This is a genomic window from Sphingomonas elodea ATCC 31461 (assembly GCF_000226955.1).
Lineage (GTDB): Bacteria > Pseudomonadota > Alphaproteobacteria > Sphingomonadales > Sphingomonadaceae > Sphingomonas > Sphingomonas elodea.
Genome location: NZ_AGFU01000023.1, coordinates 57,672 through 106,170, shown reverse-complemented (window position 1 = coordinate 106,170; position 48,499 = coordinate 57,672). Strand labels below are relative to the sequence as shown.

Below are 48,499 nucleotides of genomic sequence, written 5' to 3'. Positions count from 1 at the left end.
ATCAGAACGCGGCCCCTTTGGGAATCCCTCGACGATTCAGCTCGATCGAAATCCACTCTAGACGAGGGGGCCTCTCGGCACGAGGAAAATCCGGTGCAATCGGTAGTACCAACACGGCATTGAGGCGTTCTACCCTTATGGATGACCTCGAAGAGCTGATGCGACGTTAGCAGGCACTGGCCGACTTTGGCGATTTCGTGCTCGATCATGAAGACCTCGACCAGATCCTCACCGAAGGGTGCCGCCTGATCGCCCAGGCGGTGGGTACCGATCTGGCGAAGGTCATGGAATCGAGCATGATTCCCAGACCGCGTTCGTGCGCGCCGGCATTGGACGACGCCTGGGCCAAGATCGAAGCGTGTCGGGCGGATTTCAATGAGAGCCGACCTTACCTATCCCTGGGGTTCCTGACACTGGCCGAATTTGGTTCATCGGCCGGGGTTAACCCCGGCCGATGAAGCGCCGGATCTCTCGTTCTGACCGGAGGTATTTCCGGGACAGGGGCGCACGTCCCAATCCTACGCTGGGCGCAGCGTGGCACACGGCCGATGCCTGCCGCAAATGGCATGACTTTGATGCTTATATCGTCAATTGCCCTATGTCGGAGTTCATCCAAGCCTGCAGGACGTGGTCGGACAACCTGAGCACGGGCCGGCACGAACTAACCGCATGCGGGTACTGCTACCCGTCTCCGGCTTTGTAAGGATGCTATGGCCGCCGCCCTTGTCGATCTCCGAGGGATCTAGCGCGAGCGTCACGTGGACGATATGGGCACGTAGGTTTTGGACCGAAGCCAAGCTGCCTTTGCGCTGGAGGATTTTCTGCCCCTAGGCGGTAACGGGAAAAGCGGAGGCCAGGGAGTCCACAAGACGCGCCGGACGGCGGATCGACATGGGGTAGTTCTTCTTTACGGCATGCCAGAAGCGGGCGGGGTTAAAGCGGCCAATTTCGGGCGGACGATCGGGTCTGCCGCGGCATGTCTGGAGCATGCACCGGGCTTTTGCAGGCGATCGGGTCATCTACGCTGCTTGGGCTTTGTCGCCAGCGGTTCGACGAGGACCAGCACGACATCGTTTGCGCGCATCGCTAGGGGAAGCGTGAAGCGGCCGTCCGCACCCACGCGAATGGGGCGACTGATTTCGGGGAGGTCGAGGGTCAGCCGTTCGAGCTCCTCTCGCTGCGAGGCGCTGAGCGACTCCGGAGATTTCATTTCCAGGTAGCGGGTATGCGCGTCGTTGGCGCGAAATCCGGTTCGGCGCACGCTGAGCCGATAAGGGCCGGGCTTCATCCCGGAAACGCGGAGCGTGGTTGCCGGTGCAGGCTGTGCGGGCAGCACCTTGGTGAAGAACGGGCGATTGCTGATCGTTTGGACGGGTTGCTGCCAGTCCCAGAGCAGGATGCCGGTGCGACCACCGTCGGTTGCGACGATGCTCTGATCGTCCGACAATGGCACGTCCCGGCCGCGGAGCTGGTTCAGATATTTGAAGGCGAACCAAGCTGGCTTGCGGATGCCTTCGCGGTTCATCAGGCCGAAGCCGCCATGGAAGGGGGTGGGCGGCGGCCCGGCTTCCTCGAACAGGTCGCTGTAGGTCCAGTAGCTCATGCCCTGAGCGATGCCACGCGTCGCCTTGAGCTTCGTAAGGACGTAGGCGGCACTGATGTAGGAATCATGCACCGGATCGCGCGGATTGTAGCTCGCGCTCCACTCGGTGAAGAAGAGCGGGATGCCGCGGAACTTCGACACGGCGATCTGCCGGCGCACTTTCAGGACGTCGGCGATCACGGCGTCCGGATTGGTCGATAGCTTGTTGTCGTCCTGCCCGGTCTCGTCGAGGAAACCGCCATCTACGCCATAGGTGTGGGTAGAGACGAAATCGACCGGTATGTGGCGCCTAGTAGCATGGTCTAAGAACTCAGAAACCCATCCGGCGCCGGCGGTGGCCGGCCCCCCGACGCGAATCCTTGGATCAATAGCCTTAATCGCTCGGGCGGTGATTTCGTACAGTTCGAAATAGGCGTTCTGATTGGCGTTCTCCCAGAAGCCGCCGAGGTTGGGCTCATTCCATACCTCGAAGTACCAGCGCCTGACCTCCGTCGCGCCGTACCGCTCGCGGACGTGGCGCACGAAAGCGTCGACCAGCGCGACCCATGCCCTGGGTTCCGGATGCGAGGTATTGCCCTTCCAGTAGAAGATCGTCTGCTTCGACGTCGCCATGGCTTCGGGCGTAAAGCCCAATTCGACAAACGGCCGGATGCCCATGGCCAGGAAGGCATCGTACAGCTGGTCGACCTTGCGCCAATCGTAGACCGTGCGGCCATTATCGACCCTCACGATGCGGAGCTTATCGTGGAAGATCGCGTGGAAGCGGATATAGCGAAAGCCCAGTTCGTCGCGGGCAATGCGAAGCTGCTCCAGGTTTTCGGGGCGCAGCATAGTGCCGGCATAGTCGCTGCCGACCGAGAGGTTGAACGAACGGTCGAGCGCGGCCCCGGCGTTCCGCAAGTCGACATTGACATGGCGCGCCGTCGCCTTGGTCAAAGTCTGCGCGGCGGCCGCCCCCGGCGCAATCGGAACGGAGAGGAGGGCGAGTACCGCCAGCGTCCAGCGGAATAGGGCTTTTGGCGCAGGGTTCGTCATGGCTTTCTTCCAAAGCATTAAATTGCGATTACTGCCGATGCCGGGCGGGGTGATTGTTAAGTCTTGCCGCCTTGCCCGGTGAAGCGGTGCCGTGGCCGTCGATGAAGTATCGCGGACCCGCGTATAACCGGTGTGGCTCATCCCTGACCGGCTGAATAAAGTTGTTCGACCGTCTTGCCATGCGGCGGAAGTCCCGCGGCGGTCTCCGCGATCACTGTGCGCATTGCCGTCAGGATCTTGCGGCGGTGGTTCGGCGGAATACCCGCTGCAAGGGAGTCATGGCCCTGCGGCACCACGCCCTGTCCCATTAGGACCGCCAGCCAGCTCGAGTCCATAAACAGGTCGCCCTCGCGCGCGAGTAATCGCCCGTTGCGCGCGAACATCGCAATCTTCTCGGCAAGGGAGTCGGGCGGGGTGATCGCGCGGCAATGTCGCCAGAACGGCGTTTCGTCGCGCTCAGTGGCAATATAGTGGAGGATCAGGAAGTCGCGGATCGTGTCCCATTCGCGAGCCGCCAGACGATTATATTCCGCGCGCACCCCGGGATCGAAGCCGCGATCCGGAAACCATTGCAGCAGCAGCGTGATCGCGCTCTGTATCAGGTGCAGGCTGGTCGATTCCAGCGGCTCGAGAAAGCCCGAGGACAACCCTACCGCGATGACATTGCCTGCCCACGGGGTTTCGCGGCGCCCGGTGGTGAAGCGCAAATGGCGCGGCTCGCCGATCGGTGCTGCGTCGAGATTGTCGAGCAGGAGCGCCTCGGCCGCGGCGTCGCTGGTAAATCCGTCGCAGAAGACATGGCCGTTGCCTATCCGGTGCTGGAGCGGGATCCGCCATTGCCAGCCGGCGTCGCGGGCGATGCTGCGGGTATAGGGGGTGGGCGGCCCCGCCGCCGCGGTCGGCACGGCGACGGCGCGGTTCGCCGGCAGCCAGTGCGACCAGTCCTGATAGGGGACGCCCATCACCTCGCCGATCAGCAGCCCGCGAAAGCCGGTGCAATCGAGGAACAGGTCGCCCGCGATCCGGCGGCCATCCTCCAGCTGCAGCGCAGTGACATGACCGATGCTCTCGTCTAGGTGCACCACTGCGATCCTGCCTTCGTGCCGCACAACGCCGCGCGCTACTGAGCGCTGGCGCAGATAGGCCGCATAGAGGCCCGCATCGAAATGATAGGCATAGCCATAGGTGGCATAGACACTGTTGCCGCCGCCCTGAGGCAAGCCAAAGCGGCCGTTCATCGCGGCGAGCGTCGACAGCGAATAGGCGCCGAGCGGGGCCGAGTCGCCTTCGGCACGCGCGGCGAGCCATTGCTGGTGGAACGGCACCAGCCCGAAATCGTCGCCATAGCGGCCGAAAGGGTGGAAATAGCGGTGGCCGCGCCGCCACCAATCGACAAACTCGATGCCCAGCTTGAAGGTGCCGCGCGTCGCCTTGACGAATTCGGTCTCGTCCACGCCGATCATCTGGTTGAAGCCGTGGATCGGCGGGATCGTCGCCTCGCCGACGCCGACGGTGCCGATCTCCTCGGATTCGACCAGCGTGATGGCGATGCCGGTGCCGCTGAGTGCCTGCGACAGTGCGGCCGCTGCCATCCAGCCGGCACTGCCGCCGCCGGCGATCACCACGCGGGAAAGCGGCGGGTTCATGCCGCGTCGGCCTGGCAGGTGCGCGCGACGAAATGGTCGTGCGGCGGCAGGCGGTGGGTTGCGGTGGTCAGCACCGCCTCGCGCTGCGCGAAGAGCGTGGCAAGGCTGTCGAGCGGGGGGCGGTCGGCGGCGGGGTCACGGCCGCGCGGCAAGCGCTGCTGGCCGAGCAGGATCGAGACCCAGCTCGGCTCCTGGTGCGATTCCAGATCGAACATGGGCACCCGCCCCATGGCGTCCCACAGCGCCAGCTTGTGCGCCAGCGTGTCGGGCAGCGCCATGCCGGCCATGTCGCGCCAGAAAGGCTCGGCGCGCTGGCTGATGCAGTAATGCGCAATCAGGAAGTCGCGGATTCGTTCATACTCGCCGGTCGTCTCGCGGTTGTACTCGGCGACGATGGCGGGATCGGCCGGCCCGTTCGGCAACAGTTCGGCCAGCCGGGCAAGGCCGGTCTGGACCAGTTGCAGGCTGGTCGATTCGAGCGGCTCCATGAAGCCCGCCGCCAGCCCGATACCGACGACATTGTGCGCCCAGAAGCGTTCGCGGCGGCCGGTGGTGAAGCGCAGCAGCCGCGGGTCGCCGATCGCCTCGCCGTCGAGATTGGCCTGGAGCAGCGCCGCCGCCTCGTCGTCGGAAAGGTGCGCGCTGCTGTAGACCAGGCCGTTGCCGGTGCGGTGCTGGAGCGGGATGCGCCACTGCCAGCCGGCGGCGTGCGCGGTCGATCGGGTGAAGGGGGTGAAGCGCCCGGCGCGGGTGCAGCCCAGCGCCAGCGCGCGGTTGGCCGGCAGCCAATGCGACCAGTCGACAAAGCCGACGCCCAGGCGCTGGCCGAGCAACTGGCTGGCGAAGCCGGTGCAGTCGAGGAACAGGTCGCCCTCCAGCCGGCGGTCGCCCTCCAGCAGCAGCGCGGTAAGGTCGCCGGTCTCGGCATCGCGCGCGACGTCGAGGATGCGGCCCTCCACGCGGGTGACGCCGCGCGCCTCGGCATAGTCGCGCAGCAGCCGGGCATAGAGGCCAGCGTCTAAATGATAGGCATAGCGATACTCCGCGGCTTCGCCGCGCAAGGCCTCGGGCGGCGCGAACTTATCCTGTGCAGCGGCGCGGGCGGGCATCGACCAGGCGTCGATCGGATCGGCAAGGCGGCCTGCGTCGCGAAGGCGATGCCAGTGATGGTGCGGGGTGACACCCCCGATCGGGGCGCCATGATCGCCAAAACCGTGGAAGTGGCGGTTACCCCGCTGCCCCCAGTCTACGAACTCGATGCCCAGCTTGAAGCTGCCCTGGGTCGCGGCGACAAATTCGGGCTCGTGCAGGCCGAGCAGGCGGTTGAACTCCTGCAGAATCGGCACGGTTGCCTCGCCGACGCCGATCGTGCCGATGGCGTTCGATTCAACAAGTGTGATGCGCGTACCGGGTGCCGGCCGCAGTCGGGCGAACATCGCGGCCGCCATCCATCCGGCACTGCCGCCGCCTGCGATGATGAGGTGTTTGGTCACTGCCCGGAACGTCCCGTTATGCCGATCGCCACAACAAGCTCAAGCGGAGCCGGTGAATATCATAAAAGGCACCCCCGGCACGATGCGTACCGGGGGCTGAGGAGGAGGGGAATAGTCAGAAGAGGGAGCGGAACAGGAAAGCGAAGCGTCGATCCGTGTCCGTCCAGCCGTAGCGGGGCTTCAGACTGGGATCGCCCACATCGAGGAAGGTCCGCGAGTTGAGCAGGTTATAGCCCTGCACGCCGATCTTGATGTGCTTATTGACCGAATATAGAATCGATGCGTCGAGCTGGCCGTAGCTCTCCGACCAGACGGGGTAGTTGATGTTTGCCGCCGAAGTGGTGAGCAGATAGTGCGAGCGCCAATTGTACGCCGCACGTGCCGAGATGCCGTACTTCTCATAGACTAGAGCTGCGTTGTACGAGTATTTTGACAAGCCCTCGAGCGGGAGAGTGAGACCCGAGTTAGTTACCTGAGTCGAATCGAACACGTTGACCGCGGTGTTCTTGCCGCCCGACGAATCGACGAACGTGTAGTTGCCGCTGAAGCCCAAGCCGCCCAGCGCGCCGGGCAGCATGTCGAAGAACTGCGTGTAGCCGATCTCGAAGCCCTTGATCTTGCCGCTCGAACCGTTGGTCTGCTGTGTCACATCGAAGGTCAGTGTCTGGCCGTTCGCGGTGAACGTTTGCCTCGTTGTGCCCGCGAAGATGTAGTTCGAGATGTCCTTGTAGAAGCCGGCGAAGGTCAGGCTGTTCGAGCGCCCGAAATAATATTCGAGGCTCATGTCGAACTGATTTGACCGGGTCGGCTTCAGGTTCGGGTTGCCTGCACTGCCGACGAAGGGGGTGAGCGCCCCGTTCGCGCCGACACCGGTGCCGATGCCGGTCACCGAATCGAAGCTGTAGCCCAGCGAGACATAGGGGTTGAGCTGCGCGAAAGTAGGCCGGACGATCGCCTTGGCCGCAGCGAAGCGCAGCTGGAGATTGTCCTTCAGGAAGAAGCGCAGGTTCAGGCTGGGCAGCACATCGGTGTAGGAGCCGTTGCCCGTGGTCGGCTGGGTGATCGTGCCGCCGGCGAACCTGAACGCCGCGGCATAGTTGGCGCAGTCGGTAGCGTTCACCGTCTGGCCCGCGCGCGGACCGGTGGTGATCGGCGTGCCAACGACGCACAGGTTCGGCGATGAGGTGGGTGCGCCAACGGTGATCGGGGTGCCGGTCGCGCCGTTCTCGGTACGAATCACGCGGAGGCCGATATTGCCGTCGAAATGGCCGAGCGGGCTCTTGTCCATGCCGAACCGCGCCAGCGCATAGCCGGCGAAGGTCTTCTCGGTCTGGTCGTTGATACCACCCGGATTCTTGCTGTAGTCGTCGCTTAGCGGCGACCAGCCCCAGCCGTTTGAGAGCGTGCTCTTCAAATAGCTGTTGGCATAGGCAGTACCGTTTTGGACCAGATTGGCTGAAGGGAACCAGAAACCCGCGCCCGGAGACGGCACCTTGCCCCGGAAGAAGTTGTTGTAGTCAACAAGCTGAGTCTGGTTCGGCAGGTCCGGATTCTGCGGCAGGCTCGGCCAGCCGGTCTGGTTCAGGAACACCGCGCTGCCCGGCTGCCAATACTGCGCCGAGAGAAGGCCCCAGTTATAGTTGCTCTGGCGGGTGGTGGCGGCGCGATCGGTATAGCGGCCGCCGACACGGATCGACTTCAGGAAATCGCTGTCGGTGAAGGTATATTCGACGTCGGCGCGCGTCGCCCACTCGTCGGCCTCGTTGTCCTCGATGTGATCCATCGCGGCGGCCCACCAGTAGAGATTCTTGTTGGTGAGCGACTGGCTGCTGTTGGTCGGCGTCATCGTCATCGACGGATCGTCGCCGCTGAAGTCGAACGCGATCGTCGTCGGGATGTTGGCGCCGGTGAACGCCGTCATGCTGTACACCTTCGCGGTGGACTTGATGTACTGCAGATCGGCGCTGACCGCCCAGTTCTCGTTCGGCACCCAGCGCAGGTTGCCCGAGAAGTCCTGGGTCTTCTTGTCCTGGCTGCCGGCGCGCGTGTCGAGATTGAGGTTGCGGTTCTGGATCACGCCGGACTGCAGCTCGCGGTTCGGCCCGAACTTGTAGCTCGAATTGTCCGACGAGGGCGTGTCATAGTCGCCCACCGCATATTCGATGTCGTGCGGCGTCGCCTTGGAGATCAGTGCTTCCAGGGTCAGCGTCAGCGTGTCGCTCGGCTTCCACTGGAACGAGCCGTCGAACGCGGTGCGCTTCTGCTGCCAGTCGATGCGGCGGAAGCCCATGCCGGCGGGGATGTAGACGTTGGTGCCCGCGGCGAGGCCGTCCTGCGCCTTGGTCAGCGTGCCACGATCGTAGCGACCGGCCGTGATGCTATCCGTGCGGTTGCCGATATTGTTGATCGAGTAGCTGAGCAGCAGGCCCATCTCACCGAGCGAGGTGTTCCAGCGACCGCTGGCGAGCGCGTTGCCCGACCAGAAGGTCTTCTTGCGCAGATCGGCATAATTGGCATCGCCCGACAGCGCGAAGACATAGCCGGGCGCGTCGAATGGCTTGCGGGTGCGCAGGTTGACGATGCCGCCGATGCCGCCTTCGATCAGTTCGGCGGAGGGGTTCTTGTACACGTCGACACCGACCAGCAGGTCGGCTGAAACATCCTCGAACGAAAGGCCGCGGCCGTTGTTTGCCGAGAAGACGTCGCGGCCGTTCAACTCCGAACGAACCCAGGATAGACCGCGGATGAACACGCCCCCGCCTTCTGAGGAAAGGCGGGCGGGGTCACGATTCTCGTTCGTACGCTGGAGCGTCACGCCCGGTACCCGCTGGAGCGCTTCCGAAACCGAACGATCCGGGAGCGCACCGATATCTTGCGCGGTGATGGAGTCGACGACCTGTTCGGCGTCACGCTTACGGTTGCGTGCACTTTGCAGCGAGGCGCGAATCCCCGTTACGACGATGTCCTGGCCGGTGGCGTCCACCGGATTTGCTTCCTGTGGTGCGCCGTTGCTGTCTTGCAGTGTGTCAGCGGTGATATGCGCCACCGCAAGTGCAGGTGTGCAAACCAGTGACAACGTTGCCATCGACGCTCCGGCGCGGACGAGCGCGCGCGACGAAGTTGGCTGAAAAAATATTGCCAGGTGGCTAGTCACGAAGTCCCCTCCTTCGGCGCGACTAGCGCCGTTCCCATGATGACGTAAGCCGGAGGGGGCTTTTGAGCGAGCGCCAGCGCCGGCGGTGCCGGTTATTCCAGCATCCGATGTTTGCGCTATCATGGTGTAAGATACGCTGCAACAGATATCTGAAACAGACGTTCACTGATGAAAAGATAGTTATCGTTAGCTATTTCAAGTTTGATGGACAGTGACTTACTATCGAGACGAGGTTGATAGGACACGCGGCCGCGGCGCGTCGCTACCTGCCGTTATCCGCGTCGCGAGGCGTGCTGCAATACAGGAGCACAAGATCATCTCGCCCTGGCATGGTCGCCGGTTTGGACGACCGTATCCCCGACCTCGACTGCTGCCGCCAGTTATAAAATGCATATTCCGCAGCCAGATAGAAATGGCACAGCGCCGTTGGCAGCGGGGGCTGCGTGGAGCCCTCCTCATAGCGCAGCGCTGCCCCCGCTGATGCCCCAAACTCTCGGCTCCAGCCCCCGGACCCGCTGCGCACGCAGCGGGTCCGGTCACATCGCCTCAGCTGCAGAGGTCCGTGCAATCGGGTAGATGACCTACCCCCGATCCTCAGATCTTGGCTCGCCGCCGGCATCTTCCGTGCCCTTTTTGCGATCTCCGCGCAGGAGCATTTGCGGCTACTTTGAGTTGCAAGGCTCGCCGAAGTTTGCCAGCTAGCTATTGAGAGTTCACATGTTGGCCGCTTTCATCACCATGTGGTTTGGCGGTACTGTAGCGGATGCGGAACAAGCGCAGGACCTGCTCCGGCAGGCGAGTCGGGAGAGGCCTCTATGAAGGGCTTGAGCACACGGCGTTCCGTCGTTGAGGGGGTTTGCGCGACACCCCTTCTCCTCCTGTCAGCGAGCGCACGCGCGCATGCGATGCCGGTACAAGCAACCTCGGTGCGAGCTCCTTTCGATATGCCCGGCATCCTGGTTCCCGACTTCCGGCATAGCCGTCGTTTCCAGATCACCGAGTTTGGCGCCAGGCCCGGAGACAAGCAAAGCACCAGTATTGCGATCGCCCGCGCTATCCGTGCCGCCAACGCCGCTGGTTCCGGAAGCGTCATCGTGCCCGCCGGAATTTGGCTGAGTGGCAAGATCCACCTTGAAAGCAACGTAAACTTGCATCTTGCCCGGGGTGCGATCCTACGCTTCTCGGACGACCCACAGGACTATCTCCCGCCAGTGCAGACGTCCTGGGAGGGGATCGAGTGCTTCAACTATTCACCACTGATCTATGCCTTTGACTGCGAGAATGTCGCCATTACCGGCCCCGGTCGGATCGAGCCTGTCCTCGATCGATGGAAAATCTGGTCCGCCAGACCGAAGCTGCACATGGACGCGCTGGTCGCGCTTTACGACATGGCCTATCGCAACGTGCCGGTGGCGGACCGGCAGATGGCGATAGGCCAGAACAACCTGCGTCCGCACCTGATCCAGTTCAATCGCTGCCGAAACGTGCTGGTCGAGGACATCTCCATTCGGGGGAGTCCCTTCTGGACGCTGCATCCGTTGCTGTGCCGCGACGTCACGATCCGGAGGGTCAGTATCCAGGCCCACGGACATAATAATGACGGGGTCGATCCCGAGATGAGCCAAAACGTTCTGATCGAGGATTGCGTGTTTGACCAGGGTGATGACGCCGTGTCGGTCAAGTCGGGACGGGACATGGACGCCTGGCGCTTGGCCACACCGTGCCGCAACGTCGTCGTTCGGAACTGCCGCGTTCTGAACGGCCACCAGTTGATGGCGGTAGGCAGTGAACTCTCGGGTGGAATCGAGAATATATGGGTGGACGATTGCCATTTCGTAGGCGATGGCCGGGGCGGCGATGATCACGCCGTGCCCATCAACAATCTGCTCTATGTGAAAACAAACGAGCGGCGCGGCGGCTATGTTCGGAATGTCCATATGAGCCGTGTCACCGCAACGACACTCGCCGGCAGCGTTCTCGCGGTAGAAACGGACGTGCTCTACCAGTGGCGAACGCTGCTCCCGACCTATGTGCGGCGGCTGACCGCAATCGAGCGGTTGCGCGTTAGCGATGTGCACGTGCAGCAGGCCCAATCGGTCGCAGTGATCAAAGGAGAAAGGGATCTTCCGATCCAGGACGTGCGCTTGTCGCGCGTGCGCGTGGAGCGCGTTTCAGGGACCCCGACGATTGTAGAGAATGCGCGGGATGTCACGTTGCCGGCGGCGGTAGGCCGTAACGGGGCCAGCGCCCTTGGTGCGGATTTCAAGAACTCCAGGCGGATCTGACTGCTCCACCAAATGCGCCGAGCAAGCTGTAACGAAATGCCTCCGGGGTGCCGCATCTGGGACAAGGACATCAAGCGGTTGGAAGACGCGGATTCCCGGTGTCGACGGTTGATGCAGAAGGCACTGTGCTTGTCTGGACCGAAAGCGATCAGTTTGGGGTCGGCTAGAAGTTGGCGCCCTCGTCGCCTGAAGACCCCCTCAAGATCTCACGACACGTCCATGCCTGCCCACAGTTGCACACCGACTAAGATTAGGACAGGATGATAACGATACCAACGAGGAGTGCGGGATGCGGAACTGGATGGGCACCGCGACGATGGGGGTGGCGATCGCGCTCGGAATAGTTAGTCCTACTCAAGCACAGGATCGCGGCCTACCGCACCTTGAGCAGCGTGGCGGAGCGACGCAGTTGATCGTCGACGGCGCGCCGTACCTTATCTTGGGCGGGGAAACGGCCAATTCCAGCACTAGTGACCTGACCTACATGGAACCGGTCTGGCCCAGATTGAAAGCCATGCACCTCAACACGGTCTTGGTGCCCGTCGCGTGGGAGACGATTGAGCCGGAAGAAGGCAGGTTCGACTGGCGCAACCTCGACGGGATGCTGGAACAGGCACGCCGGAACGACATGCGGCTGGTACTTCTGTGGTTCGGCTCGTGGAAGAACACCTTCTCCAGCTATGCGCCTGGATGGGTAAAGCGGGACCAGAGGCGTTTTGCCCGGGTGAGAACGAGCGATGGCCGCGGTACCGAGCGGCTAACACCCTTCAGTGCCGCCGCACGCGATAGCGATGCGCGCGCCTTTGCCGAATTGATGCGCCACTTACGCGCAGTGGATGGCGCGCGTCACACGGTGCTGATGATCCAGGTCGAGAACGAGGTCGGCGTCATCCCGCAGTCACGCGATCACTCCCCGGCGGCGGAGGCGGCCTTTGCCGGCCCAGTTCCATCTGCTCTAATGCAGTATCTAGCGGCCAATCGCTCGCGGCTGAACCGCGAGCTGCGTGCCGGATGGGAGGATGCTGGCGGGCTGATGGAAGGCAATTGGCAACAGGTGTTCGGCAGCGGGTCGATGACCGACAGTCTATTCATGGCCTGGCACTACGCCACCTTCTTGGAAAAGGTGACCGCCGCCGGCAAGGCGCAGTACAACTTGCCAATGTTCACCAACGCCGCACTGATCCGACCGAATTACGAACCCGGCCAGTACAACTCTGGCGGTCCCGTGCCCCACGCGCTTGATATCTGGCATGCTGGGGCGCCCTCGCTCGATTTCCTGTCTCCCGACATTTACTTCGAGGATTTCGGCAACTGGGCCGCACGATATGCCCGACCCGATAATCCGCTGTTTGTACCGGAGGCGCGCGGCGGGCCCGAAGGTGCCGCCAACGCATTATATGCCTTTGGATCGCTGCGCGCGATCGGCTTCTCCCCCTTCGGTATCGACGGCGCCGCGGCGCCGCCGGCGGCAGGGGATGCCAGCATCGGGGTTGGTACCGGTAGCGGCGATGATGCGGCGATCGCCGGCCTCTTTGCTCGCCTCGAGGCGCTGGCACCGCTGTTGCTGCAGAAGCAGGCGGAGGGGAAGGCCAGCACCATCATCTTGGAAAGCGCAGCGCAGCGCGTCGGCCGCCTGCGCATCGGCAATTACATGGTGAACATGGTGCGGGCTGAAGGGCCGGACGGGCGCGTCGATGCAACCAGCCGGGTCGCCGCCATGTTCTTGCAGACGGGGCCTGACGCGTTCACCGTGGTTGGAAGCGGCGATGCCGTCATCACCTTTACCACCGATACGCCCGGACCGGCGATCGTCGGGCTGGAGAGTATCGACGAGCTGGTGCTACGTGATGGACGTCTGCAACGTGGGCGTCGGCTGAATGGCGATGAGAACGGGCAAGGGCAGGTGCTTCGCCTGCATCGCCGCGACGCAGCCGAGGGGCGGGTGCACGTGGTGCAGCTATACCGCTATGATTAAATAGAATTTTGGGCTGCTGTGCCCGGTGACCGCGCTCTCGGCAGCCCCTTCGACTCCGCGTTGGCGAGTGGCCCGCCGGCTGCGTCGCGCCGGACCCGTTCCAGTTTAGGGGTACAGAGGGTTCGTCGGTCGATCCTTGGCTCGGTCGTCGGGGAGGGGCAGAAATGCCAACCGAACGAGAGTCGCGCGCCGGCGCGTTGTTGTTCCGCTGCCGATGATGAGGCGTCACGGCTTGGATTGCCGCCGCCATGGCAAGGGCCGCGCCAAGCCGCTTGTTCTCGGCGATCTCGGCCTGGTTGACCCGCTGCATCTTGTCGTAGACGCGGTAGGGCAGCGTTTCGTACCGTGACAACGCGCTCCGGTTCATCGCGACCACCGTCATCAGCGTGCCCCCAATTGCTCGGGCGGCATGCCACTCGGAAGGCGCCGACCAGAGATTGTGACATCTCTATCTGGCTGGAGAGTGACATTTGTACGTTGCGCTTACACCCTCCCGCCATCCGTGTTGCCGCCAGTTAGAAAAGGCACATTCCGCCGCAAGATAGAAATGGCACAAACGCCGTTTGCAGCGGGGGCTGCGTGGAGCCCTCCTCGCAGCGCAGCGCTGCCCCCGCTGATGCCACACACTCCCGGCTCCTGTCCCCGGACCCGCTGCGCACGCAGCGGGCCCGGTCACACCGCCTCAAAGATGATGCTCGTGCTATCGGGTAGGGCGTCGACGGCAGCTTCGGCAGAGAAAGCGGACCGGCAGCTCGCGCCCAATCCCCGTCGTTCACCGCCGCATTTGTGGAACCCGAAACCTGCCGTTTGTTCACCTCCGACGGCGAGGCTTGGAATGGCTTGGCCTGGGACAAAGCCGCCCTTCCGTACCGCCATTTCGAACGTCTGCATTTGCCAAAAGCCGACAGCCATCTTGCTTTCGACCGTCATGGATTCCCGGCAGCAGCCGGTCTCCACATGCCTTGTAGCTATTCCGCAGATTCAAGCCTTCAAGGCCGCCCGCTCAACGAGGGGCTGCTGCGTCCTCCCAACCACCGCCGAGACTGCGAAACAGGAAGACTTGCCGTTGAGCAAGGCGGCGGCCCGCGAGTATGCCGAGGAGTTCGGTCTCGTAGGCCGTGCGGCGGGCGTCGAGAGCAACAAGCGGATTTGCATCGCCCACACGGACACGCGCTTCGGCTCGGCGCGCTGCGGTCTGTGCGTCCACCAAGGCGGCTGCAAACGACTGGTTGGCGCGACGTTCGGCATCCACATCAGCCAGAGCCGTTTCCACTTCGCGCAGGGCCCTGAGCCATGCGGCGTCATACTGGGCGAGCGCGCCTTCCTGATTGGCCTCGGCCAGTGCGATGCGGGCCTTGATGCGGGCAGGATTGAGGAACGACCAGCTGATCAGCGGCGTGATGAAAGCATCCAGCGAGCCGCGGATGAGGCCACCCGATGCGCCGAGCGTCACGCGGGGGTACATCTCGGCTTTCGCCACTTTCACCCGCGCGGCAGCCGCCGCGAGCCGCCGCTCTGCCTCGCGGATATCGGGGCGGCGGGCGAGCAGGCCTGCACCATTGCCAATCGGCAACGCTGCCGTCAATGACGGCGGGCGCTCGCACCGAAACTGTGCGGCCTCGGCAGGCGGCAGGCCCTCCAGATTGGCTAGGAGATAGCGGGCGCGCTGCGAGTCAGCCTCGAAGAAAGGCAAGCCAGCTTCCAGCCTGCCCAGCAATTGGCGGGCCTGCGCCAGTTCGAGCGGAGACACTTCACCCGCCTTTACCTGAAGCGAAACAGTTTCCGCCAGCGCGCGCTGGGTCGCAATCTGGCGCGTCGCGACACGGGAAAGTTCACCGGCCCAGCAGAGATCGAGCCAGGCCCCGACCACATCGGCCGCCACCGCTAGACGCACACCGTCACGAGCTGCCGCTGCCGCCTCGGCATCGGCACTGGCGGCGGATGACTGATTGCGCAGGCGGCCGAAGAGATCGGCCTCCCAGACTGCTTCCGCGCCCAGTTCGTAGCTCGATTTGGGCACGCTGGTCGTGCTCGGCTGGTTGGCTCCGCGCGTCGTCGGGCTGGCTCCGCTTTCCAGCGCCACGTCCGGCGTGCGGGTCGCGCCTGCCAGCCGGGAATTGGCGCGCGCTGCATCGAGGTTCGCGACCGCCAGGCGCACATCGCGGTTGGCGGCAAGCGCGCGGGCGACGTGCTCGTTCAGCGCGGCATCGCCGTAGAGTCGCCACCATTTGTCGGGCAGCGGCGCAGAGTTAGCTGCGCCCACGAACGGTGCGCTGGCGGCAGGCGGTGGTAAGGGTGCTGCGTCCGGCGGCGATTTCGCCACGCATCCTGCCAGCAAAAGAGCGACCAGCAGTGCGCGCTTCATGCGGCTCGCCCCTTGCCGAAGCGCAAGTAGAGTGCGGGCATCCAGATCAGGTTGAGCACGGTCGAGCTCACCAGTCCGCCAAGGATCACGAGTGCCATGGGGTATTCGATCTCGTGGCCAGGCACGTTGCCGCGCACCACCAGCGGGAGCAGCGCCAGCGCCGCCGTGCCTGCGGTCATCAGGATCGGCACCAGCCGTTCGGCGGCGCCCCGCTGCACCAGCGCAAGGCCGAAGGGCTGATCCTCCCCGCGCTCCAGATGGCGGAAGTGGCTGAGCAGCATGATGCCGTTGCGCGCAGAGATACCCAGCACGGTAACGAAGCCGACCAATGCGCCCATCGAGAGCACCCCGCCGCCCAGTGCCGCTGCCGCAACGCCGCCGACCAGCGCGAAGGGCAGGCTGAGCGCGACAAGCGCAACGATCCGCCCCGAACGAAACTCCAGCCAGACGAGGAACAGAATGCCGACGAGGCAAACAAGCGAGAGCCAGCCCAGCTGCGCCTTCGATTCCTGCAATGTTTTCCACTCGCCGAGGAACTGGGGGTAATAGCCGGCGGGCATGGTCATGGTTTTCACCTTGCGCTCGACCGCCTGCGCCACGCTGGCGAGATCGGCGCCGTCCTTGATATTGAGTGTAACATCGATGCGCCGCGAACCTGCCTCGCGTTTGATCTCGCCCGCTGCCGGGGCCACGCCGACGCGCGCAAGATCACCGAGGCGAAGTGCCGATCCCGTCTGGCCGGGAACGACTAGCCGCCGGAGCGCGCCAAGATCGCTGCGGGCCTCCGGCACCGCCCACACCGCGACGTCGAAGCTCTTCTGGTCGCGGTAGATTTCGCCGACCCGCGTCCCGCCGATCAGCGTGGCCGCCGTGCGGCGCACATCGCCTGCGGTCACACCGGCAAGCGCCAGAACATCGGGCCTCGGCGCAATCTGGATCTGCGGGATCAGGCTCTGCTGCTCCACTTTCAGGTCCTTGACGCCCTCGATGCCATCGAGCGCGCCGCGCACCTTTTCGGCAAGGCTGCGAAGCTCGGCCAGATCGGGGCCATAGAGCCGCACCACGACAGTCGCACCGGCCCCGGTGAGCACTTCCTTGATGCGTTCGCGCAAGTACGTCAGCACATCGCGCTGAAGGCCTGGATAGCCGGCGATGGCGGTCTCGATGCGCTTCACTGCCGCGTCATGGTCGGCGGTTTCATCGAGGCTGATCCACAGTTCGGTGAAATTGGGCCCGTAGACTTCATCGCCCTGCTCGGCCCGGCCGATATGCGAACCGAAGTTGCGGACGCCGGGGATCGCGGTGAGTTCCTTGGACGCGCGCATGGTGATTCGGTCCATCGCTTCGATTGAAGTGCCGGGCTTCTCGACGAAGTGCATAAGGAAATCGGTTTCGCGGAAATCGGGCAGGAACTGCTGGCGCAGCAGGCCCATGCCCGCGAATGACAGCAGGATGCCGCCCGCAACCACGGCGACTGCGATACCGCTCCGGGGGGCTAGCCGTTCGAGCACGCGGCCATAACGGGTGCGCAGGCCGATCACCCAGCGCGGTTCGGCGCGCTCCGCCGCGCCCGGCAGCAGCATGAGGCACATCGCCGGGGTGACCGTCAAAGCCACCAGAAGCGAGGCTGCGATGGCCGCGATATAGGCCATTGCGAGCGGACGGAAGAAACTGCCCGAGACGCCGCCGAGGAAGAACACCGGCAGGAACACCAGCATGACGATGGCGCTGGCAAACACCACCGCGCTGCGCACTTCCAGGCTGGCCGCCAGCACCACGGCGAACGGCGAGCGCGGCTGTTCTCGCGCTGCTTCGAGCCGCAGCCGCCGTCCGATGTTCTCGACATCGATGATCGCATCGTCAACGATTTCGCCCAGCGCGATCACCAGCCCGGCGATCACCATGGTGTTCATGCCGACCCCGAATGCAGTGAGCGCCAGCACGGCCCCCACAAGCGAGAGCGGGATGGCGGTCATGCTGATCAGCGCGGTGCGCCAGTTGCGGGTGAACAGGATGAGCACCGCAGCCACCAGCAGAACGCCGATACCCATTGCCTCACCCAGATTGGCCAACGCGCGTTCGATGAAGGTCGCAGGGCGGAAGATCGTGCTGTCGACGTTCATGCCCTTGAGGCCGGGCCGCAGTTCGGCCAGCGCCTTGTCGATGCCGCGCGTCACGTCCAGCGTATTGGCGCCGAGCTGCTTCTCCACGATCAGCAGCAGGCCAGGGCGGCCATTGATGATCGCATCGCCGATGGGCTGCGCAAAGCCTTCGGTCACCTTGGCGACATCCCCGATGCGCACGGGCGCGCCGCCAACCGTGCGGATGACGGCGCTCGCCAGATCACTGCCAGTCTTGACGCCGACCACCTGCCGCACGGCCAGTCGCTGGTTGGGGCTGTCGACGAAACCACCGCCTGCAATCACCACCGCATCGCCTGCCGCGCGCTGGACATCGGCCACCGTCACCCCGGCAGCCGCAAGCCGCACCGGATCGACCTGAACCTGCAACTGCCGGTCACGCGCGCCCCACATCGCGACATTGGCGACACCGGGTACCGCCATGAGGCGCGGGCGGATCGTCCAGCGCGCCATTTCGGTCATGGTCATCTGGTCGAGCGTGTCGGACCAGATGCCGATCTTCATCGCCCGGCTGGTGGCCGAGAGCGGCGCGAGCATGACCGGCGGGCGCACCGCAGCAGGCAGCCGCGGGATGACCGTTGCCAACCGTTCCTGCACCATCTGGCGCGTGCGGACCGGATCGGCGGCACGGTCCATCACCAGCACCACCGACGAGAGGCCCAGCACCGATTTTGAGCGCAGCGTGGTAAGGCCCGGCACCCCATTCACCGCCGTTTCGATGGGCACCGTGACCAGCGCCTCCACGTCCTCGGTCGCCAGTCCCGGTGCCTCGGTCTGCACCTCCACGATGGGCGGCGCGAACTCTGGAAAGACATCGAACTTGGCGTTCATGGCGGAGCGCACACCGATCACGGTCAGCACAGCCGCAATTGCCATTACCAGCGCGCGCTGGCGCAGCGACGATCCGATCAGCGCGGCAAGCATCACTTGGTGCCGAACTCGGTGCCGAACAGTTCGGCAGCCCCGGCGGTCACGACCCGAACGCCAGAAGCGAGGCCGCGCGCCACCATGGCCCGCTTGCCCATGATGCGGGCAACTTCCACCCGCCGACGTTCAAACTGGCGAGGCGCGGTTTCGACATAGACCCATTCGCCGCCATTGATGTCGGTCAGGATCGCCGAGGCGGGCACTTCGATGGCGGCAGCGTCGGGGCCGCCCTGTTCCGGGAGATCGACGAGCACCCGTTCGCCTACCCTCAGGCCTGCCCGCATGGCCGGAGCGTAGTAGAGATCAATGCTGGCCGCTCCCGTCGTGGCCGTGGCTGGCCCACGCACGGGCGTTGCCACGATCCCGCCAGTGCCGCCCACCGGCCTGACGGAAACGGAGGCTCCACGATCAAGCCGCGCCAGGTCGGCAGCGGGGACTTGCGCGCGCACCCAAAGTGCCCCGCCATCGGCTAGGGTTGCCACGGCAGGCCCAAGCGCCCGCCTCTGCCCGGTTGCGCCGGCCAAAGCAGCCTTGGCGGCGGCGACCTGCTGGGTCGCCTCATCGCGTGCGCGTATGCTGCCAGCTTCTGCGTCCACAAGGCCGCTGGCGCGCCGTAGATTGGCCTCGGCCAGCGTCAGATCGGCCATCGCGCGCTGCGCATCGGCATCAGCACGCGCCTGCAATCCCGCCAGCGCTGTCTGATCGGTTCCGGCTGCCACTGGCAGACCACCGCCACGCGGCGCGGCAACGATCTCGCCGGGCACGGTCCGGGCAAAGACGTTCGCCTTTGCGGCGCCCGCCACTTCGGTTTCCAGGCCAAGCCGACGCACCGCGTCCGCGGTCAATGTCAGGCGCATGAGCTCGGTTTCATGCCCGACCGCGTCCACTTTGGCAGGCGGCTGTGGTTTGTCCGCAGGGGCCGCCCCGCAGGCCGATACGCCGCAGGCAAGGATGAACGCAGTCAGCGAAGCGTGTGGACGAAGGGGCATCTGCACTGCCTAGCAAACAAGGCTGACGTAACACTGACGTGCTGGGCGCAGTGCCCAGCAACTGGTATCGCTTCGTCCATGCACATCCTACTGATCGAAGATGAAACGCATCTGCGCGTGTTGGCTGCAGAGGGCTTGCGACGACGCGGCTTCGTCGTCGATTCGGCTGGCTCGCTGGCTAGTGCGCGCGATTGTCTGGGTGTGGTGCACCTCGATGCGGCCATCGTTGATCGCCGCCTGCCCGATGGCGAAGGACTTTCCCTGCTCCCGGATTTGGCGCTGCGTGGTGTGCCATCCTTGGTCGCCACGGCCTATGGCGATATCGAGGACCGCATCGCCGGCCTTGATGCCGGCGCTGACGACTACATCGTGAAGCCATATGATCTCGACGAAGTGGCCGCGCGGCTGCGCGCGCTGCTGCGCCGCCCCGGTCAGCGCGTGCCCCCGGTTCTGACTCACGGCCTGTTGCGGCTGGACCCAGCCGGAAGGCAGGCCTGGCTCGGTGATGTACGACTCGATCTTGGACGACGCGAGTTCGCCCTCCTCCAGCTGCTTATGGAATCCGCGCCCAATGTCGCCGTGCGCGATATGGTGCAGGACCGGCTCTACACGCTCGATGAAGCGGTGAGCCCAAATGCGGTGGAGGCTATCGTCTCACGGCTGCGTCGGCGGCTTGCGGCTGGTGGCTGTGGGATCGAAAGCCGGCGCGGCATCGGCTGGCGCCTGGTGCTCGGGACGAGGGCGTGATGGCCTCGCTCAGGAGCCGCATCGGTCTCTCTATCGCCGCCATTATCGTCGTGGCGGCCGTGGCTACGCTCGGTTTCGTTGCCCTTGAATTGAAGGAACTTGAGCAGGGCAGAAATGTCGATCCAGCCCATGTAGAATATGCAGAACTGCTGCTGGTCCTTCTGCCGTTCGCAGTGATTGCTCCGCTGGTGGGCGTGCTGGTGGCCGGCTGGAGCCTCAAGCCGCTCTCTTCCGCCGTCGCCGCATTGCAAGAGATCGGGCCTGACCAACCGGACAGGAGACTTTGCGAGGAAGGACTGCCGAAGGAAATCCAGCCCTTCGTAGCCGCGACAAATCAGGCGCTTGATCGCCTCGCCTTTGCCTATCTGAACGAGCGGCGGTTAGCGGCCGATGCAGCCCATGCGCTTCGCACCCCACTCGCGCTTGCGAAGCTGCGGATAGACCAGTGGCAAGACGGTGCCAGCATCGATGTGGCGGGTCTGGCCACCGATCTGGACCGTATGCAACGGTCCATCGCTCAGGTGCTCGCCATGGCCCGGCTGGATGGCCCCAGTAAGCCCGGTGGTTGCGCGCCCCTTGTCGATGCGTCCCGACTGGCCCGGCAGATTGCCGCCGAGTTTTTGCCACTTGCTGACAAGATGGGCCGCACAATCACCGTCGATGCCGAGTTAGCGGCTCAGGTGAATGTGCCTGACCTCGATGAGGCTTTGCGCAATCTCGTCAGCAATGCGCTGCTCCATGGTCAGAGAAGTGTTTCTTTGTCGGTGTCCGTGACTGGCGAGGAGATTGTCATCATCGTGCAGGATGAAGGGACCGGTGTCCCGGAAGTCGAGAGGATCCGGATGCTCAGTCGCTTCGCCAAAGGGGAGCACTCGCCCGGCTCAGGCCTTGGGCTTGCCATTGCTTCAGCAGTGATGGAACGGGCTGGCGGGCGGCTCACTTGGCCGATGCCTTCAACATTGCAGTTGCATATGGCAGGATGCTCGCTCGCCGCTAACGGCGATGGCTAGCGCGAGTGACTATAGCCTGAGACGCTTTGCAATCAGACTGCTACAGCGCGCTCGATAGTCGGCTTCGGTCAGAAGCAGACGATCGAGCTGGCACATATGCACGACCTATTTTGGTCGATTGTGTTGAAAAAGGCGGCTTCGAGCGCCGGTCGGCATGATGGGTGAGCGCTGCTGACGAGCGGGCGCGGCGCTTACTGCGCTCCGGCCATGGCGGGCATCGGGATAATCTTGGCGAGCTTGCGGAGGTTCTGGGCGGTGGCGGCGAGGTGGAATTCATCTTTCGCACCATTGGGTCCTCGGAGCCGCAGGCGGCGCAGATTGAGGATGCGCTTGAGGTGGGCGAACAGCATCTCGACCTTCTTCCGCTGGCGGCGGGATGCGACATAGGCGTCAGTGTCGGCGATATCGCGCGCCATGTCGCGGGCGCCCTCATGGATTGAACGCAGGATCTTGCGGGTGGGTGCGTTGGGGCAGCAACGCGGCTTGAGGGCGCAGGCGTCGCAATCATACTTGCTGGCGCGGTACCGGGCCATGCCCTCTGCGTCGACGAAGGGGCGCGCTTCCCGATAGTGCTTCCGGCGTTGCCGCAGGCGCTTGCCGGCGGGGCAGACATAGCTGTCATCGTCATGGTCGAAGACGAAGTCGGCGCGCGCGAAGCTGCCGTCGCGCCGGGCCGACTTGTCGAACACCGGGATGTGCGGCTCGATGCCGCGTTCCTCCACCAGCCAGGCCAGGTTCCTGGCATCGCCGTATCCGGTATCCGCCGCGAGCCGCTCGGGCCACAGTCCGAACCGGTCGTGCGTGCGCTCGATCATCCGGCGCTGGGCGGTGACCTCGGCCTGGCGGATCGCGGTGGTCGCCTCGACATCGACGATCACGGCATGGTCGAGGTCGATCAGATAGTTGGTCGAATAGGCGAAGAAGGCGCGGTCGCGTGACGCCGCCGTCCACCGTGCCGCGGGATCGGCCACCGCCAGTTGCTTGGGCGGCACCGGCGTCGCACCGCCGAACGCGGCATCGTCGAGCACGGCCAGATATTCCCGCACCGCATGGCTGGCGCTGGCCGGGGGAAGCTGCCCGGCATCATCGACGACGTTCTGCCGGCCGGCATCGGCCCGGATCAGGCTGGCATCGACCGCGAAGCCTTCGCCGCCGACCAGCTTCTCGGCGATGCAGCGCGCCACCGTCGTCTCGAACAGGCGGCGCAGCAGGTCGCTGTCGCGGAACCTGCCGTGCCGGTTCTTGGAGAAGGTCGAGTGGTTCGGCACGTCGCCTTCCAGCCCGAGCCGGCAGAACCAGCGATAGGCCAGGTTCACATGCACTTCCTCGCACAGCCGGCGCTCGGAGCGGATGCCCATCTAATAGCCGATGATCAGCATCCGCAGCATCAGCTCGGGATCGACCGAGGGGCGGCCCTTCTCGCTGTAGAAGGGACGCAGCTGCTCGCGCAGATCCGACAGGTCGACGAAGCGGTCGATCGAGCGCAGCAGGTGGTCCGCCGGCACGTGCCGCTCCAGGTTGAAGCTGTAGAAGAGCGACTCCTGCGACACGGTTCGCTCGCCCATCATCCGCACGTCTCCCGCCGACCAACGAGAGTGAATCAGACCGTCACCGCGACTTCAAGGGCAGGTTTTTCAACACAATCGGGCGGGAACAGACCGGCAGCTTTTCCATCATCAGCGGACAGTCTGCTTTTCCCCGGCGGCGGAGTCCAGCTGACGCTTTACGCGGGGGAGGGGCGGTCTTCCCCGTCGCTTTGGTAGCTCGTTCCCCAATCGTCCCTCATCCAGCACCACCCGCGACGTAGCGAAAACGCCCACCGACTGTGAGCTGCGAGCTGGCGCATTGTTGTTCCGCTGCCGGTGGTGCGGGTTGGCGCTCTGTATAGCCTGCGCCATGGCAAGGGCCGCGCCAAGCCGCTTGTTCTCGACGATCTCGGCCTGATTGACCCGCTGCATCTTGTCGTAGACGCGGTAGAGCAGAACCACTTCGCCGTGCCGCACCTCAATGCGCCCATCGGGAAATTCGCATACGTGGACGCGCTTGCGGGCCAGCGTCCGCGCCAGCGGCGTCGGCTCCAGGATGAACATCGCCTTGTTGTAGTGGAGCGCCAGAGCGCCGGTGACGGAGCGCTCGACGCGCCAGACCATCTCGGCTTCCACATTCTCGTTCGGGGCAAGCGGCCGATGGGCGTCCCGAGGATCCGCAGGTGGGCAGGCGAACTGAGCATTGTGGCGCAGGAGGTAAGAGAGGAGGAAGGTGTTGGCCTCTTCGATGGAGGAGATGCCTTCAAGCCGCATCGCTTTGACGAGGCGGTTCTGGAGCGTGCTGTTGGCCCGCTCGACCCGCCCCTTGGCCTGGGGTGAGTTGGCGCAGATGATCTCCACGCCGAGCTTGTCGAGCGCGCGGCCGAGGTGCGACATGCCGTCGCTGTCCGCCGTCGCGCGGTTGTTCCGGAAGGCGCTGTGCTTGTCCGAATAGAAGGCGATCGGCTTGCCGTGCTTCTCAAGATAGGTGCGTGTCGCCTGCAGGTAGGAGAGGGCGCTCTCGCTTTCCGCCATCTCAAGGTGCATCAGCTCGCTGGTGGCATCGTCGATGTAGACCAGCAGGCTGCAGCGTGGGCCGCGACCCTCGAACCAGTCATGATCCGAGCCGTCGACCTGGATTAGCTCGCCGCGGCGCTCGCGGCGGTTGCGGGTCTGGTGGAGCCTGGCGCGCTTGGCAGCCTTGGCTCTCCAGAGGCCGGCGCCGATCATCAGCTGGCGCAGCGTCTCGTGCGACAGCGTGATGCCGTGGCGCTCGGCGAGATACTCGGCCGCGAGCGTCGGGCCGAAATCGGCATATCGCTCGCGAACGATGGCAACGACATCCTCGCGGAAGGCATCGCTGAACCGCCGATTGCTGGGGCGGCCTCGCTTCCGCGATACCAGGCCAGCAGCGCCGTCCGCGCGTAGCCGGCGGAGCAGCCGATATAGTTGACTGCGCTCCAGTCCAAGGAGCTCCATAGCCCGGGCCGGCCGAAGCTCGCCGCGCTCGAGCCGCATCAAGGTGTCGAACCGGTGGATCTCGGTATCGCTCATCGCCAGCACCGCCATCGCTGCACACCCTCATTGTCGAGGGCGCCCATGGACACGATCGCCTCAGCGAAGGCACGATTGTGCCATTTCTAATTTGCTGAGCTGTGACATTTGTACGTTGCGCTTACACCCTCCCGCCATCCGAACAATCGATAATATAGATTATGTAAATCATTCTGGAAGGTTGACGTCCGTAGCGCAATTTTCTCGTGCGCACGCAAGCCTGGCTGCCCGCCCCAAAAGCAGTGGTCTCGCAAGAAAAGCGCGGCAACGCATCGTTGTCAGGCCGAAGATCAGCGGCGACGCCCGCGCGTGGATCGTGCCGCCTTAGCACCATCGCCAGCGCGATGTGATGGAGGGTCGCCGTCTCCTCGCCTGAGGTAGACCACTGGTTGGTGCCGGTTGCAGGATCCCAACGCGATCGGCCACACCGTCCGCGCGGTCGGCCCGCAGGTCGGCTCAGGGCTTTCTGGTGGCCGTGACGCCCGCTTCGGTCTGGACGACGGGCTTCATGGTCCTGTCCGGATTGTACGTCAGCCGCTCGACGGTCACCGCGCGGCGGCCGATGGCGCCGTTCAGATCGCCGATCGAAAGGGTCGCATTGTGCAGGAACAGATACCAGTCGCCCTTGAACTCGGCGATGCCGGGGTGGATGGTGAAGCTGTACTTGCCCGAGCCGGTGAGCTCGCCGCGATAGGTCCAGGGTCCCTGAAGGGAGGGCGCGGTGGAATAGGAGATCTTCTCGTCGCGATGCGTCGCGCGATCAAGCGATGCGTAGGTCAGATAGTAGAGGTTGCCGCGCTTGTGTAGCCAGGGCCCTTCCTCGAAATGCGGCGGGGTGATTTCGGTGATCGGCCCGTCGAGCTCGATCATGTTGGGCTTCAACCGGGCGATGTAGCACTGGCGATTTCCCCAGGCGATCCAGGTGGTGCCGTCGTCGTCGGTGAAGACGGTGGGGTCGATGTCCTCCCAGCTATGGGTGCCCTTGGGGGTCATGCGGTTCGTGATCAGGGCCGAGCCCTTGGCGTCGACGAAGGGCCCGGTCGGGCTGTCGGACACGGCGACGGCGATCGCCTTGCCGGGATTGGTCGCGTCATGCTCGACCGCCGCGTAGAACCAGAACTTCCCGTTCTTCTGGATCGCCTGCGAGGCCCAGGCGTCCTGCTTTGCCCATTTGAAGTCGGCGACGCGCAGGATAGGGCCATGATCGGTCCAATGGCGCATGTCGGTCGTGGAGTAGACCAGCCACTCGCGCATGTTGAACATTTCATCGCGCTGGGCTTCGTCGTGCCCGACGTAGAGATAGAGCCTGTCCTTCACCACCAGAGGCGCGGGATCGGCAGTGAACTTGTCCCGGATGATCGGATTCGAGCCGGGCACGGGCGGTACTGCCTGCTGCGCGAATGCCGTCGTTGCGATGCTTGCCAAGCACATTGCGACCAGGGCTGCCTGCGTTCGTCGCTTGCGCATCATTCTCTCCCGCTATTTTGCCTGCGACATTACTCGGTGTAGTTTATGGGTCAACCTGCTCGGCAACGGGGTGCGAGCGCGGCTCGTCCGTTAACCAAGCCTCGACCTAGTTCCGATATATTCATGGCCATGCGCCCGCAGGCCCCGCCCTATTTCCGTCTGATCCCGTGCGCGCTCGGCGGCGATGTGCGTGGCGCCGTCGCCGCGATCGGGGCGCTGGCGATCACCGCCCTGCTGGGCATGGCGACCATCTCCGTCGATCTCGCGCGCGGCTACAGCCAGATGATCAGCAACCAGCGGACCGCTGATGCCGCCGCGCTCAGCGCCGCCCTCGCCTACAGCGCCGCCAACGCCAACGAAGCCGTGCTGCTGCCGACCGCCCAGGACGTGGCGGTGGCGAACGGCATGACCAATGCGATCGTGACCGCGGCGCTGGTGACCGACGTGCCGAGCAGCGGCGCCAAGGCGGTGAAGGTGACCGTGACCACCCCGGTGCCCTTTGCCGTAGCCACCGCGCTGGGCTATCGCGGCAGCTATCAGGTGGGCGCGGCGTCGTTCGCCTCGCTCGGCAGCACCAGCCCGATCGCGCCGCCCTGCATTCTCGCGCTCGCCTCCTCCGGCACCGGTATCGCCACCAGCGGCGGCGCGACCATCGATGCGCCGGACTGCTCGGTCGCGGCGGTGGCCGATATCGCCAATCGGGGGACGCGCATCGCGGCCAAGAACATCGTGTCGGGCGCGGGTAGCGTGCTGAACGACTGGGGCACGCTCACCACCACGTTGCTCCGCTATGCGGGCAGTTTCACCAATCCATCGTGGAACGGCAACATTCCGCCTGCCGACAAGCGGGTCAACACCGCGACCTCGCTCGCCGATCCATTGGAGGGCAATGCCGAGCTGGCGGCCGCACGGCAGCTGATCGGCAGCAGAACGGCGCCGCGCACGATCAGCAATCCCTCGACCCCGGCGGGCGCCGACTGGGTGATCGGCGGATCGCCCTCCATCACCGTTGCGGCGTACCGCAGGGGCTCGTCGAGCAACTTCGTCATACCCGCCGGAACCTACACGATCGGGCGACTGACGATCGAGGGCGGTATGAACGTCCAGTTCCAGAGCGGGTCGACCATCACCGTCGCCAACGGCGTGTCGATCGGCGGCGGATCGACGGTGACGTTCGGCGACGTCAACCTTGCGATCAATGGCGGATTCGACAGCGGTTCGAACGGGGTGACGTTCGGCAATGGCAGCCTGGCGATCGGGAGCGGGACGATCAGTTTTTCGGGGACCAACCGTTTCGGCAACGGGCCTGTGACCGTCAACGGCGCGCTGGCGCTGGGCGGTGGTGCGACACTGGCGCTGGGAGCCGGCGACCATGCCTTCGGCGCGATCAGCATCGCCGGGGGCAGCTGGCTGACGATGGGCGCGGGTGATCTCGACGTGCGCGGCGGCATCGCCATCGACGGCGGATCGACGCTGGCGGCGGGCGCCGGGGCGTACCGGATCGGCGCCGTCGGATCGGCCCCGGCGATCGCCCTGTCCGGCAGCGCGGTGATGCTGATGGGTGACGGCGCGTTCAGCGCGGCCGGCGATATCGTCACTGCCGGCGGCAGCCGGATCGTGTTCGGCCGGACCGCCAACCATCTGATCAAGGGCAATCTGAACGTTGCGGGTTCGGCGCTGTTCGGTGCGGGACGATACACGGTCTCGGGCAATCTGGTGAACGGCACCGGCGGCACTACCTGGCCCTACAGCTCGCCGGTGACGGGCCAGAGCTACGGATCGACGCTGGAGGGCGTCGACGTTTCCGGGTTCGACCTGGCGGGGGTGAACGTGTCGATCCTGCTGTCCGGCACGATCAACCTGGCGGGCGGCGCAAAGAGCAAGCTGATCGCGAGCAGCACCACCGTTTCCGGCGGCGCGATCGCCGACCTGCTGCTCGACAGCCTGACCGGCGAAGCGACGAGTTGGTCGGCGGGCGCGCAGAACGTCTTCGTCGGCGCGGTCCACCTGCCCAATTCCGACCTGACCATGTCGGGCGGGAGCTCCACCTTGTCCGCCGGGCAGTGCTTCATGCTGATCGTGCGGACGATCACCGCAAACGGCGGCGCGGCGGCAGGATCGGCCTGCACAAGCATCGTCGGCAGCGGCAGCAGTGGCGGCGCGACCGCGATCGGGCTGGTGCAATGAACCGGTCCCGCCTGATGCGCGACCAGCGCGGCGCCGCGACGATCGAGTTCGCGATGCTCACCCTGTTCTTCTTCGTCTTCGCCTTGCTGGCGCTGGATGTGGGCGGCTATTTCGTCCAGCGCAGCCAGATGGCGGCGGCGGTGTCGGCCGGCTCGATGTCAGCCTTCGCCAACCGCAATGCGGTGCCGTTCCAGAGCCTGCCGGGCTATGTCCAGAACGCCGCCCGGCTACCCGGCGCGCCGCAGGTAAGCATCGCCTGCAACGGCGTGGCGGGTGGCTGCACCAACAGCAATCGCAGCTGTGCCTGCCTTTCCAAGACCGGCGGCTTCGTCGACGCCATCTGCGGCGGCAGCTGCGGCGCGGGCACGACGCCCGGCTCCACTGGGGGCTATTATCTGCAGATCACCGCCTCTGCCCAGTATAAGGCGATGGTGCTGCCCAGCGGCATGCTGAACGGCACGCCGATCGTGCAGTCCGTGATGATCCGCCTGCAATGAAGCGGCGGACGCTCCCCCACGACCAGGCCGGGGCCACCGCGATCGAGTTCGCGCTGCTGGCGCCGGTGTTCCTCGCGCTGCTGTTCGGCATCGTGGAGGTAGGCCGGCTGCTCTGGGTGAAGCAGGTGCTGACGGAAACCGCCTACAGCACCGCCCGCTGCGCCGCTCTCGCCGCGCCGTGCAAGGCGGCGGCCGACGTCCAGAGCTTCGCCGCGGCGCGTGCGCTGCGCTGGGGACTGAAGCTGGATGCGGCGCTGGTCGCCTATGCGCCGAACATCACCTGCGACGGCAATGCCGCGAGCATGCAGGTGACGATCAGCTACGGCTTCGCCTCTCCCCTCACCGGCTTCCTGCCCATGCTGCCGACGACGGTGCAGGGGCGCGGCTGCTTTCCCAAGCTGTCCTGAGGCGCGCGACAGGGCGACATTTCATTGGATCGCGGCGAGGAGCCCGTCGCGCAACCATCCTCCAAGCCAGGCGCCGGCGATCTCCGCCCCGCGGCCCTCGCCATGTTCGGCTGCCAATGCCGCGCAGAGGTCGCCGAAGCGCATCCCGGACTGGAGCTGACAGATCGCCCCCGCTTCCGTCGGTTCGATCGTCCGGAAGCTGGGATGGAAGCCGTCCCGCCAGACCAGCACGACGCGCGGTGCGGTGAGGGTCTGCGCCGGCGGCAGGACCGTTCCCGCCGAGAGCGCCTGCCACAGTGCGGCGGCATTGGTTGCGACCGGCAGCAGCGCGAGGCTGGGCACGAACGCGAAGCGCGCCTGGTCCCAATCCACTTCGCCCAGCCGGTCCGCTGTGAGCGGCGCGACATCCGGGGAGGTGAATGTCGCTGCCAGGCACCCCTCGATCCGGGCCAGCTCCGCGCATTCGGGATCCGCCGGGTAGAGCGCCGCGATGGTCTCCGGGAAATCCGCCCCATAGGCGTCGAGCGTCCAGGCGCGGGGCGGCGAGGCCTCGACGTGCCGGGCCGATGCCGACAGGAAGGCCGGTTCCCCCAGCCATTGCCGCAACTGCGGGAATCCGCTCTCGAGCGCGGCGATCAGCTGGCTGCGATAGGTGTTGAGATAGACGTCCAGCCCCGCCCCGCCGCCGAGCGCCGTCGCGGCGGACGGGCATTCCGCCTGCAGCCAGCGACCGAAACCGGCCTGGATCTCGGCCAGCGTCACGCGGCCATGTCCAGCGCGGCGATCGCCCGTGCCCGATCGAGTTCGGCGAGCAGCTCCGGCAACGGCGGGATGGCGTCGTCACGCTCGATCATCGTCGCCACCGGCCCCAGCCGCGCGAGCGCATCGGCGTAGAGGGCCCAGACGAGGTCCGGCACCGGCTGGTCGTGCGTGTCGATCAGCAGCGTCTCGCCCCGGCTGTGCCCGGCCAGGTGGATCTGCCGCACGCGCCCCGCCGGAATGCCGGCGAGATAGGCGTGCGCATCGAAGCCGTGATTGGTCGCGCTGACGACAATGTTGTTGACGTCGAGCAGCAGGTCGCAGCCCGTGCGGGCGCAGAGCGCGGCGAGAAATTCCCACTCGGTCCTCTCGGCACCGTCGAAGGCGACATAGCTGGATGGATTTTCGATCAGCAGCGTTCGTCCCAGCGTCGTCTGTGCGGCGTCGACATTGTCGCACACGATCTGCAGCGCCTCTTCCGTATAGGGCAGGGGCAGCAGGTCGTGCGACTGGAAATCGCCGAAGCGCGTCCAGCAGAGATGGTCCGATACGAACAGCGGGTCGATCGCGTCGACCAGGTCGCGCAGCCGGGCCAGATAGTCCGCGTCCAGCCCATCGGCCGAGCCGATCGACATCGACACGCCGTGCAGCGCCACCGGATAGCGCTCGCGCACGCGCCGCAGCACGTCGCGCGGCCGCCCGCCGGGGACCATGAAGTTCTCCGAGATCACCTCGACGAAATCCACCGGCACCGCCGTTTCCAGAAAGTCGGCATAATGCGGCTTGCGAAGGCCGAGGCCGAAGCGATGGGAAGGGTTCATATAGTCGGTTCCCGGCAAGGCGGCGCGGCCCGGCGTGGGTGCCGGGCCGCGCGCACGCGTCACTTCTTCTCGGTCAGGCTGCCGCCCTGCGCCTTGCAGGCCTTGGCGGTGATCGCCTTGAAGCCCTGACCCTTGCAGCTGTTCTGACCCTTGCAGTCGTTGCTGGCGGTCTTGCAGTCCGACGTGCCCTTGCAGCTGTTGATGCCGTAGCAATGGACTAGCTTTTCGGCAGAGGCGGAGGGGGCGGCGACGCTGGCGCCGGACAGCGCGACGAGGGCGGCGGTGGCGGCAATGCTGGCGCCGGTCTGGATCGTGATCATGGCGGAGGCTCCCTGAGCTTGGTTGATGCCGGTTCGGCCTTCCCGATACGCAGGGCGCGCCGCGCCGGTTACACGCTCACCAGCGCAGCACGCGCGGACCGAGGAGCGCCCCGAGCGCGGCAGCCAGGACGATGCCGAGCGTGTACCAGGTGAGCACGAACACAGCCGCGAACTCGTCGCAGTGCAGGCAGTAGATGGTCGCCGCCCAGGCGCCCGCGGCGAGGCCCGCCGCGGCCCCGGCGGCGCGCAGGTCCGTCGGCGCCAGTTTGCGGAACGCCCAGAGCAGGCCGAGGAAGATCGGCACCGCCAGCAGCAGTACGCGCCAGGGGCACCGGTTCCAGCTCCCCCCCAGCCACATCGACAGCCAGTCGCGCATCGGCGTCCGCGCCATCTCCTCGATCGCGAGCGCGGCGAGCAGTAGAATCGGCAGGGCCAGCGGCCAGAACATGCGGAGCGAGCCGCCGGTCGGCCTGGCCAGCCGGACCGTGGCGGCCACCGCGATCAGGCCGAGCGAAATGGTGTAGGCCCATTTCATCCAGAAAGAGAATCCGTACATCGCCTGCGGAAAGTCCGGGCGGGCGCCGAAGAGGGCGAACACCAGCCCGATGCTTACCACGCCGCCGCCGGCGATGCCCAGGGCGATGCGGCGCCCGATATAGCGCCGCGCGATCGGTGGCACATCGGCGGCGAGCGCGGCGATCAGGCGGTCGGTGCCGCGCTCGGCGTCTCCGGGCGCCATCATTCGTGCCCCCGCAGCCGCGCTGCCAGCGCCTTGAGCCCGCGATGCACCGAGACCTTCACGTCGGACTGGCCGATCCTCGCGCTGTCGGCCGCCTCGGCGACGCTCAGTCCGTCCAGATGGGTGTCCCGGATCGCCCGCGCCTGCTTGGGCGAGAGGCCGGAGAGCAGCCGGTCGACGTCGACGCGCGCCGACACGGCTTCCTCGAAGCCCTCCGTAACCAGGATCGCCTCGACATCCTCGATCGGCACCGACACGCGGCGGCGGCGGAGGTGATCGATCAGCCGGTAGCGCGCCACCGCGTAGAGCCATGCGGTGAACGGCCGGTCGCGATCATAGGTGCCGCGCTTGGTATGGATGGCAATCAGCGTTTCCTGCACCAGATCCTCAATATCCTCGTCGCCGCGCATCCGGCGACGGAAAAAGCTGCGAAGCAGCGGCACCAGCGCGCGAAGCAACGCCGCATGTGCCGCGGCATCGCCGTCGAGTCCCGCCGTCATCCACGCTCGTAGCTCTGCTTCGCTGTGCCGCATTCCCACTCCCCGCACGGGCGATACGCAGCCGATGCGCGTCAGGTTACAGCAGGCACGGCAAAAAGGAATCGCAACGGTCGCGGCGGTCCGGCTGTAACCGCGGTCGGGCGACCCGCGTACGGCGACAGGTGACCCGGCGTCCTCGCTTCCCAGGGGTCACCGCGCGGCGGCCAGCCCCCCTGGACGGCCGCCGCGCGAGAGGCCCCATCCAAGGAGAACCCCGATGATCAAGACCTCCGCCGCCCTGGCCGCCACCCTTGCACTCGGCATCGCCGGCACGGCCGCGCACGCCCAGCAGCCCAAGATGGAAAAATGCTACGGCGTCGCGCTCGCCGGCAAGAACGACTGCAAGGCGGGCGCGGGCACCAGTTGCGCCGGCACCTCGACCAAGAATTATCAGGGCAATGCCTGGAAGCTGGTCAAGGCCGGCACCTGCACCGACATCAAGACGCCGAAGGGCAACGGATCGCTCACTCCCAAGGCGTGACGCCTCCCTGCCCGGCCGCGGGGCGGCCGGGCATCCCCCGACGCCAGGAGCCTTGCATGCCCACCTTCGTCACCCTCTATGCCCGCGCGGGCGACCTTGCCGCGCGCCTTCTGCCGCCGTCGCTGCTGCTGCTCGTGGCGCGGCTCGGCATCGCCGCGATCTTCTTCCTGTCCGGCCGTACCAAGGTGGAAGGCTGGCTGACGATCACCGACGCCACCTATGAACTGTTCCACACCGACTATGCGCTGCCCTTCGCGCCGCCGGTCCTCGCAGCGCATCTCGCCACCTTTTCCGAGCATCTGTTCCCAGTCCTGCTGGTGCTCGGTCTGTTCACCCGGCCGGCGGCGCTGGCGCTGCTGGGCATGACGACGGTGATCGAGCTCTTCGTCTATCCCGATGCATGGCCGACGCATCTCAGCTGGGCGGGCCTGCTGCTGCCGCTGGTGGCGGCGGGCCCGGGTGCCTGGTCGCTGGACCGGCTGCTCGGGCTGGAGACAGCGGCGAGAGGCTAGGCGCGTCGCCTCCGTTCGTCGGCGAGCGTGGTCCGGGCCGCCTCCGCCTCACCAAGCTGGCTGCGCGGCAGGGCGACGCTGCCGGCAGTTCGCCGCATGCGATCGCGTCGGTTGCGGTTCGGATCTGCTTGACCTTGGTGTACCGCGCTCCTTCGCGACGCCTTGTAAGGTTAGGTACGCGCGGTATTCCGGCGATCAGAACGCGATGAAGACAAAGTCGCCGATGGTTCGCCCGGTACGCGCTTCGCAATGGCCGGCGCCGACGGGTGCGGCGACCGGAACGATCAGCACCATTGCATCGCTATGCCGCTCGGCGACGGTACGGAAGCGGCAGCCGCGGCCGGTCGCGTCGGTGACGACGATGTCCACCAGATGCCCGTTGGCTTCGTCGCGCGGTGCCAGCACCTTGCCGCCGACCTGCCGGACGAACGTGCTTGTATGCGGCGACAACGTTGGGCGCAGGTGCCGTTTGATATCGGCCCTCGCATGTTCCACGTGCAGCTTCAGCGTGATGTCCGACCGGTTTTCGACCCGCACCGTGGTGGCACTGGCCAGGCCGGGTGCGCACAGGGCTATAGACAGCAGCAATGACTTCAGCATTTTGGGCTCTCTCATGGTGGGTGGAGCAGGAGGCGTCACCAAGGGGCGGGCTGCTGCCGGATAGGCGCGATATGGTCCGCAGCGGCAGAGGCTGTTTGGCTTGGGAATGTGCGAGGGGGCAACGCACCTAGCTCCTCTGCCGCTCCGGTACTGATCTGATATCCCGATTAGTCGCGGGCGGCCAATCGAAATGCTTGCACCAAAGCTATAGAGACGCTCTATATCCTTTCATGCCTACACTGCGCCAGTTCCAGTATCTGGTCATGCTCGCTGACGCCGGATCCTTCGTGCGGGCGGCGCGCTCGGCCAATGTGTCGCAGCCGACGCTGAGCCACCAGATCAAAGCGCTGGAGGACCGGCTGGGCGTGCGGCTGATTGATCGCAGTGCCGCCGGCGCGATCCTGACGCCGATAGGCCGGGCCATCGTCGCCAAGGCACGAGGCGTACTGGCGGAGGTGCGGGAGATCGAGAACCTTGCCGGCCGCTCGGCCGACGCGCTGACCGGCACGCTCCGCTTCGGCACGACGCCGACGCTCGGACCCTATCTGCTCTCGCCCATCGTGGCCGAGCTTCACCGCTGCGCGCCCGATCTGCACCTGTACGTTCGCGAGGGCATACCGGATGAGCAGACGCAGGAATTGCTGCGTGGTGGGCTGGACCTGCTACTGGGCCCGATGCCGGCCGAGGCCGACGAACTGGAGATCGAGCCGCTGTTCCGCGAGCCACTTCATCTTGTCGCGGCCGTCGACGACCCGCTGGCGGCGCTGGACAGGATCGAACCGGCATTGCTCGCCGGCAGAGCTCTGCTGTCGCTCGACCCGCGGCATCATTTCCATCGCCAATGCTCGCAGATCGCAGAAGCCTATGGGATGCGGATGACGCCGGACTATGAGGGGACCAGCCTCGACAGCCTGCATCAGATGGTCGCCAGCGGCCTCGGTCTGGCGATCCTGCCGACGCTGTATCTCACCTCGGACGTCGGCGGCACGTCCGGGCTGCGGGTGCTGCAGGTCGCCGATTGGGCGCGCTATCGATCGATTGCCCTGTCGTGGCGGCGAGGGACCAGCATGGACGTTGCGTTCCAGCTGATCGCGGAACAGGTGCGCCGCTCCGCGACCACCGTTCTGGACCGCTGGACCGTTGTCGGGAGTTGAGACGTGACGCCGGCGGGGGCACCTCCCGCATCCGATTGCTTGACGTGGCGCATGTGCCTAAGCAGGCAGCGTGTATCGCCCGCCCGCCTTCCGCGAAGACCGTCTCGAGGTTCTGCACGCTGCGATGCTCGCCCATCCGCTGGCGACGCTCGTCACCGGCGGTGCGGAGGGACTGATGGCGAACCTCGTGCCGTTTACTCTGCATCCAGATGGAGCGGCGGGCGTGCTGCGGGCCCATATGGCCCGGGCGAACGAGCAGGTTGCGCAGCTTCGCACGGGCGTGCCGGCCCTGGTGATCTTCCAGGGGCCGCAGGCCTATGTCAGCCCCTCCTGGTACGAGACGAAGCACGCGCACGGAAAGGTGGTGCCGACGTGGAATTATGTCGTCGTCCAGGCACGGGGCACCCCGACGGTGATCGAGGACCGGGACTGGCTACGCACGGAGATAGAGGCGCTCACCGCGATCCATGAACAGGACCAGCGAGAACCGTGGAGCGTGGACGATGCGCCCGCGGCGTTCATCGCGGGGCAGTTGAAGGGGATCGTCGGGATCGAGCTGCCGATCGCGCGGATAGAGGGCAAATGGAAGGTCAGCCAGAACCAACCCGCCGCGAACCGGATCGGCGTGGAACAGGGGTTGCGGCAGGCCGGGCGGATCGACATGGCGGATCAGGTGGCGGCCCGGGGCACCGGCCGCTAGCGCCTGCAGCCCATGCGGACGGGGAGGATCGCACCGCCTTTTCCGAAGACCAGCCGCTCCGCCGGGTCCCGTGATAGGGGCCCGCCCCTGCCTGTCCTTCCCAGCGATGGTCGCCATTTCGACAGGATAGTCCGCTTGGTCCCAGTGGCCGACGCTGTGTGAGAGATGGTAAATGCCGCGCCGGTACTGGACGAACACGCCCTCTGTGACGTCCGGCGTTTGGTTCACTGCTACTTCATGGTCGCGCTGCACCATGTCCGGCATGCGCACCCAAGCGCGGCGCCGGCACCGCGCCCTTCGGGGCCAGCGACATGCGCCGGATCAGATCGGTCTCTGCCGGACGATAGGGCGTCCCGTCGCCGCGGAAGACCTCGTGGAACCAGATAGTCGGCTCGTCCCAGGTATAGGGCTTCTTCCAGCTGTCCCACGGCAGCCGGGTCTGGGTCTTGCCGTCGACGAAGCCCCAGTTGAACATCGCGATGTTCAGCCGCTTGCCGATCGGCAGCGCGCCGTCGAAGGTCGAGCCGTTGCCCCGCGCCATATATTCGGTGCACAACACGGGCCGCCCGTACCTGAGCATCTGGCGCGCGCGCCGCTCGAAGGTTTCGGGCCAGCTATAGTCGTGGAAGCTGATCACGTCCGATTGGGTGACCTGGGTCTTCTCGATCGCGTCCAGCTTGTCCATCGCATCCCACTGCTCGCCGATCCACAGCCCGGAGGTGAGCGGCTGGCTCGGCTCGGCCGAGCTGCCGGTCGATCCGCTCCGGAACGAAGCTTAGACCAGCGTTCCATCGACAAGCTCGATGCGCCGCGCCTGGCCGCGCACAAGCTTCACCTGCTTGCGCTTCCCGGCATAGCGCAGCGTCGTCGTGCCGCTGACGTCGGGCAGAAGCACCGCCTCGACCAGCTTGCCGCCCCGCCAGCGCAGGTCAACCCGTACCCCGCCGCGGGCGCGCACGCCGGTGATGCTGCCGTCGGACCACGCCGAGGGGAGCGCCGGCAGCAGGTGGATGGTGTCGCGATAGCTTTGCAGCAGCATTTGGGTGATGCCGGCGGTGCCGCCGAAATTGCCGTCGATCTGAAACGGCGGATGCGCGTCGAACATATTGGGATAGGTGCGCCGCGGCTCCAGCAGCATCTTCACGACGCGGTGGGCGTGCTCGCCGTCTTCCAGCCGCGCCCAGAGATTGATCCGCCAGCCGATCCCCCAGCCGGTGGCATCGTCGCCGCGGATCTCGAGCGAGCGGCGTGCGGCGGCGGCAAGCGCGGGTGTTTCGTGCACGGTGATCTGGTCGCCGGGATAGAGCGCATAGAGGTGGCTGACATGGCGATGGTGGATCTCCGGCGCCTCCATGTCCCAGTCGTCCAGCCATTCCTGAAGCTGGCCCGCCTTGCCGATCCGGTCCTTCGGCAGCCGTGCCCGTGCCGCCAGCACGGCCCTGGCGCGGGACTCGTCGCGGCCGAGCAGACGTGCCGCCTCCGCCGTCCGGCCGAACAGGTCGCGCAGCAGCTGGCTGTCCATCGCCGCCCCGGCGGTGACCGAGATGCCGGCATGGTGCTGGTTTTCCGGCGAGTTGGACGGGTTCATCACCAGCTCGCCCGTCGTCGGATGCGGCACCAGCGCATCGAGGTAGAAGTCGCACGCCCCCGCCATCAGCGGGTAGAGTTCGGCCAGGAAGGTGCGGTCGCGGCTATAGTCCCAATGGTCCCACAGGCTGGACAGCAGCCACGCCCCCGCCATCGGCCACAGCCCCCAGACCGCGCCGTCGATCAGCGCCGTGTTCCGGAAGAGGTCGACATTGTGATACGACATCCAGCCGCGCGCGCCCCAGTCGTTGCGGGCAGTCCGCTGGCCGGCGACGCTCAGCTCCTTGACCAGCCGCAGCAGCGGCTCGGTCAGCTCGCCCAGCCCGGTCATGTCCGCGGGCCAGTAGTTCATCTCGGCGTTGATGTTGAGCGTCCACTTGGAATCCCAGCTAGGGTGGACGCGCTCGTTCCAGATGCCCTGCAGATTGGCGGGCTGGGTGCCCGGCCGGGACGCGGCGATCAGCAAATAGCGACCGAACTGGTGGTACAGCGTCGCCAGCGCCGGATCGTCGAGCTCGGTCGAGCGGCGGATGCGCTCGTCGGTGGGCAGCGCCGCGGCGGGCGTGCGGCCCAGGTCCAGCGTCATGCGCCGGAACAGGCGGCGATGATCGGCCTGGTGATCGGCGAGCAGCCGCGCCCAGCCCTTGCCCGCCGCCGCGTCGATCTGGGCACGAACGATGGCGGACGGATCGCCGCCGATATCGTCCCAGCGCCGATAGCTGGTGGCGGTGGCGACGAGCAGGAGCACCTCGCTCGCCTGCTCGACGGAGAGGTCGCTCTTGCCCGCGGTCACGATGCCGTCGGTCGCGATCATCCGCACCCGCGTCTCGAAGCGGATGCCGCCCGGCACCCCGCGCGCGCCCGGGCCGATGCCGCGCAGCACCAGCGTGTCGCCGCCCTCGACGAAGCTTTCCGATTGTTGCGGGCTGGTGAGCGCGAGCGTGGTCGTGACACCGCCTCGGCCTTGCCCGGCGGTGAGGCGGATCGCGATCACCTGATCCACGGCGGAGGCGATCGCCTCGCGGACATGGGTGGTTGATCCGGTGCGGAAGCGCGTGGTGGCGATCGCGCCGTCGAGATCGAGGCTGCGCTCATAGCCGCGAATGCCTTCCAGCCCGGGGAACAGCAGCAGCAGGTCGCCGATCGGCTGGTAGGGCATCTGCCCGGCCGGACGACCGATCACATCCTTGTCGGCAAGCGCCTGTGCCTCCTTGCCCTTGCCCTCGAACACCAGCTGCCGGATGCGGCGGATCGCCGGTCCCGCGGCGGGATTGGTGGCGTCGTAGGGCGAGCCGGCGAAGAACGTATCCTCGTTCAGCTGGAACCGCTCGGTAGTGGTGCCGCCGAACACCATCGCGCCCAGCCGGCCATTGCCGAGCGGCAGCGCCTCGACCCATTCCTGCGCCGGCTGGCGATACCACAGGGTCAGCGGATCGCGCGGCGACGCCCCCGCACCGCCGGAGGTCGCCTGCGCCTGTGCGCGTGCCGCCCCGCTTGCGAGCGAGAGCGCCGCCATGCCGGCCAGCGCGTCTCGCCGTGTCGTTCCCTGCGCCATCACCCTCTCCTCTGATTCCGGGCAGGCTACCCCCCCGCCCGCCCGTGCCGGAAAGCCTCTATTCCGCCGCCTGCAGCCGCGCGGTGCCGGGCTTCAGTCCGGGTGCGGAGGCCGTGATGCGGATCGTCCCCGCAGCGCCGCTGCCCCGGACGAAGGCGATGGCGCTGCCGCCCGCCAGGTTGCGGGTCGACGCGCGGAAGGGCGTGTGATCGGTGACCGAGGCATTGTCATAGGCGACGAGCCTGCCCGCGCCCGACACTTCGATCGTCACCGGCACCGTGGAGGAGGGCACCGGCACGCCGCGCGCGTCGACCGTCTGTACCCGTATCGCCACCACGTCGTTGAAGCCGCTGCCCACCGTTGCAGCTTCGGCGGTCAACTGCAGCGCGACCGCGGGCCCCGCCGTCCGCAGCACGTCCTCCGCCACCCTGGCGCCGCCGCGATAGCCGATCGCGCGCAGTTCTCCGGGGGCGAAGGGCACGGTCCAGGCGATCGCACTGTCGTCGCGGTTGCGCGGCTTGCGTCCGAGCGAACGGCCGTTGAGCAGCAGCTCGACCTCGTCGACATTGGCATAGACCTCGACCTTCTCGTCATGCGGACGGCGGTCCTGCGGCGTCCAGTCCGCAAGCGCGCCGGGGCCTTTGGGCTGGGGCATCGCCACGCCCACCATGGTGGGCAGCTCGCTGGTGTCGATCACGTCGGTCACCCGCCGGGCGAGCCGGACCACGGGCCGTTCGGACCACCAGGCGGCACGTTCCCAGCCGATCGGTTTCACGCCGTCGGTCCGGTCGAGCAGCCCGGCGGGGTTGCTGATCGCGGGCCAGCCGGCGCGATCCGCCTCGCCCAGATAATCGGCCCCGGTCCAAAGGAACATGCCAGCATAGGCCGGATTGTCGCGCACCACGAGCCAGCTTGCGCGGTTCTTGCTGTTCTCGGTGCCAATGATCTTGCGCGCGGGCTTGTCGGCATGGGCGGCGGCCAGCTCGGTCTCGCGATAGTTCTGGCCGACGACATCGAGCATGTCGGCCAGGCCATTGCGATAATCGCCGGTGGTGTTGGGCCGGAAGAGCGCCATGGTGACAGGCCGGGTGGGATCCTCGGCATGGAAGATCGTGCGCAGGCGCTCGACGATCGACTTGGCGAGCACGGGATAGGGCGTGTCATGGATCTCGTTGCCGAGCGACCAGATCACCACGCTGGGATGGTTGCGATCCCGGCGGACGAAATCGCGCGCGTCGATCGACGACCAGTCGGTGAAGAACAGGTGGTAATCCTGCGGGTTCTTGGCGACCGTCCACATGTCGAACGCCTCGTTCATCACCAGCAGGCCGAGCCGGTCGCACAGGTCGAGGAACTCGGGCGAGAAAGGATGGTGCGCGGTGCGGACCGCGTTGACTCCGAGCGCCTTCAGCTGCCGCAGCCGCCGCTCGTAGATAGACAAGGGCACCGCCATGCCGAACGGCCCCGCATCGGCATGGATCGCCACGCCCTTCAGCTTTACGTTGCGACCGTTGAGCCAGAAGCCGCTCGCCGCCTCGAACCGTGCCTCACGAATCCCGAACGGCACCCGCTCCTCGTACAGCAATGCCCCGTCGCTTCCCCGCACACGCACCAGTGCCGTGTAGAGCGCCGGATCGTCCAGGTCCCAGCGGCGCGGCGCGGCGAGAAGACCCGCCACCTGCACGTCCATGCTCCGGCCGGGCAGGAGCTCCACGCGCGCGCCGCGCAGCGTGGCGACGTCGCGGCCCTGGGGATCGCGCAGGACCGCCTCCAGCGACGCGGCCACCGGCACGGCGGCGCGGTTCACGATACGGCTGGCGACGGCGAGTTCGGCCCCGTCGGCAGCCAGCGCGGTCGTGCGCACGGTGCTGCTCCAGGCCTCGGCATAGACGTCGCCGGTCACGATCAGGCGGACATGGCGGTAGATGCCGCCGCCGGCATACCAGCGAGAGGCAGGCTGCGCGCTGGTGTCTGCGCGCACCGCCACGACGTTCGGCGTGCCCGCCGGGTTCAGGTGCGGCGTCAGTTCGTAGCGGAAGCTGGCATAGCCGCTTGGCCGGTGACCGACATGGTGGCCGTTGATCCACACGCCGGAGCGCTCCATCACCCCGTCGAACTCGATGAAGACGCGCCGACCGACGGCGGAGGCGGGCATGGTGAACGCCTTGCGATACCAGGCGACACCGCTGGGCAGCCATGCGCCGGAGCCGGTGGTGGGCGCATCGCGATCGAACGGGCCGGCAATCGCCCAGTCGTGCGGCGTATCGACGCTGGCCCAGTGCGCGTCGTCGAAGCGGGCGGTCTCGGCATCGGCGATGTCGCCGCGCGCGAAACGCCAGCCGCTGTCAAACGACTGGGCACCCGAGGGTTGCGCGTCCGCCGAGGCGCTGCCCAGCAGGAGTGCCAGCGCAGCGGCGACGAACGGCAGGAATACCCGCATGCCTTCCTCTCCCGTTCCATGGCGCCTGATCCAAGTTCGAAATGTGAACTTACGCGCCACTAATTGGGATGATCATGCATCCAGTGCGCAGGCACGGTCAATCGCAAACCGCCCCGCCGCAGGATCGCGCGAGGCGGCTTGCGCCGGATGGTGCCCGGGAGACCCCGACCTCAGCCGCCCGAGGCGAACAATGTCGCGATGCGTTCGGCATGCCGCTGCCACGCCACGCCACGTGCGGCGAGCCAGGCATCGTCATAATAGGTGCAGCCATAACGCTCGCCGCCGTCGCAGAGGATGGTGACGACCGCTCCGGTCTGCCCCTGCGCCGCCATGTCGTGGATCAGCTGGAAGCAGGCGGCGAGATTGGTGCCGGTCGACCCCCCTACCCGCCGGCCGAGCCGAGTCGACAGCGCGCGCATCGCGCCGATGCTCTCGGCATCCTCCACCGCGATCATCCGGTCGATCACCGTGGGAATGAAGCTGGGTTCGACACGGGGGCGACCGATCCCCTCGATGCAGCTCGCATAGCCCTCGGGGAGGGACACCGCCGCGCGGTCGGCGAAGTGGCGATGGAACACGGAATGCACCGGATCCGCCACGCACAGCCGCGTCGCGTGACGCTGGTAGCCGATATAGCGGCCGATCGTCGCGGACGTGCCGCCGGTGCCGGCGCCGCACACGATCCAGGCCGGGATCGGCGCTTCCTCCGCCGCCATCTGGGCGAAGATGCTCTCGGCGATGTTGTTGTTGCCGCGCCAGTCGGTCGCGCGCTCGGCAAAGGTGAACTGGTCGAGATAATGGCCGCCGGTCTCCGCCGCGAGCCGGTGCGCGACATCGTACACCGTGCGCGGATCGTCGACCGTATGGATGTCGCCGCCATGGAAACGGATCGCGTCGAGCTTGGGTGCCGCGGTGCTTGCGGGCACGACGGCGATGAAGCGCAGCCCCAGCATGCGGGCGAAATAGGCTTCGCTCACCGCGGTAGAGCCCGAGGAGGATTCGATCACCACCGTGTCCGGCCCGATCCAGCCGTTGCACAGCGCGTAGAGGAACAGCGAGCGCGCCAGCCGGTGCTTGAGGCTGCCGGTCGGGTGGCTGCTCTCGTCCTTCAGGTAGAGCGGGATGCCGGGGAAGCGCGGCAGGTCCAGCCGGATCAGATGGGTGTCGGCCGAGCGGTTATAGTCGGCCTCGATCCGCCGGATCGCCTCGTCCCGCCAGGCGCGGGCGTCGCGCTCAGCGGGCATCGGCGGTCAGCCCGTGGCGGAGCAGCATCGCCTGCGGATCGGGATCCCGGCCCCGGAAGGCGCGGAAGCTCTCCGCCGCCGGGCGGCTGGCGCCCCGCGCGAGCACCTCGTCGCGGAAGCGATCGGCGGTTGCCCGGTCGATCAGCCCGGCTTCGGCAAAGCCCTGGAAGCCGTCCGCCGCCAGCACCTCGGCCCAGAGATAGCTGTAATAGCCCGAGGCGTAGCCGCCGGCGAAGATGTGGCTGAAGGCATGCGGGAAACGATGCCATTCGGGCGGGCGGACCACCGCCACCTCGTCGCGTACCGCCTTGATCACCTCCATGGGATCGCTGCCCATGGTGCCCAGATGGAGCAGCAGGTCGAACAGCGCGAATTCGATCTGGCGGACCAGCGCCATGCCGGCAAGGAAACGGCGGGCGGCGATCAGCTTGTCGAACAGCACATCCGGCAGCGGGGCGCCGGTTGCGTGATGGCCGGACATGCCGCGCAGCACATCGCGGTCCCAGGCGAAATCCTCCATCAGCTGGCTCGGCAGCTCCACCGCGTCCCATTCGAAGCCGCTGGTGCCGGCGATGTTCGGACGGTCGACCCGGGTGAACAGATGGTGGAGGCAGTGGCCGGTCTCGTGCAGCAGCGTGACGACTTCGGGATGGCTGAGCAGCGAGGGGCTGCCCTCGGTCTTCGGCGCGAAGTTGCAGACCAGATAGGCCACCGGCACGCGGCGGACATTGCCGTCGTTCAGTCGGGGTCGGGCCTGCGCCATCCAGGCACCGCTGCGCTTGCCGGCGCGGGCATGGAGATCGGTATAGACGCCGGCGATCACCACCCCCTCGGCATCGACCACGTCATAATAACAGGCATCGGGATGATAGACGGCCACGTCCGGTCGGGCGACCAGCCGGACGCCGAACAGCCGCGCGAGCAGCGCCTGCCAGCCGGCGATCACGCGCTCCACGGGGAAGTGCGCGCGCACCTCCTGCTCGTCCACCGCATAGCGCGCGGCGCGCAGCCGGTCCGAGGCGAAGGGCACGTCCCAGGGCTGGAGCGTGTCGATGCCGAGTTCCCGGGCGGCGAAGGCCGAAAGCTCGGCGAACTCCGCCTGCGCTGCCGGCCTGGCGCGGCGGCCGAGGTCGCGCAGGAACGCCAGCACCTCGCCCGCCGCCGGGGCCATCTTGGTGGCGAGCGACCAGGCGACCGGATCGGGGAAGCCGAGCAGCTGCGCCGCCTCGCGGCGCAGCTCGAGCAGCGCGGCGATGCGGGGGCCGTTGTCGAACTGGCCGGCATGCGGCCCCTGATCCGAGGCGCGAGTGCCATAGGCGCGGTAGAGGCGCGCGCGCAGATCGCGATTCTCGGCGAAGGTCAGCACCGCGCTGACGCTCGGCGCCTGCAGCGTGACCACCCAGCCCTCCAGCCCGCGCGCCTTCGCCGCGTCCGCGAAGATCGCCATGTCGGCAGGCGAAATGCCGGCGAGCAGCGCCGGATCCTCGATATGCTCGAACCAGGCATCGGTCGCGTCCAGCACGGCATTGCCGAACCCGGTGGAGAGGGTGGACAGCTCGACCGACACTGCCGCGAAGCGCGCCTTTGCCTCGGCATCCAGTGCCACGCCCGACAGGCGGAAATCGCGGACCATGTGCTCCACCGCGGCGCGATCCGCCTGGGGGCGGGCGGCGAAGTCGGGCGTCGCTGTCAGGGCGACCAGCACCTCGTACAGCGCCTGATTCTGCATCACCGCCAGCTGATTCTCGATCAGCCGGGCCTGGCCGGCGGCATGGGCGGCGCGCAGCTCGGGCGTGTCGGCGACGCCGCGCAGGTGCGAGACGGTCGACCAAAGCGCGTCGATCGCCGTTTCCGCACGCTCCAGCGGCATCCACACATCGTCGAAGCTGCGCGATTCGCTGGCGATGACCCGTTCCACCGCCGCCTGATGCTCGGCGATCACCGCGTCGAGCGCGGGGGCGATCTGATCGGGGTGGATCGCGTCGAAATGGGGAAGGGCCAGCGTGTCGAGCAGCGGATTGGTCATCATTGCGTCCATGGTTGCGAGCCCGGTTCTATACCGCAAGCCGCGGCGATGTCAGGAGGCGCCAAGCGATCTTGCTGCGCGCCTTTTTTGAAGGCTTCGCCCTCGACTTTGCCTGCGCGGCGTTGCACATCCGGTTAACGGGTGCGAAAGCGGGATCGGCCGCCGCGGACCGGCCATGGCGAGCATCGGAAACCAGGAGTCGTCCCCCCCTGCAATCGCGGGCAGGGCGGCTGCGTTGGACCACGACGAACGGATTGTGCGGTGAGATTTCTTTCCCTCCACGACGAAGCCGGCAGCGACGCCCGCCAGGGCGCGGGGGCACCGGGCGACTCCGCGCCGCGCCGGCCACGCCGTCGCTTCGGCTGGGTGCGGCTGACGCTGGATCGCAGCGCGGTGCTGGTGGTCGGCTTCGCGGCGGGGATCGGGGTGGGTATGTCGTTCGATCTCCACCGGCCTGCCCCGCCGCCGCCGCCGGCGGCGCCCGCCCCCACTGCCGCGGCGGCGATGCCCCCGGCCCCGCTTCCGCCTGTCAACGAGCGCGCGATCGATCCGCGCGTGCTGGCCCGCGTGCAGGCGAGCGGCAAGGTGCGCGTCGGCGTGTTCGGCGACAGCTTCGGCGTGGGCGTGTGGGAAGCACTGGATGCCCAATTGCCCCGCGAATCCGGGTTCCAGGTGCTGCGCTTCGCCAAGGAAGCGACCGGCTTCACCCAATATCATCGCCTGAACCTGGCGACGCGGGCGCAGGAGCAACTCGCCGCCGATCCGGTCGACGTCGCGGTGATCTGCTTCGGCGCCAACGATACCGTGCCCTTCTATGCCGAGGGCAAGGAACAGCCGCTGCTGAGCGCGGGCTGGAAGCGCGTGGTCGGTGCGCGGATCGACCGGTTCGTCGCGGTGGCGCGCTCGACGGGTGCCAGCGTCTATTGGCTCGGCCTGCCGGCGATGCGCGATCCCGGCCTCGACGCCTCGATCCAGGCGATGAACGCCTTTTATGCCGAGCATATGCGCGCGCTGGGCGTGCCGTTTCTCGAAACCCGCAGCCGCTCGGTCGACGCAGCTGGCCGCTATGCCGCCTATCTGCCCGACGACAAGACCGGCGCGCGCAAGCTGGTGCGGACCAATGACGGGCTGCACATGCTCGGCGTCGGCTATCAGCGGATCACCGCCGGGCTGGCGGGGCGGATCGAGACGCTGGCGCAGCGGATGCGCCGCGAAGGTGCTGCCGAGGCTGCCGCCAAGTGATCGGCGCGCTGATTGCCGCGATGCTGCAGGCGACGGCGCCTGCCGCCCCCGCCGCCACGCCGTGCACCGAGGTGCTGTGCGATGCCGACCGGCTGGCACCGGTATTCGCCAAGCTCCGGGACGCCCGCCGCACCGGGCAGACGGTGCGCATCCTCCAGATCGGCGACAGCCACACCGCCGCCGACCAGGTGACCGGCAGCTGGCGGACCCTGCTCCAGGCCCGGTTCGGTCGCGGCGGCCGCGGCATATTGCCGCCGGGGCGTCCCTATGCCGGCTATCTGACCCGCGACATCACCGCCACCCAGTCCGGACCCTGGACGACCAACGGCATCTTCGGATCGGCCTGGCACCCGGGCGGTGGGCTGCTCGGGCTGACCGGCTATACGCTGTCGTCCGCAATCCCCGGTGCCGCGATCGGCCTGCGCGCGGATCGTCCCGATCTTACCTTCGATCGCTTCACCGTCTGCGCGCTGACCGGCCCCGGCGCGGGTTCGGTGCAGCTGACGCTCGGCGGCATGGACAAGACCTGGACGCTCGCCGCGCCGGTGGCCGGCAGCGACTGCACCACCCTTACCAGCCCCCTCCCCGTCGCCAATGCCGGGGTGGCCGTACTGCAGGGCCCGGTGACGCTCACCTCCTGGGCGACCGAGGCGAGCAAAGCGGGCGGCGTGACGCTCTCCAACCTGGGCACGGTGGGTGCGCAGCTGCTCCATTACGACCGCACCGACGATTTGGTGGTGGCACGCGAGCTGGCCGCGTATCGCCCGGACCTCATCGTCATCGCCTTCGGCACCAACGAGGCCTTTTATCCCCGCTTCACCCTGGGCGGCTATGACGCGCAGCTCCAGGCGAGCCTGCGCCGGCTCCAGCGGCTGGCGCCCGGCGTGCCGATGCTGCTGATCGGCGCCCCCGATTCCGCCACCAGGCTGCCGTCGCTCCAGTCCAGCGCGATCACCGTCTCGCTGCCCTGCGGCGCGGGCGAATGGCGGCCGACCGCCGCGCTCGCCTCGGTCCAGTCGATCCAGCGCGCCCGGGCCCATCAGCTGGGCCTGGCCTATTGGGACTGGTCGCAGCGGATGGGCGGGCGCTGCACCGCCACCGACTGGGCGACGCAGACACCGCCGCTGATGCGCGGCGACCGGGTACATTTCACCAGCCCGGGCGCGGCGCGGATCGCCGGCTGGCTGGAAGCCGATCTGGAGGCCGCGATGGCATCCGCCGCCCTGCCCTCCCGCTAGACGCGATGCAGTTCCCCACGCTGAGCTTCGCGCTCTTCTTCCTGGTGGTCTATGCGGTCGCCTGGGCGCTCAACGGATCGAACGAGTGGCGCAAGATCGCGCTCTTGATGGCGAGCTGGTTCTTCTACGGCGCCTGGGACGGCCGCTTCGTGCTGCTGCTGTTCCTCTCGGCGAGCGGCAACTGGCTGCTCGCCCGGTGCATCGCCGCCTATCCGGGCCGGGGGCGAGCGCTGGTGGGGCTGGGCGTGGTGCTGAACCTCGGCGTGCTCGCCTATTTCAAATATGCCGGCTTCTTCCTCGAACAGCTCGATGCGCTGCTGCTGGCGCTCGGCTTCGGGCGCGACGTGCCGCTGATGCAGGTGTTCCTGCCGGTCGGCGTGTCGTTCTTCACCTTCCAGGCGGTATCCTATCTGGTCGACGTGCAGCAGCGGCGGATCGCCCCAGCGGGGTGGCTGGACCTGACGCTGCTGATGTCGTTCTTCCCGCATCTGGTCGCCGGGCCGATCGTGCGCGGATCGGACCTGTTGCCGCAGTTTCGCAACCCGCCCAGGCTGGCGCGGGGGGCCGTGGCGGCGGCGCTGCTCCTGATCCTGTGGGGCATGTTCAAGAAGGTGGTGATCGCCTCCGAACTGGCGACCGCGCTGGTCGACCCGGCCTTCCGCGATCCGCTGCACCGGACGAGCCTCGACCTGCTGTTCGGTGCCTATGGCTATGCGGTGCAGATCTACTGCGACTTCTCGGCCTATTCGGACATGGCGATCGGCCTTGCCATGCTGCTCGGCTATCGCTTCCCGCGCAATTTCGACCAGCCCTATCGCGCTGCCTCGCTGCAGGATTTCTGGCGGCGCTGGCACATCAGCCTGTCGAGCTGGCTGCGCGACTATCTCTACATTCCCTTGGGCGGCAGCCGGAAGGGGCGGTTGCGCACCTATCTCAACCTGTTCCTGACCATGCTGCTCGGCGGGCTGTGGCACGGCGCCAACTGGACCTTCCTGCTGTGGGGCGCGCTCCATGGCGGCTGGCTGGCGATCGAGCGGGCGCTGGTGCGCGCGGCGCGCGGGCGGATCGCCCTGCCCCGCGCGATCGGCATGCTCGTCACCTTCCATATCGTGGTGCTCGGCTGGATCTTCTTCCGCGCGCCGGGCCTGACGGAAGCGCTCGCCTATCTGCGCGGTCTGGCGAGCGGCGACTGGCGCAACACCCTGGTCACGCCGCTGTCGCTGGCGCTGGTCGGGATCGGGCTGGCGATGCACGCGCTGCCGCCGCGCGGCCTCCAGCAGCTGGCCGAGCGGGTGCGCCACTGGCCTGCGCCGCTGGTCGGCGCGCTGGTCGCGATCGGCCTGCTGCTGATCGGCGCGATGCAACCCGAGGGGGTTGCCCCCTTCATCTACTATCAGTTCTGAGGAGCGGGCGCGTGACCCTAGGGGCCGAACGTGGCGAAATCGCCGAAATCGGATCGCCGGTGGTGCTGCCGCCGGCAGCGGTGGACCGCCGCCGTCCCTGGCGCTGGACGACGACCAGCATCGTCGTCGCC

Annotated in this window: 36 protein-coding genes and 2 pseudogenes (1 of these 38 running past the window's edge); 16 read left to right on the top strand and 22 right to left on the bottom strand. The window is 66.7% G+C overall.

Going from position 1 to position 48,499, the window contains the following annotated elements; genetic code table 11:
• Positions 1–197: 197 nt before the first annotated feature.
• The gene (locus tag KK7_RS0108015) at positions 198–458 is read left to right on the top strand and encodes an integrase core domain-containing protein (protein ID WP_010544125.1); all 261 of its coding nucleotides are present in this window, start codon (positions 198–200) and stop codon (positions 456–458) included.
• 557 nt (positions 459–1,015) lie between these two features.
• Here KK7_RS0108015 and KK7_RS0108010 read toward each other — a convergent pair.
• The 4 genes from KK7_RS0108010 to KK7_RS0107995 form a co-directional block, all read right to left on the bottom strand.
• Complete coding sequence (locus tag KK7_RS0108010) at positions 1,016–2,638, bottom strand: GH39 family glycosyl hydrolase (protein WP_010544124.1); 1,623 nt, start codon at positions 2,636–2,638, stop codon at positions 1,016–1,018.
• 137 nt (positions 2,639–2,775) lie between these two features.
• Entirely contained in the window at positions 2,776–4,284 is a 1,509-nt protein-coding gene (locus KK7_RS0108005; RefSeq protein WP_010544123.1) for a tryptophan halogenase family protein, read from the bottom strand.
• Positions 4,281–5,777 (bottom strand): tryptophan halogenase family protein, encoded by a 1,497-nt coding sequence (locus tag KK7_RS0108000; RefSeq protein ID WP_010544122.1) that lies wholly within the window; start codon positions 5,775–5,777, stop codon positions 4,281–4,283. Before KK7_RS0108000 ends, KK7_RS0108005 begins: the two co-directional genes overlap by 4 nt.
• Positions 5,778–5,892: 115 nt before the next feature.
• Entirely contained in the window at positions 5,893–8,760 is a 2,868-nt protein-coding gene (locus KK7_RS0107995; RefSeq protein WP_010544121.1) for a TonB-dependent receptor, read from the bottom strand.
• Positions 8,761–9,836: 1,076 nt separating this feature from the next.
• On the opposite strand from KK7_RS0107995, the gene KK7_RS0107985 reads away from it, so the two are divergent.
• Positions 9,837–11,216 carry a glycoside hydrolase family 28 protein gene (locus tag KK7_RS0107985; RefSeq protein WP_202798672.1) on the top strand — a complete coding sequence of 460 codons (1,380 nt, stop codon included), beginning with the start codon at positions 9,837–9,839 and terminating at the stop codon, positions 11,214–11,216.
• A 289-nt stretch (positions 11,217–11,505) separates the two neighbouring features.
• Entirely contained in the window at positions 11,506–13,191 is a 1,686-nt protein-coding gene (locus tag KK7_RS0107980) for a GH35 family beta-galactosidase (RefSeq protein WP_040598039.1), read from the top strand.
• A gap of 672 nt (positions 13,192–13,863) precedes the next feature.
• On the opposite strand, the gene KK7_RS0107975 is transcribed toward KK7_RS0107980, so the two are convergent.
• The 4 genes from KK7_RS0107975 to KK7_RS0107960 form a co-directional block, all read right to left on the bottom strand.
• Positions 13,864–14,121, bottom strand: coding sequence for a hypothetical protein (locus KK7_RS0107975; protein WP_010544118.1), 258 nt, complete (start codon positions 14,119–14,121; stop codon positions 13,864–13,866).
• 73 nt (positions 14,122–14,194) lie between these two features.
• Complete coding sequence (locus tag KK7_RS0107970) at positions 14,195–15,556, bottom strand: efflux transporter outer membrane subunit (protein ID WP_010544117.1); 1,362 nt, start codon at positions 15,554–15,556, stop codon at positions 14,195–14,197.
• The gene (locus tag KK7_RS0107965) at positions 15,553–18,621 is read right to left on the bottom strand and encodes an efflux RND transporter permease subunit (RefSeq protein ID WP_010544116.1); all 3,069 of its coding nucleotides are present in this window, start codon (positions 18,619–18,621) and stop codon (positions 15,553–15,555) included. Before KK7_RS0107965 ends, KK7_RS0107970 begins: the two co-directional genes overlap by 4 nt.
• Complete coding sequence (locus KK7_RS0107960; protein ID WP_157999994.1) at positions 18,621–19,613, bottom strand: efflux RND transporter periplasmic adaptor subunit; 993 nt, start codon at positions 19,611–19,613, stop codon at positions 18,621–18,623. The genes KK7_RS0107965 and KK7_RS0107960 overlap by 1 nt, the downstream gene beginning before the upstream one ends.
• 78 nt (positions 19,614–19,691) lie before the next feature.
• On the opposite strand from KK7_RS0107960, the gene KK7_RS20340 reads away from it, so the two are divergent.
• The gene (locus tag KK7_RS20340) at positions 19,692–20,360 is read left to right on the top strand and encodes a response regulator (RefSeq protein WP_010544114.1); all 669 of its coding nucleotides are present in this window, start codon (positions 19,692–19,694) and stop codon (positions 20,358–20,360) included.
• On the top strand, positions 20,360–21,370 hold the full coding sequence (locus KK7_RS20335; protein WP_010544113.1) for a sensor histidine kinase: 1,011 nt from the start codon (positions 20,360–20,362) through the stop codon (positions 21,368–21,370). The genes KK7_RS20340 and KK7_RS20335 overlap by 1 nt, the downstream gene beginning before the upstream one ends.
• Positions 21,371–21,561: 191 nt before the next feature.
• Here the strand turns inward: KK7_RS20335 and KK7_RS20330 are convergent.
• The 3 genes and pseudogenes from KK7_RS20330 to KK7_RS0107930 form a co-directional block, all read right to left on the bottom strand.
• A pseudogene (locus KK7_RS20330) lies at positions 21,562–22,938 on the bottom strand (transposase).
• Between the two features lie 108 nt (positions 22,939–23,046).
• Positions 23,047–24,465: an ISNCY family transposase gene (locus KK7_RS0107935; RefSeq protein WP_010544112.1), complete on the bottom strand. Its 1,419-nt coding sequence runs from the start codon at positions 24,463–24,465 to the stop codon at positions 23,047–23,049.
• A gap of 441 nt (positions 24,466–24,906) precedes the next feature.
• Positions 24,907–25,881, bottom strand: coding sequence for a glycoside hydrolase family 43 protein (locus tag KK7_RS0107930; RefSeq protein ID WP_202798671.1), 975 nt, complete (start codon positions 25,879–25,881; stop codon positions 24,907–24,909).
• Positions 25,882–26,040: 159 nt separating this feature from the next.
• Between KK7_RS0107930 and KK7_RS0107925 the strand changes: the two genes are divergently transcribed.
• From KK7_RS0107925 to KK7_RS0107915, 3 genes are read left to right on the top strand one after another with little or no spacing between them, the layout of a single operon-like run.
• The gene (locus KK7_RS0107925) at positions 26,041–28,104 is read left to right on the top strand and encodes an autotransporter outer membrane beta-barrel domain-containing protein (RefSeq protein ID WP_010544110.1); all 2,064 of its coding nucleotides are present in this window, start codon (positions 26,041–26,043) and stop codon (positions 28,102–28,104) included.
• The gene (locus KK7_RS0107920) at positions 28,101–28,601 is read left to right on the top strand and encodes a TadE/TadG family type IV pilus assembly protein (protein WP_029623050.1); all 501 of its coding nucleotides are present in this window, start codon (positions 28,101–28,103) and stop codon (positions 28,599–28,601) included. Before KK7_RS0107925 ends, KK7_RS0107920 begins: the two co-directional genes overlap by 4 nt.
• Positions 28,598–29,008 carry a TadE/TadG family type IV pilus assembly protein gene (locus tag KK7_RS0107915; protein WP_010544108.1) on the top strand — a complete coding sequence of 137 codons (411 nt, stop codon included), beginning with the start codon at positions 28,598–28,600 and terminating at the stop codon, positions 29,006–29,008. The genes KK7_RS0107920 and KK7_RS0107915 overlap by 4 nt, the downstream gene beginning before the upstream one ends.
• 21 nt (positions 29,009–29,029) lie before the next feature.
• Here the strand turns inward: KK7_RS0107915 and KK7_RS0107910 are convergent, their stop codons facing one another.
• The 5 genes from KK7_RS0107910 to KK7_RS0107890 all read right to left on the bottom strand — a co-directional run bounded on the left by KK7_RS0107910 (position 29,030) and on the right by KK7_RS0107890 (position 32,180).
• Positions 29,030–29,770, bottom strand: coding sequence for an HvfC/BufC N-terminal domain-containing protein (locus tag KK7_RS0107910; RefSeq protein WP_010544107.1), 741 nt, complete (start codon positions 29,768–29,770; stop codon positions 29,030–29,032).
• Positions 29,767–30,588, bottom strand: coding sequence for an MNIO family bufferin maturase (gene bufB, locus KK7_RS0107905; RefSeq protein WP_029623048.1), 822 nt, complete (start codon positions 30,586–30,588; stop codon positions 29,767–29,769). Before bufB ends, KK7_RS0107910 begins: the two co-directional genes overlap by 4 nt.
• A 59-nt stretch (positions 30,589–30,647) precedes the next feature.
• Positions 30,648–30,908, bottom strand: a complete 261-nt coding sequence (bufA2, locus tag KK7_RS0107900; protein WP_010544105.1) for a BufA2 family periplasmic bufferin-type metallophore — start codon at positions 30,906–30,908, stop codon at positions 30,648–30,650.
• 76 nt (positions 30,909–30,984) lie between these two features.
• Positions 30,985–31,647: a DUF1109 domain-containing protein gene (locus tag KK7_RS0107895; RefSeq protein ID WP_010544104.1), complete on the bottom strand. Its 663-nt coding sequence runs from the start codon at positions 31,645–31,647 to the stop codon at positions 30,985–30,987.
• The gene (locus KK7_RS0107890; protein ID WP_029623046.1) at positions 31,647–32,180 is read right to left on the bottom strand and encodes a sigma-70 family RNA polymerase sigma factor; all 534 of its coding nucleotides are present in this window, start codon (positions 32,178–32,180) and stop codon (positions 31,647–31,649) included. Before KK7_RS0107890 ends, KK7_RS0107895 begins: the two co-directional genes overlap by 1 nt.
• Before the next feature lie 223 nt (positions 32,181–32,403).
• On the opposite strand from KK7_RS0107890, the gene KK7_RS0107885 reads away from it, so the two are divergent.
• Positions 32,404–32,667 (top strand): BufA1 family periplasmic bufferin-type metallophore, encoded by a 264-nt coding sequence (locus KK7_RS0107885; RefSeq protein ID WP_010544102.1) that lies wholly within the window; start codon positions 32,404–32,406, stop codon positions 32,665–32,667.
• 56 nt (positions 32,668–32,723) lie between these two features.
• Positions 32,724–33,179, top strand: a complete 456-nt coding sequence (locus KK7_RS0107880) for a DoxX family protein (protein WP_010544101.1) — start codon at positions 32,724–32,726, stop codon at positions 33,177–33,179.
• A gap of 195 nt (positions 33,180–33,374) precedes the next feature.
• On the opposite strand, the gene KK7_RS0107875 is transcribed toward KK7_RS0107880, so the two are convergent.
• Positions 33,375–33,779 carry a hypothetical protein gene (locus tag KK7_RS0107875; RefSeq protein ID WP_010544100.1) on the bottom strand — a complete coding sequence of 135 codons (405 nt, stop codon included), beginning with the start codon at positions 33,777–33,779 and terminating at the stop codon, positions 33,375–33,377.
• A gap of 230 nt (positions 33,780–34,009) precedes the next feature.
• Here KK7_RS0107875 and KK7_RS0107870 point away from each other — a divergent pair, with 230 nt between their 5' ends.
• Together KK7_RS0107870 and KK7_RS0107865 are read left to right on the top strand one after the other, a co-directional pair.
• Positions 34,010–34,933: a LysR substrate-binding domain-containing protein gene (locus tag KK7_RS0107870; protein ID WP_010544099.1), complete on the top strand. Its 924-nt coding sequence runs from the start codon at positions 34,010–34,012 to the stop codon at positions 34,931–34,933.
• 70 nt (positions 34,934–35,003) lie between these two features.
• A complete protein-coding gene (locus KK7_RS0107865) occupies positions 35,004–35,633 on the top strand; it encodes an FMN-binding negative transcriptional regulator (RefSeq protein WP_010544098.1) in 630 nt (209 codons plus the stop codon).
• 235 nt (positions 35,634–35,868) lie between these two features.
• On the opposite strand, the pseudogene KK7_RS20325 reads toward KK7_RS0107865, so the two are convergent.
• From KK7_RS20325 to KK7_RS0107840, 5 genes and pseudogenes are all read right to left on the bottom strand, one after another.
• Positions 35,869–36,378 (bottom strand): annotated as a pseudogene (locus KK7_RS20325) (glycoside hydrolase 5 family protein); the annotation flags it as partial.
• Positions 36,379–36,408: 30 nt separating this feature from the next.
• On the bottom strand, positions 36,409–38,775 hold the full coding sequence (locus KK7_RS0107855; protein WP_010544096.1) for a glycoside hydrolase family 95 protein: 2,367 nt from the start codon (positions 38,773–38,775) through the stop codon (positions 36,409–36,411).
• 58 nt (positions 38,776–38,833) lie between these two features.
• The gene (locus tag KK7_RS0107850) at positions 38,834–41,215 is read right to left on the bottom strand and encodes a glycoside hydrolase family 2 TIM barrel-domain containing protein (RefSeq protein ID WP_010544095.1); all 2,382 of its coding nucleotides are present in this window, start codon (positions 41,213–41,215) and stop codon (positions 38,834–38,836) included.
• A 170-nt stretch (positions 41,216–41,385) separates the two neighbouring features.
• The gene (locus KK7_RS0107845; protein ID WP_010544094.1) at positions 41,386–42,459 is read right to left on the bottom strand and encodes a PLP-dependent cysteine synthase family protein; all 1,074 of its coding nucleotides are present in this window, start codon (positions 42,457–42,459) and stop codon (positions 41,386–41,388) included.
• Complete coding sequence (locus tag KK7_RS0107840) at positions 42,449–44,497, bottom strand: M3 family metallopeptidase (RefSeq protein ID WP_010544093.1); 2,049 nt, start codon at positions 44,495–44,497, stop codon at positions 42,449–42,451. The genes KK7_RS0107845 and KK7_RS0107840 overlap by 11 nt, the downstream gene beginning before the upstream one ends.
• Before the next feature lie 249 nt (positions 44,498–44,746).
• Here KK7_RS0107840 and KK7_RS20320 point away from each other — a divergent pair, with 249 nt between their 5' ends.
• The 4 genes in view from KK7_RS20320 to KK7_RS0107820 are tightly spaced (at most 11 nt apart) and all read left to right on the top strand, a layout consistent with a single transcriptional unit that may run on beyond the window.
• Complete coding sequence (locus KK7_RS20320; protein WP_010544092.1) at positions 44,747–45,727, top strand: SGNH/GDSL hydrolase family protein; 981 nt, start codon at positions 44,747–44,749, stop codon at positions 45,725–45,727.
• Positions 45,724–46,965, top strand: coding sequence for a GDSL-type esterase/lipase family protein (locus tag KK7_RS0107830; protein WP_010544091.1), 1,242 nt, complete (start codon positions 45,724–45,726; stop codon positions 46,963–46,965). The genes KK7_RS20320 and KK7_RS0107830 overlap by 4 nt, the downstream gene beginning before the upstream one ends.
• A 5-nt stretch (positions 46,966–46,970) precedes the next feature.
• The gene (locus tag KK7_RS0107825; protein WP_010544090.1) at positions 46,971–48,368 is read left to right on the top strand and encodes an MBOAT family O-acyltransferase; all 1,398 of its coding nucleotides are present in this window, start codon (positions 46,971–46,973) and stop codon (positions 48,366–48,368) included.
• A gap of 11 nt (positions 48,369–48,379) precedes the next feature.
• A protein-coding gene (locus KK7_RS0107820; protein WP_010544089.1) for a hypothetical protein crosses the window boundary here: on the top strand, positions 48,380–48,499 show its 5' portion. The gene runs 234 nt beyond the window's last position; only the first 120 of its 354 coding nucleotides appear in the window; the start codon lies at positions 48,380–48,382; its stop codon lies off the right edge, out of view.

Bases quoted from the DNA above. Each gene is read 5' to 3' on its own strand.
- KK7_RS0108010 (WP_010544124.1), bottom strand. From the start codon at position 2,638: ATGACGAACCCTGCGCCAAAAGCCCTATTCCGCTGGACGCTGGCGGTA.
- KK7_RS0108005 (WP_010544123.1), bottom strand. From the start codon at position 4,284: ATGAACCCGCCGCTTTCCCGCGTGGTGATCGCCGGCGGCGGCAGTGCC.
- KK7_RS0107985 (WP_202798672.1), top strand. From the start codon at position 9,837: ATGCCGGTACAAGCAACCTCGGTGCGAGCTCCTTTCGATATGCCCGGC.
- KK7_RS0107980 (WP_040598039.1), top strand. From the start codon at position 11,506: ATGCGGAACTGGATGGGCACCGCGACGATGGGGGTGGCGATCGCGCTC.
- KK7_RS0107975 (WP_010544118.1), bottom strand. From the start codon at position 14,121: ATGACGGTCGAAAGCAAGATGGCTGTCGGCTTTTGGCAAATGCAGACG.
- KK7_RS0107970 (WP_010544117.1), bottom strand. From the start codon at position 15,556: ATGAAGCGCGCACTGCTGGTCGCTCTTTTGCTGGCAGGATGCGTGGCG.
- KK7_RS0107965 (WP_010544116.1), bottom strand. From the start codon at position 18,621: ATGCTTGCCGCGCTGATCGGATCGTCGCTGCGCCAGCGCGCGCTGGTA.
- KK7_RS0107960 (WP_157999994.1), bottom strand. From the start codon at position 19,613: ATGCCCCTTCGTCCACACGCTTCGCTGACTGCGTTCATCCTTGCCTGC.
- KK7_RS20340 (WP_010544114.1), top strand. From the start codon at position 19,692: ATGCACATCCTACTGATCGAAGATGAAACGCATCTGCGCGTGTTGGCT.
- KK7_RS20335 (WP_010544113.1), top strand. From the start codon at position 20,360: ATGGCCTCGCTCAGGAGCCGCATCGGTCTCTCTATCGCCGCCATTATC.
- KK7_RS0107935 (WP_010544112.1), bottom strand. From the start codon at position 24,465: ATGGCGGTGCTGGCGATGAGCGATACCGAGATCCACCGGTTCGACACC.
- KK7_RS0107930 (WP_202798671.1), bottom strand. From the start codon at position 25,881: ATGTGCTTGGCAAGCATCGCAACGACGGCATTCGCGCAGCAGGCAGTA.
- KK7_RS0107925 (WP_010544110.1), top strand. From the start codon at position 26,041: ATGGCCATGCGCCCGCAGGCCCCGCCCTATTTCCGTCTGATCCCGTGC.
- KK7_RS0107920 (WP_029623050.1), top strand. From the start codon at position 28,101: ATGAACCGGTCCCGCCTGATGCGCGACCAGCGCGGCGCCGCGACGATC.
- KK7_RS0107915 (WP_010544108.1), top strand. From the start codon at position 28,598: ATGAAGCGGCGGACGCTCCCCCACGACCAGGCCGGGGCCACCGCGATC.
- bufB (WP_029623048.1), bottom strand. From the start codon at position 30,588: ATGAACCCTTCCCATCGCTTCGGCCTCGGCCTTCGCAAGCCGCATTAT.
- bufA2 (WP_010544105.1), bottom strand. From the start codon at position 30,908: ATGATCACGATCCAGACCGGCGCCAGCATTGCCGCCACCGCCGCCCTC.
- KK7_RS0107895 (WP_010544104.1), bottom strand. From the start codon at position 31,647: ATGGCGCCCGGAGACGCCGAGCGCGGCACCGACCGCCTGATCGCCGCG.
- KK7_RS0107890 (WP_029623046.1), bottom strand. From the start codon at position 32,180: ATGCGGCACAGCGAAGCAGAGCTACGAGCGTGGATGACGGCGGGACTC.
- KK7_RS0107885 (WP_010544102.1), top strand. From the start codon at position 32,404: ATGATCAAGACCTCCGCCGCCCTGGCCGCCACCCTTGCACTCGGCATC.
- KK7_RS0107880 (WP_010544101.1), top strand. From the start codon at position 32,724: ATGCCCACCTTCGTCACCCTCTATGCCCGCGCGGGCGACCTTGCCGCG.
- KK7_RS0107875 (WP_010544100.1), bottom strand. From the start codon at position 33,779: ATGCTGAAGTCATTGCTGCTGTCTATAGCCCTGTGCGCACCCGGCCTG.
- KK7_RS0107870 (WP_010544099.1), top strand. From the start codon at position 34,010: ATGCCTACACTGCGCCAGTTCCAGTATCTGGTCATGCTCGCTGACGCC.
- KK7_RS0107855 (WP_010544096.1), bottom strand. From the start codon at position 38,775: ATGGCGCAGGGAACGACACGGCGAGACGCGCTGGCCGGCATGGCGGCG.
- KK7_RS0107850 (WP_010544095.1), bottom strand. From the start codon at position 41,215: ATGCGGGTATTCCTGCCGTTCGTCGCCGCTGCGCTGGCACTCCTGCTG.
- KK7_RS0107845 (WP_010544094.1), bottom strand. From the start codon at position 42,459: ATGCCCGCTGAGCGCGACGCCCGCGCCTGGCGGGACGAGGCGATCCGG.
- KK7_RS0107840 (WP_010544093.1), bottom strand. From the start codon at position 44,497: ATGGACGCAATGATGACCAATCCGCTGCTCGACACGCTGGCCCTTCCC.
- KK7_RS0107825 (WP_010544090.1), top strand. From the start codon at position 46,971: ATGCAGTTCCCCACGCTGAGCTTCGCGCTCTTCTTCCTGGTGGTCTAT.